52 protein-coding genes, 1 tRNA gene and 1 pseudogene (1 of these 54 only partly in view) are annotated in these 57,671 nt (G+C 33.7%); 16 read left to right on the forward strand and 38 right to left on the reverse strand.

What is annotated here, in order from left to right:
• The 5 genes from OM967_RS00300 to OM967_RS00320 all read right to left on the reverse strand — a co-directional run.
• Positions 1-829, reverse strand: partial view of a ribonuclease D gene (locus tag OM967_RS00300; protein WP_264337325.1) — the 5' portion only. The gene continues 356 nt to the left of window position 1, outside the view; only the first 829 of its 1,185 coding nucleotides appear in the window; it begins with the start codon at positions 827-829; its stop codon lies beyond the left edge, outside the window.
• Positions 830-913: 84 nt separating this feature from the next.
• Positions 914-2,239: a dihydroorotase gene (locus OM967_RS00305; protein ID WP_211908323.1), complete on the reverse strand. Its 1,326-nt coding sequence runs from the start codon at positions 2,237-2,239 to the stop codon at positions 914-916.
• A 127-nt stretch (positions 2,240-2,366) separates the two neighbouring features.
• Positions 2,367-4,877, reverse strand: a complete 2,511-nt coding sequence (locus OM967_RS00310) for a lipase family protein (RefSeq protein WP_264337326.1) — start codon at positions 4,875-4,877, stop codon at positions 2,367-2,369.
• Between the two features lie 12 nt (positions 4,878-4,889).
• Complete coding sequence (locus tag OM967_RS00315; protein WP_211908320.1) at positions 4,890-5,492, reverse strand: RDD family protein; 603 nt, start codon at positions 5,490-5,492, stop codon at positions 4,890-4,892.
• 23 nt (positions 5,493-5,515) lie between these two features.
• A tRNA-Leu gene (locus tag OM967_RS00320) sits at positions 5,516-5,598 on the reverse strand.
• A gap of 102 nt (positions 5,599-5,700) precedes the next feature.
• Here OM967_RS00320 and OM967_RS00325 point away from each other — a divergent pair.
• Positions 5,701-7,143 carry a replicative DNA helicase gene (locus OM967_RS00325; RefSeq protein ID WP_211908318.1) on the forward strand — a complete coding sequence of 481 codons (1,443 nt, stop codon included), beginning with the start codon at positions 5,701-5,703 and terminating at the stop codon, positions 7,141-7,143.
• Between the two features lie 335 nt (positions 7,144-7,478).
• Entirely contained in the window at positions 7,479-8,978 is a 1,500-nt protein-coding gene (locus OM967_RS00330; RefSeq protein WP_405197046.1) for a proton-conducting transporter transmembrane domain-containing protein, read from the forward strand.
• A 14-nt stretch (positions 8,979-8,992) separates the two neighbouring features.
• On the opposite strand, the gene OM967_RS00335 is transcribed toward OM967_RS00330, so the two are convergent.
• The 5 genes from OM967_RS00335 to OM967_RS00355 all read right to left on the reverse strand — a co-directional run bounded on the left by OM967_RS00335 (position 8,993) and on the right by OM967_RS00355 (position 12,602).
• The gene (locus OM967_RS00335) at positions 8,993-9,652 is read right to left on the reverse strand and encodes a VirB8/TrbF family protein (protein WP_264337327.1); all 660 of its coding nucleotides are present in this window, start codon (positions 9,650-9,652) and stop codon (positions 8,993-8,995) included.
• A 44-nt stretch (positions 9,653-9,696) separates the two neighbouring features.
• A complete protein-coding gene (locus OM967_RS00340) occupies positions 9,697-10,491 on the reverse strand; it encodes a hypothetical protein (RefSeq protein WP_010407430.1) in 795 nt (264 codons plus the stop codon).
• A 36-nt stretch (positions 10,492-10,527) separates the two neighbouring features.
• The gene (locus OM967_RS00345) at positions 10,528-11,379 is read right to left on the reverse strand and encodes a DNA polymerase III subunit delta' (protein WP_211908312.1); all 852 of its coding nucleotides are present in this window, start codon (positions 11,377-11,379) and stop codon (positions 10,528-10,530) included.
• A gap of 17 nt (positions 11,380-11,396) precedes the next feature.
• Positions 11,397-11,984: an L-threonylcarbamoyladenylate synthase gene (locus OM967_RS00350; protein ID WP_006013379.1), complete on the reverse strand. Its 588-nt coding sequence runs from the start codon at positions 11,982-11,984 to the stop codon at positions 11,397-11,399.
• Positions 11,985-12,131: 147 nt separating this feature from the next.
• Positions 12,132-12,602, reverse strand: a complete 471-nt coding sequence (locus tag OM967_RS00355; RefSeq protein ID WP_250120365.1) for a hypothetical protein — start codon at positions 12,600-12,602, stop codon at positions 12,132-12,134.
• Positions 12,603-12,677: 75 nt separating this feature from the next.
• On the opposite strand from OM967_RS00355, the gene miaA reads away from it, so the two are divergent.
• Positions 12,678-13,562, forward strand: coding sequence for a tRNA (adenosine(37)-N6)-dimethylallyltransferase MiaA (gene miaA, locus OM967_RS00360; RefSeq protein ID WP_010407423.1), 885 nt, complete (start codon positions 12,678-12,680; stop codon positions 13,560-13,562).
• 367 nt (positions 13,563-13,929) lie between these two features.
• Here the strand turns inward: miaA and OM967_RS00365 are convergent, their stop codons facing one another.
• The 5 genes from OM967_RS00365 to OM967_RS00385 form a co-directional block, all read right to left on the reverse strand.
• Positions 13,930-15,492 carry a Mur ligase family protein gene (locus tag OM967_RS00365; RefSeq protein ID WP_264337328.1) on the reverse strand — a complete coding sequence of 521 codons (1,563 nt, stop codon included), beginning with the start codon at positions 15,490-15,492 and terminating at the stop codon, positions 13,930-13,932.
• Entirely contained in the window at positions 15,461-16,693 is a 1,233-nt protein-coding gene (gene metC, locus OM967_RS00370; RefSeq protein WP_211908306.1) for a cystathionine beta-lyase, read from the reverse strand. Before metC ends, OM967_RS00365 begins: the two co-directional genes overlap by 32 nt.
• A 7-nt stretch (positions 16,694-16,700) precedes the next feature.
• Positions 16,701-16,985 (reverse strand): BolA family protein, encoded by a 285-nt coding sequence (locus tag OM967_RS00375; protein ID WP_064085813.1) that lies wholly within the window; start codon positions 16,983-16,985, stop codon positions 16,701-16,703.
• A gap of 72 nt (positions 16,986-17,057) precedes the next feature.
• Positions 17,058-18,971, reverse strand: coding sequence for a molecular chaperone DnaK (dnaK, locus tag OM967_RS00380; protein WP_264337329.1), 1,914 nt, complete (start codon positions 18,969-18,971; stop codon positions 17,058-17,060).
• Positions 18,972-19,044: 73 nt separating this feature from the next.
• A complete protein-coding gene (locus tag OM967_RS00385) occupies positions 19,045-20,802 on the reverse strand; it encodes an Rne/Rng family ribonuclease (RefSeq protein WP_264337330.1) in 1,758 nt (585 codons plus the stop codon).
• 148 nt (positions 20,803-20,950) lie between these two features.
• Here OM967_RS00385 and rpmG point away from each other — a divergent pair, with 148 nt between their 5' ends.
• Positions 20,951-21,151: a 50S ribosomal protein L33 gene (gene rpmG, locus OM967_RS00390; RefSeq protein WP_012481745.1), complete on the forward strand. Its 201-nt coding sequence runs from the start codon at positions 20,951-20,953 to the stop codon at positions 21,149-21,151.
• 957 nt (positions 21,152-22,108) lie between these two features.
• Complete coding sequence (locus OM967_RS00395; protein ID WP_211908300.1) at positions 22,109-22,405, forward strand: hypothetical protein; 297 nt, start codon at positions 22,109-22,111, stop codon at positions 22,403-22,405.
• Between the two features lie 367 nt (positions 22,406-22,772).
• Here OM967_RS00395 and OM967_RS00400 read toward each other — a convergent pair whose 3' ends face one another.
• Positions 22,773-23,648, reverse strand: coding sequence for a zinc ABC transporter substrate-binding protein (locus tag OM967_RS00400; protein ID WP_211908298.1), 876 nt, complete (start codon positions 23,646-23,648; stop codon positions 22,773-22,775).
• Between OM967_RS00400 and OM967_RS00405 the strand changes: the two genes are divergently transcribed.
• Together OM967_RS00405 and ubiB are read left to right on the forward strand one after the other, a co-directional pair.
• Positions 23,640-24,371 carry a metal ABC transporter ATP-binding protein gene (locus tag OM967_RS00405; RefSeq protein ID WP_264337331.1) on the forward strand — a complete coding sequence of 244 codons (732 nt, stop codon included), beginning with the start codon at positions 23,640-23,642 and terminating at the stop codon, positions 24,369-24,371. The genes OM967_RS00400 and OM967_RS00405 overlap by 9 nt on opposite strands.
• Positions 24,368-25,789, forward strand: a complete 1,422-nt coding sequence (gene ubiB / locus OM967_RS00410) for a 2-polyprenylphenol 6-hydroxylase (RefSeq protein ID WP_019236358.1) — start codon at positions 24,368-24,370, stop codon at positions 25,787-25,789. The genes OM967_RS00405 and ubiB overlap by 4 nt, the downstream gene beginning before the upstream one ends.
• A gap of 142 nt (positions 25,790-25,931) precedes the next feature.
• Here the strand turns inward: ubiB and OM967_RS00415 are convergent, their stop codons facing one another.
• The 10 genes and pseudogenes from OM967_RS00415 to gap form a co-directional block, all read right to left on the reverse strand.
• The gene (locus tag OM967_RS00415) at positions 25,932-27,434 is read right to left on the reverse strand and encodes an ankyrin repeat domain-containing protein (RefSeq protein WP_264337332.1); all 1,503 of its coding nucleotides are present in this window, start codon (positions 27,432-27,434) and stop codon (positions 25,932-25,934) included.
• A 90-nt stretch (positions 27,435-27,524) separates the two neighbouring features.
• The gene (gene trxB, locus OM967_RS00420) at positions 27,525-28,472 is read right to left on the reverse strand and encodes a thioredoxin-disulfide reductase (RefSeq protein ID WP_211908290.1); all 948 of its coding nucleotides are present in this window, start codon (positions 28,470-28,472) and stop codon (positions 27,525-27,527) included.
• On the reverse strand, positions 28,459-29,058 hold the full coding sequence (locus OM967_RS00425) for a peroxiredoxin (protein WP_010401485.1): 600 nt from the start codon (positions 29,056-29,058) through the stop codon (positions 28,459-28,461). Before OM967_RS00425 ends, trxB begins: the two co-directional genes overlap by 14 nt.
• 157 nt (positions 29,059-29,215) lie before the next feature.
• Positions 29,216-29,596, reverse strand: a complete 381-nt coding sequence (locus OM967_RS00430; RefSeq protein ID WP_246433210.1) for a hypothetical protein — start codon at positions 29,594-29,596, stop codon at positions 29,216-29,218.
• 81 nt (positions 29,597-29,677) lie between these two features.
• Positions 29,678-30,223 (reverse strand): hypothetical protein, encoded by a 546-nt coding sequence (locus OM967_RS00435; protein ID WP_264337333.1) that lies wholly within the window; start codon positions 30,221-30,223, stop codon positions 29,678-29,680.
• A gap of 323 nt (positions 30,224-30,546) precedes the next feature.
• Positions 30,547-30,876 carry a hypothetical protein gene (locus OM967_RS00440; RefSeq protein ID WP_250126924.1) on the reverse strand — a complete coding sequence of 110 codons (330 nt, stop codon included), beginning with the start codon at positions 30,874-30,876 and terminating at the stop codon, positions 30,547-30,549.
• Positions 30,877-30,969: 93 nt separating this feature from the next.
• Positions 30,970-31,122 (reverse strand): annotated as a pseudogene (locus OM967_RS08080) (IS630-like element ISWpi11 family transposase); the annotation flags it as partial.
• 63 nt (positions 31,123-31,185) lie between these two features.
• Positions 31,186-31,998 carry a nucleotide-binding protein gene (locus tag OM967_RS00450; RefSeq protein ID WP_250120371.1) on the reverse strand — a complete coding sequence of 271 codons (813 nt, stop codon included), beginning with the start codon at positions 31,996-31,998 and terminating at the stop codon, positions 31,186-31,188.
• A 134-nt stretch (positions 31,999-32,132) separates the two neighbouring features.
• Positions 32,133-32,891: a twin-arginine translocase subunit TatC gene (tatC, locus tag OM967_RS00455; protein WP_211908050.1), complete on the reverse strand. Its 759-nt coding sequence runs from the start codon at positions 32,889-32,891 to the stop codon at positions 32,133-32,135.
• A gap of 3 nt (positions 32,892-32,894) precedes the next feature.
• Positions 32,895-33,866, reverse strand: coding sequence for a type I glyceraldehyde-3-phosphate dehydrogenase (gene gap / locus OM967_RS00460; RefSeq protein ID WP_211908049.1), 972 nt, complete (start codon positions 33,864-33,866; stop codon positions 32,895-32,897).
• Positions 33,867-34,025: 159 nt separating this feature from the next.
• Here gap and OM967_RS00465 point away from each other — a divergent pair, with 159 nt between their 5' ends.
• The 6 genes from OM967_RS00465 to OM967_RS00490 all read left to right on the forward strand — a co-directional run bounded on the left by OM967_RS00465 (position 34,026) and on the right by OM967_RS00490 (position 39,153).
• Entirely contained in the window at positions 34,026-34,283 is a 258-nt protein-coding gene (locus OM967_RS00465) for a hypothetical protein (RefSeq protein ID WP_264337334.1), read from the forward strand.
• A 343-nt stretch (positions 34,284-34,626) separates the two neighbouring features.
• A complete protein-coding gene (locus OM967_RS00470) occupies positions 34,627-35,475 on the forward strand; it encodes a hypothetical protein (RefSeq protein ID WP_264337335.1) in 849 nt (282 codons plus the stop codon).
• 263 nt (positions 35,476-35,738) lie between these two features.
• Complete coding sequence (locus OM967_RS00475) at positions 35,739-35,867, forward strand: hypothetical protein (RefSeq protein WP_256438227.1); 129 nt, start codon at positions 35,739-35,741, stop codon at positions 35,865-35,867.
• On the forward strand, positions 35,854-36,060 hold the full coding sequence (locus OM967_RS00480; RefSeq protein ID WP_211908044.1) for a hypothetical protein: 207 nt from the start codon (positions 35,854-35,856) through the stop codon (positions 36,058-36,060). The genes OM967_RS00475 and OM967_RS00480 overlap by 14 nt, the downstream gene beginning before the upstream one ends.
• Positions 36,061-36,235: 175 nt before the next feature.
• A complete protein-coding gene (locus OM967_RS00485) occupies positions 36,236-36,769 on the forward strand; it encodes an HK97 family phage prohead protease (RefSeq protein WP_264337336.1) in 534 nt (177 codons plus the stop codon).
• 101 nt (positions 36,770-36,870) lie between these two features.
• Complete coding sequence (locus OM967_RS00490; protein WP_264337337.1) at positions 36,871-39,153, forward strand: coiled-coil domain-containing protein; 2,283 nt, start codon at positions 36,871-36,873, stop codon at positions 39,151-39,153.
• Here the strand turns inward: OM967_RS00490 and OM967_RS00495 are convergent.
• A complete protein-coding gene (locus tag OM967_RS00495) occupies positions 39,146-40,372 on the reverse strand; it encodes a CCA tRNA nucleotidyltransferase (RefSeq protein ID WP_250120383.1) in 1,227 nt (408 codons plus the stop codon). The genes OM967_RS00490 and OM967_RS00495 overlap by 8 nt on opposite strands.
• A 340-nt stretch (positions 40,373-40,712) precedes the next feature.
• Positions 40,713-42,542, reverse strand: coding sequence for a translational GTPase TypA (typA, locus tag OM967_RS00500; RefSeq protein ID WP_211908041.1), 1,830 nt, complete (start codon positions 42,540-42,542; stop codon positions 40,713-40,715).
• Between the two features lie 222 nt (positions 42,543-42,764).
• Between typA and gltX the strand changes: the two genes are divergently transcribed.
• Positions 42,765-44,114 (forward strand): glutamate--tRNA ligase, encoded by a 1,350-nt coding sequence (gene gltX, locus OM967_RS00505; protein ID WP_264337338.1) that lies wholly within the window; start codon positions 42,765-42,767, stop codon positions 44,112-44,114.
• A gap of 207 nt (positions 44,115-44,321) precedes the next feature.
• Here gltX and holA read toward each other — a convergent pair whose 3' ends face one another.
• From holA to OM967_RS00530, 5 genes are all read right to left on the reverse strand, one after another.
• Positions 44,322-45,341, reverse strand: a complete 1,020-nt coding sequence (holA, locus tag OM967_RS00510; RefSeq protein ID WP_264337411.1) for a DNA polymerase III subunit delta — start codon at positions 45,339-45,341, stop codon at positions 44,322-44,324.
• Positions 45,338-45,529 (reverse strand): hypothetical protein, encoded by a 192-nt coding sequence (locus tag OM967_RS00515; RefSeq protein WP_264337339.1) that lies wholly within the window; start codon positions 45,527-45,529, stop codon positions 45,338-45,340. Before OM967_RS00515 ends, holA begins: the two co-directional genes overlap by 4 nt.
• A 114-nt stretch (positions 45,530-45,643) precedes the next feature.
• Positions 45,644-46,453 carry a metal ABC transporter permease gene (locus tag OM967_RS00520; RefSeq protein WP_264337340.1) on the reverse strand — a complete coding sequence of 270 codons (810 nt, stop codon included), beginning with the start codon at positions 46,451-46,453 and terminating at the stop codon, positions 45,644-45,646.
• Positions 46,447-46,794 carry an Mth938-like domain-containing protein gene (locus tag OM967_RS00525; protein ID WP_211908037.1) on the reverse strand — a complete coding sequence of 116 codons (348 nt, stop codon included), beginning with the start codon at positions 46,792-46,794 and terminating at the stop codon, positions 46,447-46,449. Before OM967_RS00525 ends, OM967_RS00520 begins: the two co-directional genes overlap by 7 nt.
• Before the next feature lie 3 nt (positions 46,795-46,797).
• The gene (locus OM967_RS00530; RefSeq protein ID WP_211908036.1) at positions 46,798-47,664 is read right to left on the reverse strand and encodes a 4-(cytidine 5'-diphospho)-2-C-methyl-D-erythritol kinase; all 867 of its coding nucleotides are present in this window, start codon (positions 47,662-47,664) and stop codon (positions 46,798-46,800) included.
• Between the two features lie 74 nt (positions 47,665-47,738).
• Here OM967_RS00530 and OM967_RS00535 point away from each other — a divergent pair, with 74 nt between their 5' ends.
• Positions 47,739-51,008: a UvrD-helicase domain-containing protein gene (locus tag OM967_RS00535; protein WP_264337341.1), complete on the forward strand. Its 3,270-nt coding sequence runs from the start codon at positions 47,739-47,741 to the stop codon at positions 51,006-51,008.
• Between the two features lie 59 nt (positions 51,009-51,067).
• On the opposite strand, the gene OM967_RS00540 is transcribed toward OM967_RS00535, so the two are convergent.
• From OM967_RS00540 to dnaG, 5 genes are all read right to left on the reverse strand, one after another.
• Positions 51,068-51,469, reverse strand: a complete 402-nt coding sequence (locus tag OM967_RS00540) for a cytochrome c-type biogenesis protein (RefSeq protein ID WP_010401557.1) — start codon at positions 51,467-51,469, stop codon at positions 51,068-51,070.
• Entirely contained in the window at positions 51,453-52,466 is a 1,014-nt protein-coding gene (locus OM967_RS00545; protein WP_007302682.1) for a hypothetical protein, read from the reverse strand. Before OM967_RS00545 ends, OM967_RS00540 begins: the two co-directional genes overlap by 17 nt.
• Positions 52,467-52,473: 7 nt before the next feature.
• Entirely contained in the window at positions 52,474-52,821 is a 348-nt protein-coding gene (locus OM967_RS00550; RefSeq protein WP_211908032.1) for a ferredoxin family 2Fe-2S iron-sulfur cluster binding protein, read from the reverse strand.
• A gap of 362 nt (positions 52,822-53,183) precedes the next feature.
• Complete coding sequence (locus OM967_RS00555) at positions 53,184-54,482, reverse strand: Na+/H+ antiporter NhaC family protein (RefSeq protein WP_264337342.1); 1,299 nt, start codon at positions 54,480-54,482, stop codon at positions 53,184-53,186.
• 98 nt (positions 54,483-54,580) lie between these two features.
• Positions 54,581-56,314 carry a DNA primase gene (gene dnaG / locus OM967_RS00560; protein ID WP_211908030.1) on the reverse strand — a complete coding sequence of 578 codons (1,734 nt, stop codon included), beginning with the start codon at positions 56,312-56,314 and terminating at the stop codon, positions 54,581-54,583.
• A gap of 145 nt (positions 56,315-56,459) precedes the next feature.
• Here dnaG and ubiG point away from each other — a divergent pair, with 145 nt between their 5' ends.
• Entirely contained in the window at positions 56,460-57,626 is a 1,167-nt protein-coding gene (gene ubiG / locus OM967_RS00565) for a bifunctional 2-polyprenyl-6-hydroxyphenol methylase/3-demethylubiquinol 3-O-methyltransferase UbiG (RefSeq protein ID WP_211908029.1), read from the forward strand.
• Positions 57,627-57,671: the final 45 nt, after the last annotated feature.

The following is a 57,671-nucleotide window of genomic DNA, read 5'->3' on the forward strand; positions in this document are numbered from 1 at the left end:
AATCTTCCTCTTTTATATTTTTTGTGTTTCTCTTAAGGTCATCTAAAATGTCATCAATATGTTCCACGTTTTTTTCAATTAAACCAGTTATTACGGCATTATTGACTACCTTATTACGATTTATATTGTAACGCTGTGCTAAGATCTCTTGCCACTCACTAACTGCTTTAACAGTTAACATCAACTTTGGATTTGCTTCATAATTAAATTTAATCCTCTTCCATGCATCTTTTGGATTATGCAAATACTTATTAACATCAACTATTGATTCCATCTCTTCTTGAAACCAGCCTATCCTATTATTTTCTTCAAGTTTATTGCACAATATTTGGTGTAGGTCATATAGGTGTATCACGTCATTTACTGCATAATCTAATTGATCCTCAGATAATGGCCGTTTTAACCAATCTGAATTTTTAGCTTTAATTTTATCCAGCGCTACCCCCTGATATTGCTCTACTACTTTTGAATAACCAATAAAGTCGTGATAATAATGACAAAACATAGCAGCAACTTGGGTATCAAAAATGGGAGTAGGAACACATTTAAGCACGGTGAGTAAGGATTCTATGTCTTGCCGACAACTATGAAAAACTTTGGTTATTTCTCGATTCAGCATTATTTTCTTAATAAGCGATAAGTCAATTCCCGGTACTAACACATCTACAATAAAACTCTTCTCTCCGTAAGAAATTTGAATTAGTGATAATCTAGGATAGTAGGTTAAATTGTTTCTAATGAACTCTGTGTCCACTGCTATAAATTTTGGATCTTTTGCCATCAATTCTTCACATGCATTCTCCAGCTCCGATGTCGTACTAATTAGCATATATTTTTCATTCAGTGGCTATATTTTACCACTTATATTGAATATTTACAATTGATTGAAATTGAAAACGCAACTGTATGATAACTAATCCTTCTGTAAATATACAGTTTTGCCAGACACAACGGTACGTATTACGCGCCCTTTCACTTTGCGTCCATCGAAAGGGGAATTTTTTGATTTACTAGCAAAGTTGTCAACTTTAATTTTCCATTCATGATCCAAATCAACTAAAATTAAGTCCGCTGCAAGGTTTTTCTGTATGCGGCCACGTGGCACATGTATGATATCTGCAGGCTTATATGTCAATTTTGCAAGCACATCAAGTAGAACCATTTGTCCACTGTGATATAGTTCAAGTGAAATGGGCAGCATTGTTTCAAGGCCAACAATACCAAATGCAGCATTTTCAAGTGGCAAATCTTTAGAACTAAGATCATGCGGAGCATGATCGGTTGCAATACAATCAATCACACCTGTCTTTAAACCTTCAATCATAGCTAAACGATCTTCCTCTGTACGAAGTGGCGGATTCATTTTTGCGATTGCTCCATGTTGCTTTACTATATCTTCAGTTAAAGTAAAGTGATGAGGAGTTACTTCACATGTAACATTTAACCCCAAATCTTTTGCTCGTTTAATAGCATCAAGTGAATCTTTTGAAGAGACATGCAAAATATGGTAGTGTACATTTTCTATGTCCTTCATTAGTAGTATATCACGAGTTACCATAACCGATTCTGATGCACTCAAGATTCCTTTTACTCCCAATTCTTCAGAAATCTTACCCTCATTAATTGCGCCACCAGCAGATAGATTTAAATCTTCTGCATGTTGAGCAATAGGAACATCAAGCATACTTGAATAAAGCAGTGCCTGTCTCATAATCATTGGATTCATAACTGGCATACCATCATCGGTGAACCCAACCGCACCTGCTTCCTTTAAAAGCGCCATTTCAGTTAATTTTTCTTTCGAAGTGGTAATTTTGGCGTAAAATTCAACATTCACATGTGAAGTTTCAAGTGCTCTATATTTCAAATATTTAGCCAAGACAACACTATCAATCGCTGGAACAGTGTTTGGCTGGCAAACTACAGTTGTAACGCCTCCTACAGCTGCAGATTTGCTACCCGTATGTATAGTTTCTTTATGCTCTTGACCTGGTTCACGAAAATGCACGTGAATGTCAATAAGTCCTGGCATTAGAACAAGCCCTTTACAGTCTATTGTTTCATCAACTCCACTTGTTGAAAGTAATGATTCGCTAAAATCAACAATTTTATCCCCTTCAGTTAACAATGAACCTTTTATATCAAATTTAGTTTCCGGGTCAATAATACGAGCATTGATATACGCAATTTTATAGCCTTCCTTTTGGCCTTTCTGCAATAAATTCCAAGATTGTGTCATTATATTTAAGTATCAATTACAAAATAAATCTAAAGTTTTTTTAGTAAAACACAACCAAATTAAAGTGATGTTACAATAACTAGCAATGAAGAATATTTAAATTAATACTCAAGCAGCTACTCTACAACTAAACTAAAGAATGACTAAGATCATTCCCGATTTGACTAACTTCAACATTATTAAGTGCGGTATTTGCGTTATAAGAACAGTAACATCCTACTGCAAGAAAAGTTAATGCAGCTACAGCAAGCGAAACACACATTGCTAAATGAACCATTGTTAAACTTGTACCAACAGCAAATGCTCCAGATAATACAAAAGAAACAGAAGCATAATTACCTTGCCTTTTACTGTAAGTTCTTGCTTTCAAGAATTTTTCACTTAGCTCTTCATTCTTGCTTTCAAATTGCTTCTGTAGACTCTTCTCTAGTACTTCACTTTTGTTTTCAATTTCTTGCAGCTTTGTCTTTAAGTCGTTATTTTCATTTTCGCGTTGCATTATTTGATCAGCGAACGATTGTCTTGCATCATCCAGCTGCCCTTCCAACTGATCATTTTGTGTAGTCAATTGAGCTACCCGACCATTTAGCGTATCAGCAACCTGTGTTAATCGGGTTACTTCATCAGTTTTATCAGTTAGACCTTGCTTTGCATCATCCAGCTGCCCTTCCAATTGATTGTTTTGTATAGTCATTTGATCTACTTGATCTTTTAGCTTTCCAATCTCTTTTTTCTTCTTTTCAAGCTGAGCTCTTGCTTCATTAGATTCTTTGCTAAGTTGCATGACTTTACTAGTTTCTTCAGCTAGTTTTTGCTCTGATTCTACAAGTTGAACTTCTGTTTGCTCACATTTCCCTTCAAGCTCCCTTGCTTGACTAGACAAATTACTATTTTCCTGTTCAAGTTGAGCTTTTACTTCCCTTAGCCCTCTCTCACTCTCTCTGAATTGAGCTTTAGCATCCCTCAGCTCTTTTTCTGCAAATTCTACCTTTTCTTCTAGCTTAGTTTTTGCTTCCTCAAGTTTCTCCAGTCGATTAGCCAGATTACTATTCTTTCTTTCTAATTCAGCATTTGTTTCCTTAAGTTCCTTTATAGTATCATTAAGCTTGGTTACTGTTCTAGTTTGTTCATCCAGCTCTGCTTTCTTTTCTGCAAGCTGATCTTTTGTCCCTTTAAATTCTGCAGTAAGTTTATCTATTTGATCATTGAGTTGATTAGTCTTCTGTTGTTCTTGTGTTAATTTTCCTTTTTCATCATCTAGCTCTTTAGTTTTTCCAACCAAACTTTGTTGTATACTCTTTAACCTTCCCTCTAATTGAGTTTTGTCATTAGTAGGCTTAGCTACTTCTTGTTCTAGTAGTTTAATTTTCTCTTCTAATTTTGGAGCATATTGAATTGGTATCTCAGAAAGCTTAATGTCTTTATTTTCTTCCTCAACTTTTTTAAAGAACTCCTTATCATTCACATCGACATATGACAAAACTGCATGGTAAAATAGGCCAAAAATATAAGCAATATGACGATACTTAGATGGATTGTTATCTGATTTAAAATTTTCCTGCTCTACTTCCCGAACAAGGTTATAATAGATATTAATTCTATGATAGTGCAGTTCTAAGTACTCCAGAGTTTTACCTGTTTCTAATTTTAATGATTTACCTACATGTTTATAGTGCATACCAGCATTACCATGTGGCAAACATGGTACCGGATCTGATTGACAAGCTACTCTAATAGTCTTATTTCCAAGACACTGATTGTAAACTTCAGCGGCACCATTGTAGAAAACTCTTGGAGAGCCAAAAGTTGCAACATGAACATCTTCGGCATCTTCTGTTTTATTAAGACATAAAGCAGCGATATTAGCAAGAGCACCTCCCATGCTATGACCTGTAACATTAATTTTCAAATCTTTGATTGCTAATCCTTTATCATTAGCATGCCCTTTTAATATCTTATGCACACTGGGCCAAGAGCGTTTGAATAAAGAGTAAAAACCAGAGTGTACACGATGATCTTCAGGTAAAAATGACAATTTAGCTAAAGATGCACGAAGATCTTCCTTTACATCATTTAAATCACGAGTACCATGGTAAGCTATAGTTACTTCCTGACCTTTAATAAAAACATAACCAGCATCTCGATTATATGAATTGCTACTCATTAAAGCATAACCGACATCTTGTTGCTCTAATTTATAGTCAGTATCCGAGCAATATTTGTCTTCAATGAGTTCATTGTCGTAAAATTTTATAATTTGATAACCTTCTTCTTCAAATTGCCTTTTAGTTTTGTACTCATCTTGCTTTAATTTTCTGTCCACATTACCGTAGGAAATCTTGCTAAAAGTACACATTTCTTGTAATTTTTCTTTATTAAATCCTGCAATTTGCCCTTTTATCAGATCAGCAAGGTCAAAAGCATCCTTTAATCCAGCACCTTTAAAATCTTCTATCTTCTTCCATGCTTTAATTAGGTCAGAAGTTCCTAGCCCATTAAGGTCAAAACTTTGAGCTTCTAATTCGTTCTTAAATGGTTCTAGCGCTTCAATTGCGCATTCTTTTATTTCATTACCACCAATATGTACAATACTATCGCTAATAGAATCCATACTTTGACCATGAGTAATACTTGGCATATTTTTTACCTACTATTTCATTTTATCAGGCTTAAGACTCTTATTTGTGACAACCACCGTATTTGCAATCTTATCATGCCAAGTTTGGCAACGTTTGTCGAAGCTTGCCCATATGAAACCTAAGAATAGTGGTGCAGTTGACAATATAAAGGAAAAAAACCTCTTTATTGCTTGTTTTAGAGTCAATTTTTCAAAAGTTTGTGCATTTACAACTCTGAGTCCAAGTAATAACTTTCCAGGTGTAGCGCCAAATCTTATCCACATATATGCTACATAACTAAAAAGCATAATAAATTGAACTATCTGATTTAGAACTAGTAACTTGATTAGCTTACTCTGCATTGCTGTTTCCTCTGCAGATAGTGGTACCTGCATTTGATATTTTGCAGCAATTTGGCCTAATATTTTACTGCTCTCTGAGCTCATGAAGAGTTGATTTAAGGTCTGACCGCAAAACTGCAAAAATAAAACGATGATGATTAAATCAAGCAGCACTGACAAATAGCGTCTAAGTCCCGTTACATAGCATATTCCATTATCATCCTTTTTCACTTTTTGAATAGCATTTATAGAAGAAAGAATGGAAAATAAACGATTAAAAATTTTATGTAACATATATGCATTTTCCAATGTTTGAGTGCCCCTGGCCGGACTTGAACCAGCATGCTTTTGCAAGCAACAGATTTTGAGTCTGCCGTGTCTACCATTCCACCACAGGGGCCTACTTTAATGCTATAAGCAACACAAGATTAGTCAAATTTTTTATCTTTTAAGTAAGGACTGAATATTCTACAATAATCAATCATTACTCTGAAAACTTAAAATGAATGAATTAGCTAATCTTATTGATTCAAGAGAAGAAATATGTAAATTGCCACACAATTTAGAAGCAGAGCAAATGCTCATTGGTGCAATGATTCGTGATAATAGAATTTGTGATGCAGTTGAAGATATAATTGCAGCAGACAATTTCTATGATCCACTACATCAAAGCATTTTTACCCAGATATCTAAAACCAGAAAACACGGCATAGTTGCCAATGAACTAAGCCTTAAGATGTTTTTTGAAAATGATAAAGCATTTGCCGAATGTGGTGGAGTTGAGTACCTAGCAAAACTTGCAGCAAAGGCAAGCATTGCGCTTGATATCTATAGCTTGACCAGAATAATCCGTGATACTTATTTAAGGAGATGCTTAATCAAGCTCGGGCAGGAGATAGTTGACGATAGTTACAACTACAACATTGAAAATCCTGCACAGGTACAAATTGAGCAGGCAATGACAAAGTTGTTCAACTTAGTAGTAAAAAAGCAAGGTGATAAGACATATATAAAGCTTGCAAGTTCAATTAAAGATGTGGTTGAGAAGATCAGCAAGCTGAAGAATAACCCAGAGGCTCTAGGTATTACAACCGGACTTCAAGACCTAAACCAGCTCCTTGGTGGTTTGCAGAAATCTGATCTGTTAATTATAGCTGCAAGGCCCTCAATGGGAAAGACAGCATTGGCGCTGAACATCGCACTTAATGCTTGTAAGATTTTGCAAAAAAGAACAGATAAACAACACTACGTAGCGTTTTTCTCACTTGAAATGTCAGCAGAGCAATTGACTGCAAGATTGATTACTATAGATTCAGGCATTGGTTATTATAAGGCACTGACTGGGAGAATTAGTGATTTTGAATTACACGAATTCATTAATGCTAGTACAGATCTATCCGAATTACCTTTCATCATAGATGACACTCCTGCATTATCAATTAGTGCTCTTCGTACCAGAATACGTCTTCTCTATCAACTATATAATGTAGAGGTGGTCTTTATCGATTATCTGCAGTTAATTCGAGGAACAACAAAAAGGAGTAGTGAAAATAGAGTGCAAGAAATCTCAGAAGTGACGCAGGGTTTAAAAGCAATTGCAAAGGAACTAAATATTCCCATTGTTGCACTATCACAGCTCTCTCGTTCTGTTGAGCAAAGGGATGATAAAAAACCACAACTTTCTGATTTACGTGATTCAGGAAGCATAGAGCAGGATGCGGATATAGTAATGTTCCTCTATAGAGAAGAATATTATGAATTAAGAAAGCAACCAAATGAAGGAAGTAATAAACATCGAGAGTGGCAAGAGAAAATGGAGAAAATTAGAAATATTGCAGAGCTGATCATTGCAAAACAAAGAAACGGGCCAATTGGCAGTGTGAAGCTACATTTTGACTCCAATAGAGGTGCATTTAAAGATTATACAGAAAGATATAGTCTGTAGCGGTTTTGAGTAATTCTGGAAGTGTTTAACAAACCATACGTGCCAAATTAAGAAGCTATCGTGAAACATAGCAATATTTAAGATTGGCATTTTATTTGTTACATTTATTTTTTTAGGAAATTCTTATCTAGGATAAGATAATTTTTTAGAAAGATCTATAAATTACTAACTTTATTACTTAATATATAAAATAGTTTTTTCCTATTTCCTTTCTTCCTTACGCCACTTTTTCTTAACTTGATGCGTATGGTTTATTTAACACTTCCGATATACAACTAAAAAATAGCAAATTCTCTATAACTTGAATATAATTTTAGCTTTACCTAAACAGAAAGATGAATTACTTAATGGATTTTGTTTTAATATCTCTTTCCTTGCCACTTTTTATTACTGAGAATTATTTGTTAATTACTGCGTTGATTCCACTTTTAAGTGCATTAGCTATTTCTTTTACTAGTAAATGGCCCAGATTGAACAATAGCATTACTGTTGTTTCTTCTATGCTTCTATTTGCGTATACATCTCTATGCACTTTATATTTGGTGTATGGTGATCATTCTCAATTTATTCTCATGGACTTTGGTAATAATTTGCATATTAGTTTAAAGTTAGAGTCTAGTGGAGCAATATTCAGTTTATTAATATCATTTTTGTGGGTACTAACCAGTATGTATGCAATATGTTATATGCGAAATAACTATGCTGATAGTAACTACTCGAGTTTTCTATGCTTTTTTTCAATAGCGATTAGCTGTGCAATGTTTATTGCTTTTTCTGGAGATTTGCTCACTACATTTGTCTTTTACGAGCTTCTAACTATTAGTACATACCCTCTGATTACTTACAACTCAACAAATGAATCAGTAATTGCAGGACGCTATTACTTTGGTTTACTATTTTTCTCTTCTTTAGTGTTATTTTTTCCTGCAATAGGCCTCTTATATAATGAATTCCATACTTTAGACTTTGTAAGAGGTGGAATATTCAAGTTTGATACTTCGTTCATAACTTTTATTGCAGTGTGTTTTGCTATGCTGATTTATGGAATAGGAAAAGCTGCATTAATGCCAATGCATTTTTGGTTGCCAAAAGCAATGATTGCACCAACTCCTGTAAGCGCACTACTACATGCTGTTGCTGTTGTGAAATCAGGAGTGTTCATCATCATCAAAGTTATATTATACACTTTTGGCATCGATAATATGCAACGTTTTGCACAGCAAAGTTGGTTTGCTGGAGGATGGCTTCCGTACGCTGCTGGATTTACTATTATTACTGCATCGTTAATTGCTTTAAAGCAAAAGGAATTAAAGAAATTGCTTGCTTATTCTACCATCTCTCAGTTGTCATATATTATATTGTTTGCTTCAATTTTTAGTGAATTCAGCATGAGGGTTGCAATTTTTCAATTAGTTTGCCACGCATTTGCAAAAATCACTTTGTTTTTCACTGCTGGAGCAATAATAACGAAAACAGGTGAGAAATACATAGATAGAATTCACGGTATAGGACGTAGTATGCCAATTAGTATGATAGCATTTACTATAGGTGCATTGTCCATGATAGGGGTACCACCTGCTCCGACTTTTTGGAGCAAATTTTTCATTTTTCAAGCTGTTTTTAACTCTAGTAATGTAACACTTTCTGTATTTGTAGCTCTGGTGTTAATTGTCAGTACTATACTCAACGCTCTATACTTCTTACCGATAATTTACAATGCCTTTTTCTTAAAACCTTCTAGAAATTATTTTATTAAAAAGACACCAATGCTTCTAATTTTACCTCCAGTTGTTACTGCTGTATGCACTTTAGTTATTTTTTTAGCTACCAAGTAATTTTTTAAATGTAATCACCTGTATTTATAGCCGTTAACAATAAATTTAAATGGTATTATACCAGTTAGAGTTGCTTTCATGTTTGATAAAGTAAATCTAACCTCCACAGCATAGTCTTTCATTTTCTTATTTTGCTCAGCTGCAAAAACTACAGTGGCATTTCCAGCAAATGTAACTAAGCCCTTGATCGATCGGTCAATAGATAGTGTTGTTACGTTTGTGTTGGTAATTTTTCTTGTGGATGAAACAGCTTCATTGTTTACTTTTTCCTGAAAGTCTTGATAGATTTTATATATAGAATTGTTTTTTATAAAATTTTCTTGATACTTTGGCTCAACAGTCCGAGAGGACTCATATGTTTCAATATATTTACTTATTAAATACCTTGCTATGGAAATGTACTCATCTTCTTTTTTACTAAAACTAAGTTTATGTATTGCAGAGAACTCATCTTCTGTGTGGTTCATATACTTCACAAAATTTAAATCTTTTTTAACAGGAAGTAATAGGTATATGTTTAGTAGTGATAAAAATAAACATACTAAGAGAAGTAACGCTATTAACGCCATCCAAGATCTTTCTACAACGCAGAACAGGTATCTGTGGCAATACCATTCAACTGCTTTCCTGAAGTAACTTTTGTTTTTTACTGATTCAAGTAATTTATCTTCCATAATACAAACCCAATTATATAATATACTGGATACTCTAAAAAACTTTAAAATATGTCTAAATTTTCCAAAATAGGATGAATTATTATATCACCTTGTTCTGCAATAAGGTGAAATTTATCAATTTTGCTCACATCTAAATTTATCATTTTTACACTGAAGCTTTCAGGATCATAAGTATTACTTTCTGCACTTTTGTGATAATTATAGTAGTGTAATTTATTTTGATCATCAAAATAACCAAATTCATCAGCAAGAGTTCCCACTTTTTTGCCTTTACCGTCTCTGACTAGCTCAAATAGATCAATTACATGGTTTTCAGATCCAGGCTCAATAGATCCTTCTACAGCAAAAAATTTAGGTGCATGACCAACATACTCCTTAAGTTTTAGATTATTAGTCTTTTTTATACTACCAAAATCCATGAGTTTATATTCATCTGAAAGACCAGAATATTGTGGATCATACTTTTTATATTCAAAAAACTCATTACCTAAAAAATTACAAAACGTTAATTTACAATCATCGTGATTGGATTTAACAACTTTAAAGTAATGAAAATCTCTAGGGATCTTTACTTCCTCTTTCGTAATATGATTACGTACAACAAGTTCATCATTAATCATATGATAGCCAATTCTTGGCAAAGTAGCTATATTGATTGCCTTGTTTAGCTTAAAATTTGCCTCATAGATGCCACTTGATAGCTCCTTCCCTTTTTCTAAAGTGACGTCTTGATCTAAAGATGTATTCTTGATTAAACTCAATTCTTTCTGCATGTTCAGTATAGTGTTTGTTAAAACTTCTATTGATTGCCATACAGTTAATTTATTATCATTCAAGTTATATACTTTCAGTATTAAATTAGCAGAATTTTATCATAAATTTATGTTAAAAGTATTACATTTTTGTGTCATGATGTTAACTACATTAGCTAAAACATGCTTTTTATCTAAGCGAAATTGCTTTGCAGCAACGAAAAGTTCATCTATTTCTTTCCATTGACTTAGTAGAATTTCAACATTATTTACTTCTTTCTTTATACTTTCTAAAATGGAGGTTTGAATTATATGTGATGCTAGTTCTAGCTCAATCTCACTATTAATTATTTTATTAACTATATCAGAATTATTTAGATTACGGAAAAATGTATAAAAATGCTTATGTGACTCATAAGCACCACTGTTTATTGCATTTATTATTACTCCCGGAGTTCCAGGAAACAAAGTAATGATCTCACTAAATATTTTATCGTCGAATTTACACTGAGATGAAACAACCTGCTTTGTTTCATCGTAAGTTAATGGAAGTAAATTCAGCTGAAAACACCTACACCGGATGGTGGTTTGTACATCATATGGCTTATGGCTAATTACAAATATTTTAGAATTTTGTGGCGGCTCCTCTAATATTTTTAATATTGCATTTTTAGCATTATTAGTCATTGACTCTAAGCTATCTATTATAGCTATTTTATATTCTGATTGAATGGGGCTTAAGTGCAAAAAGTTTTTCATTTCTCTCACCTTTTCCACTCCTATTGTATCACCTTCAACAATGTGTAAGTCTAATGCTACTTCATCGTAATTTTTTATAAGAAACCAATTAGAAAAGGATTTTGCGAATGTTGCTTTTCCTATACCTTTTTTACCACAGATCAGCCAAGATTGAACAGACAAGTTGTTCATTATCTTTTTTTTTGCTTGGTTGTGGCCTATCACCTTTTTCATTCTTTCTCCTATAGATCTTAGTTTGAAAATTCGTTATTTATTGTTTGTAATGAAATTTTACCTTTTCTTAAAACCTTAATCTTGTCTCCAGTTAAGTCAATAATAGTAGATTCTATACCAGAAACTAATTCATCATCTTCAATTACTGCAGATAAGTGTTGCTTAATAGACTGAGGTATATCTCTTGCTTTGCATATACTTTTTTCTCCTGAAATGTTAATACTAGTTGCAACTACTGGAGTTTTCAGTTCATTTAATATTGAAATCGCAATAGGATGATCAGGAATTCTTATGCCTATACTATCTTTAAAGAACTCATTTGGTAATATACTGTTATCTTGAAGTGGTAAAATATAGGTCATTGGTCCAGGAGAAAAATAGTTTATTAAATCGATATACTCTTCCTTTACCTTTGCTATATTTATCAAACTATCAATATTACTAACAAATACAGAGAGCGGCTTGTTTTGAGAACGCTTTTTTATTCGATATATTTTTTCTATAGATTCGTTACCTAGCGCATTACAAGAAAGAGCATATACTGTCTCTGTTGGAAAGCATGCTAACAAATTATTTTTTATTGCATTTATTACTTCAAATACCATATAGCTAAAACTTATGTCTACAATAGCTCTGGGTTTACCGTTATCTCCCTATATGGTAGCAATTAAGATACCGAAATGGCTAGCACGCATCTGTTGTATACTTACAGTAAATTTTATTAGCAACTGCTCGTTTTTACAACAGATTTACTACAATCCGAACTCCTCATTGATTTTATCGACTATCGTCTGTGGTGGATCATCTCCCCATCCTGAATATAAAATCTCTCCATAATCTGCAACATCTATAGAGCCAGTTCTACTTTTTGCCAGAAACATTTCTCTTTTATCTTTATCAATTAATACATAGTGCCAAGCTGATCTTCCTCGATCTTTACCACGAACTAGATATATGAGATCTGATCTACTTCTTCTTGTTGCATCAGCAAAGGATCTTTCGTTGATAGTTCTGCTTTTACTCTTTATGCCGCCACTTTCAGAAAAAGCTTCCTTGGCTTCAGCTTTTTTGTTTGCCAATTCAGAAATTTTTCCTTTTGCTCCTAGTGCATGTTCTTTGGTATTTTGAGATGAATACTTACTGGAAAAACCTCCTCTTGTCTCATTAGAGGTCCTATTTGTAAAACGCTTAGTAAACGAGTTATCGTTATCATTTTCTGCCATAAAAGTCTCCAAATTTTAGATTGTAGAATCCAAATTTTTACTACACCCTATCATAGGTTAGTTATATTAATATGAATGAAGGATAATATAGTAATTATTACAGGAATTACAGCCTCAGGTAAATCAGAATTATGCGATAACTTGATAAAAAAGTATAAAAACATTAGCATAATAAACTGTGACTCAAAGCAGGTATACAAAGAGATTCCCGTAATTACTGCTCAACCACCAAAGCAGAAAGAATTTTATAGGCTATACGGTTATGTTTCAGCAAGAGAAAATTATTCCGTAGGTTTATGGCTAGAGGATTTAAAGAGGGAAGTTAACAACGCGCTGAAAAATTCACGAATACCCATCATCACTGGAGGAAGTGGGCTTTACATTAGCAGCTTAATCAAGGGATTATCATCGATTCCACAAATAAGCCAGGAAGTGAGAGAAAACGTAAATGAACTTAGGAAAAATTTAAGTAAAGAGGAATTCTACAAATTAGTGCTAAGCAAAGATCCAAGGATTCAAGGTAAAATATTTATTAATGACTCACATCGCCTCTCAAGAGCACTTGAAGTTATCACTGAAACTGGCAAGACAATCTTTGTATGGCAAGAAAATAGACAGCCTCCTTTGTTCAATAATTTTAAGGTATATACAATTCTACCTAAACGTGAGGATATATACCGAAAAATAAATTCTCGTTTTATTGAAATGGTTGAAAATGGAGCAATTGATGAAGTAAAAAACCTACTTAGCATGAACCCATCTCCACATTTGCCAGCTATGAAAGCACATGGAGTACCAGAAATTATAAGATACTTAAAAGGGGAGATTACTTTAGACGAAGCAATACAGATTGCTCAAACAAACACAAGGCATTATGCAAAACGCCAGTACACTTGGTTTAAAAATCAATTTCCGAATTCTCAAGTGATTGACTGTGCAAATAAATTGACAGAATTTTAGATATTTTAATTATTATGTATTATATTGCTATGCCTATGCAAACTTTTCTTGATAGTATTAAACTTTTTTCTTAAAGAACTTTCATCATTGCCTAAATTGTGATTATTAAATTCTTTGTAAAAATATTCTTACTTATGAAGCGCTACTATACCTGTAAGAGCCTTTATCACTAAATGAACTATATCACGCAATATTTCATCCTCAATTTTTCTATATTCTCTCACTAATCTTGTAACCACAATCTCCACTTTCATATCCTTGTATAGCTCTTCTCATAATAGTAGGAACAAGATAAGATAGTGATTTAGTGTAACAAGAAGGTAAAAATGCCAGCAGCGTACAGTTATGACTTAAGGAAAAAAGCCATTCAGGCGTTGGATGAAGGAGAGAGCAAAACAGCAGTAGCAAATTTTTGGCCCTCTCTAATAACTTCAACATCACTAAATTCAAGGGATTGGCCTTCTATTATTTGGAATCTTTCATGTCCTTTTCCTGCAACTAGCAGAATCATATTTTCATCATGTGCTATATTTATACCTTTCTCTATAGCTTTTTTTCTATCTCCTATCTCCAGTGCATCAGGGCAATGTAACAAAATATCGTGACGAATTTTCCCCGGATCTTCATCACGCGGATTGTCATCTGTGACTATAACTTTACCTGCAAGCATTTGTGCTATTTTACCCATCTCTGCACGTTTTGTTTGATCACGATTCCCGCCACAACCGAACACTAGAACTATCTTTTTATTGAAGTGCCATTTTAAAGACAACAGAGCTTGTTTGAGTGCACTTGGAGTATGAGCGTAATCGACAAATGCAAAAGTGTTCACTTTTTCCATTCTTCCAGATGGATAAGCGAGTTTATCTATACACATTCTTTGATAGTCCATACCAGATGAAATAACTATACCGATTGCACACAACAAATTATATGCTTGAAATTGCCCAAAAATCGGAAAAAATGCGTTATAAATTTCATCACCGATTTGAATTGTCAGGTATTGACCATTGGCAGTGGGTATCTGCTTTAATAAAGTAATGTCAGAGTTTTTTTTTCCATAGGTTATAACTTTGTTGCCACGCTTTTCAGCTATGTTGAGCAACTCTCCATATTCGCCTATATCTGCATTTAAAATCGCTGTTTTTTCTTTTGGCAATACCTCATCAAACAACCTTTTCTTGGCCTCAAAATACTCATCAATACTTTTGTGATAGTCCAAATGATCTTGAGAGAAATTAGTAAAAGCTGCAGCATTGAGCCTGAGTCCATGGATTCTGTATTGATCGATTCCATGGCTTGAAGCTTCTAATGCTAAGTGTTCTACGTTCTTATTATTTATGTCACGCAATGTGGAATAAAGATCATCTGCACTTGGCGTTGTAAGGCTATTATCTTTTCTATTATTATTGACACATGTTCCCAGTGTTCCTATAGACGCTGCATTATCTTGCCAAATCTGGCGACAAAATTCCACCACTGAAGTTTTACCATTCGTACCAGTTACAGCAGCAACATATTTAGGTTGTTTGAATTGATAAAACCTGCTGACTATTTCACTGTATATTCCTTGAGGGTCCGAATGGTAAAGCACTGCAAAACTTGGAGTACTTGTCATTCCAGTGCTTGACACTGGAATCCAGTTTTCATTATACAATTGTCTAGTATGCTTGTTTACAATCAAATTTTCTGGATCCCAGTGCCTGAGCACTGGGATGACATCTTTCTTGGCCCCTTGTATTACAACGTCTACACAGTTGTGTACACATCCATTAGGAAGACATGTTACGTGTTCTTTACTCCTTTCTGACACACAAACAAAAAGGTAACCTTCTTTAACTGTCTTAGGATTACATGTGACGCCTTTGATTTCAATATCAAAGTCAGTATTTACAATGTTATGCAGTAGCTCTTTCAGTCTCACAATCATCTTTAACACTTGAACATGGCAGTCTTATTAATGCAGTATTCAAGTCAAAAATCAAATCTTCAGGATCTTCTAGTCCGCAAAATATTCGCACAAAACTTCCACCATAATCTGAATTCATGACAGATCTCGACATAGATTTATGACCTATTGGTAGTATCAAACTGTCACATCCTCCCCAAGAAGCACCGATGCCGAAAACTTTCATGTGATCAACCATACAGCCTAGTTCTTCACATGAATATTCTCTATCGAGTACTATACTAAATACGCTACTTGCCCCTTTGAAATAACTTTTCCATAAATCATGCTGAGAATAGGAAAAAAGTGCGGGGTATAAGACTTTTTTGATTTTTGGATGTTTTTCCAGCCACTTTGCCACTTGCATTGCTGTACTTTGATGCTTCCTCATGCGTGTTTGCAGTGTTCTAAGTCCCCTGTGTGCAAGGTAACAGTCATGCGATTGAATGGTGACTCCATAATTTTTATAGCTCTCATAAAGCAATTTAAAAATTTTACTTTCAGCAACCATAGCTCCCATCACTAGATCTGAGTGACCGGCTAGATACTTTGTCACCGCGTATAGTGCAACATCAATTCCATAATCAAGCGGCTTAAACAACAAAGGAGTGGCCCATGAATTGTCACAAACGGTTACGATTCCACGTGCTTTAGCAACTTTTACTATATGCTCTATATTTGAAATCTCAAACGTTATAGAACCAGGAGTCTCAATCATGATGAGTGAAGTATTACTCTGAACTAAATCAGTTATATCCTGTGTCGGATTATAAAAAGTTACTTCTACTCCTCTTTTTGGTAGTTCATTTTCGGCAAATCTCTTTAGCCTATAATAACTATTATCTTGTATCAGGACATGTGAACCTGCTTTAGTGAAAGTCAAAATAGCAAAAGTAAGTGCAAATAATCCAGAAGGGTAGATGAGTGCTTGTCCCCTACCCTCAATTTCAGCCAGTGCATTTGAAAAATAATGAACAGTAGGCGTACCAACATTACTGTAACTGTAATCCCTTGCAACACCATCATTGATTACATCGTATATACTTTCTCCATTTGCTGCATTTAAGTAGTCCTTGTAAGTAGGAAATAATATAGTAGAAGAATGATAAACTGGTGGGTTCATCGACCCTTTATAATCATTAAATTTTCTTCCTGCTTTAACTAATAAAGACTCTTCGTTCATATTTTTATTATTTATTTTTTAGATTGTATTCGCTTTGCGTATACAAGTGAAGAGAAATCGCATGTAATCGCTCTATTTCACTCTTTAATAATTCATAGATCAATTTATGCCTCTTTAAAGAGCTCATTCCAGAAAAGTCGTTAGATATTAATACTAATTTGATATGTGAAGGTAGTGTCGAAGAAGAAGCAAAATAATGATCTACATGCTTTGCTGATTCATCGATAATATTAATATCAATTACACCTATTGAATCGCGTAATTTTTCTTCTATTGTCTTAATAATATCCACAATAGTTCCTTTAAGCAACAATACGCTCCTCTTGTCATCCCACAGTATCTGGGCACTGGGATGACAATCGAATTACTTATTCTCTTCTTTATTATCCATGTCTTGATAATCAGAATCTACTACTTTTTCTTCCTCATTATTTGTTGTGGATGAGCTTTCTCCACCTTGTTGTTGTTGAGATTCCTTATACATAGCTTCTCCAAGTTTCATAGATAACTGAGAGAGGTTAGTAACTTTCTGTTGTATTGAATCAGCATCATCAATGTTGTCAGATTTACTCACTTCCTTTAACTCATTAACTGCATTTTCAATAGCAGATTTATCTTCTGGAGAAATTTTATCACCATATTCTGTTAGAGATTTTTCTGTAGAATGAACTAAACTATCCGCTTGATTCTTCACTTCAATAAATTTCTTACGCTTTTCATCTTCTTGTGCTTTTTCCTCAGCTTCTCTCACCATCCGATTTATTTCATCCTCCGATAAACCACCTGAAGACTGAATACGTATTTTTTGCTCTTTTCCAGTAGCTTTATCCTTTGCAGAAACATGCGCTATTCCATTTGCATCTATATCAAATGTCACCTCAATTTGAGGAACCCCGCGAGGAGCAGGTGGTATTCCTTCTAAACTAAACTGACCAAGCAGTTTATTATCAATCGCCAATTTTCTTTCACCTTGATGTACCTTAATTGTAACGGCTGTTTGGTTATCTTCTACAGTTGAAAACACCTGAGATTTTTTTGTGGGAATAGTAGTATTACGTTCAATAAGTGGAGTGAACACTCCCCCTAGAGTTTCAATACCAAGAGAAAGTGGAGTTACGTCAAGTAGTAACACATCTCTTACATCACCTTGAATAATTCCTGCTTGTATTGCAGCCCCAATTGCTACAACTTCATCAGGGTTAACTCCTCTATGTGGATCTTTGCCAAAGAATTCTTTAACTTTCTCTATGACTTTTGGCATACGAGTCATGCCACCAACAAGAACTACTTCACCAATTTGACTAGCAGACAAACCAGCATCTTCAAGAGCTTTTTTGCAAGGAATTATAGTCCTTTCAATTAAATCATTCACTAAACTTTCAAGCTTTGCTCTTGTTAGCTTCATATTTAAGTGTTTTGGGCCACTTGCATCAGCTGTAACAAACGGTAGATTTACTTCTGTTTCCATTGCACTTGACAATTCTACCTTTGCTTTTTCTGCAGCTTCTTTGATTCTTTGCATAGCCATTGGATCGTTTTTCAAATCAATGCCATTACTTTTCTTGAATTCACCCAGTAAATAATTTACTACTGCATTATCGAAGTCTTCCCCTCCAAGGTGAGTATCACCATTTGTAGCCTTTACTTCAAAAACTCCGTCACCTATTTCAAGAACTGAAACATCAAATGTACCACCACCAAGATCATACACTACTATTGTGTGTCCGTGCTTTTTATCAAGACCATAAGCAAGTGCTGCAGCAGTTGGTTCGTTAATTATTCTGAGGACATTTAATCCAGCAATTTTTCCTGCATCTTTTGTTGCTTGACGTTGAGAATCATTGAAGTACGCCGGCACTGTTATCACAGCATCCTTTACTTCTTCCCCAAGATAAGCCTCAGCTGCTTCTTTCAGGTTTTGTAGTATAAATGCACCAATTTGACTAGGAGAGTATTCTTTACTATCAGTTGTTTTAACCCATGCATCACCATTTTTTGCTGCAAATACCTTATACGGTACACCTAGATTCTTCATTTCAGGATCGCTATATTGGCGACCTATCAATCTCTTAGTTGCAAAAAAAGTATTATTTGCATTGGTAGTTGCTTGCCTTTTTGCTGGAGCACCAATCAACCTTTCTCTAGACGAAGTAAATGCAACTATAGACGGAGTAGTTCTTGCTCCTTCTTTATTCTCGATTACTTTTGCATCCTTGCCTTGCATTATTGCAACACAAGAATTTGTTGTTCCAAGATCTATACCTATTGCTCTTCCCATAATGAATACTCCCTTTTAAATATTATCTGATGTAAAATATATAAGTATAAAACTCGTTAATTACAAGTCCCGTTTAGTTGTTAGAGCCCAAAAGGCGCGAAAGCCATTCAGTTAACCAAAAGTTGCCCGGTAGTTTATCTGAACTACCAGCTTCTTTATCCCTGCTATTCACAATTTGACATCCAGAATTCTGCAATGGCTTATAATCATTAAAATTAATATGGTCTCCTTGCTTTAAAATAAATGTATCTGCATCTAAACTATTATCAATACTAACATTTAATGTAATATTGAACTCTTTTTCGATTGTAGAAACAATATCACGCTTATTATTAAAAATGTGCGCTATAACTGCACTGCGTGCTATTAAATCAAAGGACTTATTTTGATTTTTATTAGCAATATGTTGCAAATCCCTTAGTATCGATGCAACAACCACTTCGTTTGATTTCACTCTTCCAATACCTTTACAGCGTAAGCACTCTGTAGTATTAATTTCCTGTATATTTGGTTTAATTCTTTGTCTTGAAAAGACCATTAAACCAAAGTCATTGATAAAGCTAAATTGAACTTTAGCTCTATCATCTTTAAACGCCTGCTTGATAGCAAATTCAACATTTTTGCAATACTCAAGTTTCAACATGTCAATAAAATCAACAACTATTAACCCTGATAAGCCCCTGAGATTCGCTTGCCTTGATATTTCAGATAATGCCTCCATATTAGTTCTATAAGCTGTTTTTTCTATGTTATCTTCTCCTGTCATTTTCCCTGAATTTACGTCTATTGAAACAAATGCCTCAGTTAAGGTTATCACCAAAGACCCACCAGATGGTAATTCTACTCTATTGCTATATAATTCAGAAATTTGATCTTCGACTCGATAGTAAGTAAAGATTGGAACAGAACCTCTATATAATCTAGGACGTAATTTTCCTTGTAACACATTTTTAGTGTATTTTCTTACCGCTTCACAAACTTCTCTATCAGATACTATAATTTCTGTATCATTACTACAAAAGTCACGTACAGATCTCATAACTACATCTGCTTCGTTGTAAATTAATGATGGAACATTTAAAGAAGAGAAGTTTTGCTGGATATCTTGCCATAATAAGGTCAAATTATCGTAATCTTGCTCAATTTCTTTCTTACTTTTTCCTGCACCAACAGTTCTTACTATTAAACCTGAGCCTTTTGGTAAATTTATTGAATTTAATATATCCTTTAACTGTTTTCTAACGTTGGTATCTTCAATTCTGCGAGATACTCCACCCCTACTTATGGAATTGGGCATGAAAACACAGTATCTACCAACCAAAGTTACGTATGTTGTAAATGAAGCTCCTTTATTTCCTCGTTCTTCTTTAGTTAATTGAACCAATAACTTTTGATTTACTGAAATCACATCTTGTAACTTATATTTTCTATGTAAAGGTACCTCCCTCACAAAACCACTGCTGGATTTATTACTAGCTGTAGAATCTAGGCCTTCTTCTGTGCAATTATCATTTGAACAGTCCACATCGCTCGAATAGCCTGCGTCAGGGAAAATTTCCTTCTCTTTTTCTGGAATATTAAAGTAATTTAGAGATATCTCAGAAAAAGACAAAAAACCTTGCTTATTTTTTCCATACTCAATGAACACGGCCTGCAAAGCAGGCTCTATACGCTTTACATAAGCAACGTATATATTACCTCTTAATTGTCTTTTTTCCTTGAATTCTTGTTCAAACTCTACAACCCTACCATTAACTAGTAGGGCAACCCTTACCTCGTTAGAACAGGTAGTACTTTCTATCAATAATAACCTTTTGCCATCACTTGCCACTTATTTACCGTCTGCTTTTCATTCTGAAATGTTCTTATACTACTTAATATATTATTGATTGTCAAGAATTTTGCGACCTGCATTATTGGGTTGACTTTCAGTGTTTTGCGTTCTAAACTTGCATAGAATTTATTATATCACTACAATTATGGCGAAAAAAAATGCTTCTTTGCTTGTCAAGCTAGTTAGCACCGCAACCAAAACAACAAAAACTGGAGAAGAGAAACTAACAGGCTATTTTTGTGTAAAAAAACGTAATCCTAAGAACCTTCCCAAGAAGCTCGAGTTTAGAAAGTATGACCCAGTGGTCAGAAGACACGTATTATTTAAAGAAGAAAAATTAAAGTAAGTATATTATCATGCAAAGCTTACAGCTAAAAGGAGTGTAGCTTATTACTCACTAGTTATACTGTTTTGCATTAGAGAAAGTCTATTTGAGGTTTTGAAAGATTACGGTAACTTGTATAAGTTATGGGGATTGAGCCACCTGAATAAGGGCTGAAAATGGTAGCGTTTTTGTCCTGATCTGGCCTTTTTATTGCTTAAATGGAAAAAAGTCATTAGAAAGCTTGGCAAGTGTAGAAGTTTTAGTATAAATTTACTGTTTTTAATGTACACTAAAGGTACTAGATAGGCTACTTCTTTTTATTTTAAAAAATTACCCACAGTATTATGTATAAATGCACATAATTATAGTTCTTATAGTATGTTCTTACTAAAGAAGTCGAAAGTGCCCCTATAAAAATTAAAGGTCAGTTATCAACAACTTAGTTCTTCAATTTATTAAATAAGACTTGATCTGACACTTTAAATGATCCAGATAGTCTATATACCATCACACTCTGTGACCATACACTTAGAGGTTGTTCACAAACTTTTGAATTCTTTTGTTAAACTTTTACAGAAAAAAATTGCTTGCGCATATTTTAAATCTGACTATAATCATATTCAAAGATATTTTAAGAGCTCAAAATCTATCTTTATCTGCAGACTTTTTTCATTAAACAATCAAACTCATTAAAAAATGTGGCGTATCTTCTTCAGCGTACGTGGGTGCACACACATACTTAATCTCTGTCGTATGTGCGCCGCACTTTTTTTCTAATCTTTTTTACACAGGAGGATTTTATGTCCAGTATGCCAGATACTTGATCTTTACTTTAGCTAAAAACCAATAGGCGCCTATGGTTTTTATAAAGAAAGTTTAGAAAATAACCAAAAACCACTTGCCATAAAAAGTAACTATATGAGTATAATATTCACATTTATATGTTAATATAGATATAATAAGATTAAGGAGTATATTATGGTAAAATTTACACAAGATTCTGCTTCATTGACAGTGCATGGTGTTGATTTACTTAATTTGTGCCACAGACAGTGTGAAAATAAATACGAGGGTAATGATTTCTTGACAAAAATTAATAGATCTTGGTGTAAGGCTGACTGTAATAGAAAATTAAAAGCTCCTGAACACCATTCACCAGAAAAAGTAACACTTAGTGAACAGTTAACAGATATTGCAAGTAATCTCCGTTTTGAGAGCATAAAATTATCGCTTATATCAGATGAAATAGACAATTACAATTCAATGTCTTTTTAATTAGAGTAAAAGAAGATATTGGTTATCTTCTTTTTTTTATACGATTATTTCTATAATTAACTACTTGAAATTAAGTTCGTTCAGGCAAGATAATTATGAGTAAAAATAGCAGATGCAAGTAGCTGGCACACAGCTGTACGAGCATTCATTTTTGAGGGCATAGCAAATGGTGTCATTCAAGTAGCTGACATTGGCTTGCCCTAGTCTCATCAAGAACGTTGTGCTTTAACATAATATTTTTATGCTTACCAACTTAACTGAATCCCAGACTGGGATGATATACTTCTGGTAGATAATGTCGGTATAGTTGTGATTGGAATAGAAAGCACTAAGTTTGCAATGCTATCTGAATAGATAAAAGAACTCATTACTCAGTGAAACAAGACTTGAAATTTTGTGCAATGCTGCTGATTATATCTAGATATGCATCCTTTCCAGGCTCTACATCTGATCCAATAGGATCAAGAATCACCATTTTTACGTCACTAGAAAAGACATTAGGCTTTATGCTATCCTCTCGTGAATGAGAAACAATACATTTAACGTTTTCCTCTTTCATTACCTTTTTTAATTTCATTAAACTCTTCATACCTATGTAAGAATCCTCTTCTATAGAAAGAACGGCGCTTGGGTAACTTAAATCAAAATATTTTTCGAAATATTGATAAGCATCGTGAGTAACTATGTATTTTTGATTTTTTAACTCATCCAATTCTTTCGTAATTTTTTCTACTTCTTGGTCTATCTTTCTTATAGCCTCCTCTGCGTTAGTATTGTATCGATAGGCATTTTCTTTATCTATATTAGATAATGTTGCACTGATAGAAAGTATCATACTTTTTGCATTTTCAGGACTCAGCCAAATATGCAAATCTTTTTCATCTTGAATGTGACTAGAAAATGAATGTGGTCGAGCAGGAAGTAGATCGATTGCACTTGATAGCGGTATTAACTTCTTATTTTCTTTAGCGAAAGTTTTAATGAATGTTTCCAAAGAATCATCGATATAAAATATAATATTACTAGATTCTAATTTACTTGCGTCTGAAGGCCTGAGCATGTAGTTATGTTCAGACACTACTTCGTACATTAGTAGTTCTGGCTTTGAAATTCCATCTGTAACAGAAGCTACAAGTGAGTGTATAGGTTTGATTGTAGCTACAATTTTTAAATTGGATGAAAAGGCACTATTGTAGTATAATGTAAATAAAAGTAATAGAAAAAAAAACAGTAAATGTCTCATATAAATGTTGAGAAGAAGTCAATTTTTGCCAAAAAATTAAGTGGTGTCAATAACTGCATTCTAAAAATAGAAAACCTTACTCTTTCATACGGTAATAAAAAAGTTCTTGATAATATCAACATATCAGTACAAAGAGGAGATGTAGTTACAATACTTGGTCCAAATGGCGGAGGTAAAACCTCTTTAGTGAAAGCAGTTGCTGGTATAAATAAAGGTTTTATTGGAAGTATTGTATTCGCTGACAATATAAAAATTAGCTATATGCCACAAAATTTTAGTATTGGTAATTTGATGCCAATAACAGTTGAGTCTTTCCTTTTCAATAGCTCCTCGAAGAAATTGAAGAAAAATCAACCCATTGTTACAGAAGCAATAGAATTGGTTGGTATCGGTAACATCCTAAAAAATCAAGTATTAGAAATCTCTGCAGGACAAACACAATTACTGCTGCTTGCACGCTGTTTAATTTCAGAATCTGATTTGATCATTTTAGATGAGCCAGTCAGTGCAATGGATATTAACGCACGAGCTAAATTTTATGATATTATAAATAAAATCGCAAAAGAACGATCAGTATCGATTCTCATGACTTCTCATGACCTTAACTCTGCTCTACCATCCTCAGATTACATAATTTGCATAAATAATACTATCTATTATCAAGGTAAACCTGATGAAATTATGGAGATAAATGAAATATTTGGCAGTTACGCAGCGAAATGATTCAAAATATTCTACGTCTTCTGCAAATAACTACAGTGCTAACACGCTACAATGTGTTACCTTATTTACTTCCACCATCAAAAAAATCAATAAATAAAATACAAGGTCATAAACTAAAGCGTGCTCTTGAAAGATTAGGTCCGGTGTTCATTAAATTTGGGCAATCCATTTCATCACGCACTGATATTTTAAATGAGGACATAACAAATAACTTGCTATTGATATGTGATAGATTGCCATCATTTTCGTATAAAATAGCAGTTAAAACTATAGAAAGTGAGTTTAATTGTAAATTAAGCGACATTTTTTCAAGTTTTTCTGAAAAGCCAATTGCAGCAGCATCAATTTCTCAGGTGCATAGAGCAGTTACAATTGAGGGTAAGGAAGTTGCTGTAAAGGTTTTGAGGCCAAATATTGAGAAAACATTCTCAAGGGATATAAAAATGCTTTCTTGGCTTGCAGAAATTGCAGAAAAATTTAGCGAACAATCAAAAAGGCTGAAGCCAGTTGAATTAGTCAAAACTTTTGCTGAAATTTGCCGATTAGAGTTAGATCTACGTTTTGAGGCTGCCCACTCTTCGGAACTGAAGGAAAATACTAAACATGACAGAGGTTTCTACGTACCTGAAATAGATTGGAGTAGAACTTCAAAAAAGGTTTTAACATTAGAATGGATGGAAGCTATACCAATATACGAAGTTGAAAAGCTGAATAACCGAAAGCAAATAGCTATCAATCTTATAGAATCTTTTTGTAATCAGGTATATAGGGATTGTTTTTTTCATGCTGATATGCATCCTGGAAATTTAATGATCGATAGTAATAACAATATTATTGCCCTGGATTGTGGAATCATGGGTAGAATAGATCGTGAGACATGCTATTACGTTATAGAGATACTCAAAGGCTTTTTAAATAGGGATTATGATCACGTTGCAAAAATGCACTTTAGAGCCGGTTATGTTCCATCACAGCATAGAAATTTTGTTACAGCTTGCAGAGCAATAGGTGAGCCCATTGTTGGACAGCCTATACAGAAGATTTCATTTGCTCGATTACTTACTCAGCTATTAAAAATAACTGGTGATTTTGATATGAAAGTTCAAACACAATTGTTATTGCTGCAGAAAACTATGATTTTATTAGAAGGAACATGTAGGAAAGTCTATCCAGAAATCAATATGTGGAAAGTAGTTGAAACATGGATAAACAGTCAACATGAAAGTAAAATAGGGTATAGGGAAAAAATTAAAAGCTCTTATCCCATCAAAACAATCCAAGGAATATTTAGCCTTATAGAAAAATTAAACCTAATAGCTGACAAAAAATTACAGGTGAAAAATAAATCAAATGGAAAAGCCTACTTTTTACTTTGGTCTGTAATTATAATTCTCATCGTTAAACTTTTAATTTCTTGAACTAAAAGATAATAAAAGCAAGTTTACAACAACTATTTAAGTCTTGAAACCACTCAGGTTCACATTCACTCGAATTATCAAGGTATTTTCAGGATGTATAAAACTTTCAGTAGAGTTTAGAGAAGAAGTAAAAACCTTAACTCTATCTTAAACTGATAACATTACCAAATTCAGTGCTTGTCACATCACTCAGTACTGTACTTGCTTTATATGAACAGTAGCACCCAATTGCAATGAAAACAGATGCAGCTACAGCAAGTGAAATACATATTTCTAAATTCGATATTGTTAAACATGTACCAACAGCAAACGCTCCAGATAACACAAAAGAAGCAGAGGCATAGTTACTTTGCCTTCTATTATAAATGTTTGCTTCTGAAAGTTTTCTGTTTTTGTTCTTTAAGTCTTGATTTTGAGCTTGAAGTTCTAATCTCTCTTGCCTAAAATCCCTTTCTAACTGTGAAATTTTGTTAGTGTCTCTTGTTCTTTCACTTACGGCCTTATTCAGCTCTTGCTCTTTTTTTCTAAGTTGAGTTTTTGTTTTTTCAAACTCATCTCTAAGGTTTTCAAGTTGACTTTTTTCTCTAGTAAGTCGAGCCTTTGTTCTTTCAAGTTCATTTCTAAGGTTTTCGAGCTGCTGCAACTCTCGAGCAATAAACTCATCGTTTATTGCTGGTTGAACATTATGTGTATTTGCTACAGGTTGCTCTGCACTTGTAGGGAATTTTTCATTTAGATATTCTCTGACAGGATTAAAACTTTTAAGCACCTCAATAACAATTTGATCATTCATAAAGCAATTATTTTCTACTAATTCTTTTACATCATCCAAATCTTTTCTATTAATAGCATCAGTTAATCGCTCCTTCATAACTTGCTCAATGATTTGCTTCAATCGTGAATTTTGCTCTATAGCTGGTATTGGCTTTATTTGACTAAAATCTAGCTCCTTATGTTTTAAAAGTTTAGTCAATACTTCTTCATTTTCTTGTGTTATTCCTTGTAAACATGATTTGATAATCAGGCTAAGTGGTGTTTCTATTTCTCCATTTGAATTTCTTTTCCAACAATTAGGGTTGAGTTCTTGATTCAATAGTCTTTTTGCTTGGTCAATATTTCTGTTAGAAAGAGCATTTAATAATTCTTTTCCTGTTTTTGCTTTTTGTATTTCTATTATCAAATACTTAGCACAACTTGTTCTAACAAATTGCTCAGGATTTTGAAAACTTTTATTTTGTAGATAAATACTTATTCTCGGATGACTTAGTAAGAGTTGTAACACTTTCTTTTGAAGAAAACACATTGCTAGATGCAAAGCTGTATTGCCATCACGTTTTTCATGAATATTAACATCTATGCTTTGGTGAAGTAGAAGTAACCTAATCATACTCTGATATTCTTTCTCTGCTCCAGAGCCTGAAGATAAATTACTAATTATAGATATCAAAGGTGTCATGCCTTCTTCATTAAACGTATTAACATTCGCACCTTCTTCCAGAGCTCGCTCAAAATCTCCTAGATTTTCATCATAAATAGCTTCAAATAATTTTGTTGTTGATTGTCCTGAAGTTGTTTGATTTTGAGCTCGTAATCCTACATCACTAACAACCCTTCTTCCAAAATCTACATTACTTCTCGAAAGCATACTAAATTCTCCCCAACCTATAATTTATTGACATAATTATAAAAAAACAAAGAAAATTGCAAGTAATTTAGTTAAAAATTTTAGAATTAATTATGATTCCAAAAACTTTTCCGCATCAAGTGCAGCCATGCACCCTGTTCCTGCAGCAACTACTGCCTGGCGATATACCTTATCTTGAACATCACCAGCAGCAAACACCCCTGCCCTACTGGTTAGAGTTGTTCCAGGTTTCGTAATTATATAACCTTGCTGATCCATTTCAACAAAGCCCTTAAAAATACCTGTATTTGGTGCATGCCCAATTGCAATGAACACTCCATCTACTTTCAATTCCTGGGTTTTATTGATGTCTGTTGATTTAATTGTAATGCCAGTAACTTTTTTAGGATTTTCTTCTCCAAGAATCTGCTCTACGGTATGATTCCATATTACCTTTATCTTATCATTTTTAAAGAGCCTGTCTTGCATTACTTTCTCTGCTCTTAACTTATCACGCCTGTGTATCAGTATAACTTTCTTAGCAAATCGAGTTAAAAATATTGCTTCTTCAACAGCAGTATTTCCACCACCAACCACAGCTACAACTTTATTTCTAAAAAATGCACCATCACAAGTTGCGCATGCCGAAACTCCGTAACCTTGAAATTTCTTTTCACTCTCCAGGCCAAGCCACTTCGCTTGCGCACCAGCTGCGATTATAATTGCATTCGAATAGTAGTCACTAGCATTACCACAAGATCTAAATCTATACTTATTAGAATCCTCAAGTTGTTCAACGCTTTTTATTTCGTCATCTATTATCCTTGCCCCCACCTTCTCTGCATGCAACCTCTTTTGTTCCATGAGTTCTGGACCTTGTATAGAAATAAAACCTGGATAGTTTTCAACATCCGTAGTAATTGTAAGCTGACCACCAGGTTGCATTCCTGTTACTACAATTGGCTCTAAATTTGCACGTGCTGCATATATAGCAGCAGCATAACCCGCTGCTCCAGATCCAATAATAAGAACTTTTGTACTCAATTTATAATTCTGCACTGTGTGAGTTTAGATAATCAGCCACTCCTTCATCGCTTGCCTGCATTGCTGGCTTACCTTTTTTCCACCCTGCTGGACATACTTCACCATGCTCTTCATTATGTTTTATTGCATCAATAATTCTAATAAACTCATCGATATTACGCCCTAAAGGAAAATCATTTATCGATTGATGACGTACAACAAACTTATCATCAATAACAAAAGTTGCTCTTAGTGCAATTGAGTCATCATATAAGACCCCATAGTCTCTTGATATAGACTTTTTGATATCAGACACTAAATTGTAGCTAACCTCTCCAATACCACCATCATTAACTGGAGTGTTTCGCCATTTATAGTGTGAAAATTTTGAATCTATACTTATTCCTATCACTTCAACATTACGTTTTGAAAAATCTTCTATTTTGTTGCTAAATGATATCAACTCAGTTGGACAGACAAAAGTAAAATCAAGTGGATAGAAAAAAAGGACAGCATACTTATCCTTTATATGTTTACTTAAACAGAAATCATCAACTATTTTTCCACTAGCAAGAACAGCCGAAGCAGTAAAATCGATAGCGGATTTTGTTACAAGATTCATAACTAACCTATTCATTCTTAATATTTATAATTTTATACCTTGATACATTTACATGCAAGTTTTCTTTAGCCCCAATCCTATAAAAACTTCCTCTTATGGCTGTAAAAATGTTATGATAAGAGCTAATTTTTATGAGTAGGGAAATACCCAAATATTACTATCTTTCACCTTTTCTCCCTTCAAATTTTTTAACCATTTCTTTTACACTTACATTCGTGGAAGGTAAATTTTTGCTGGCAAGATGGTTGATCGAAGATTTTTTATTCCCTACTGGAAATGAACGAGATTGTTTTCTCTTCACACTGATATCCGTTTGTGTTACTGAAGCAGTTTTGTTTTCAGCAGGCAACACGTTCTTTACTTGATTTCGCTCAAATCTTTCTTTTAATGCCTTTACTTTACTACTCTCGCGAGTCACTTCTTTTTTCATAGCAACTACTAGTACTTTTGGTCCATCAGCTTTTTTTGCTGATTCTTTACCATCTTGATTTTCAGATTTTAGTGGTAGTGTAGGGCTACTCTCAGCTGATTTTTCCACTACTATTTTTTGCTCTGTGCTTACTTTTTCGCCTAAATCTTTAGGCTTTGGTGGTACTGCAGGTTTATCTTTTTTCGGTTCTTATCTAATTTTTTGATTGATAGTAAACATTTTCTCTGGTACTTGTGGTACTCTTGGTGGTTTTGGTGGTGCAAGAGATTGAAGTTGTTGTTTCTTCCTATGTTCTCTTTTTGCTTCTATATGTTCTTTAGAGATTATTGCATAAATCGGCTCTTCTTTAATTGATTGTAGATTACGCAAATCTTTTGTTAAAGATTTACTTTTTTCCTCTTGATAATTTGATATTTCTTCATACTCAGGATCTTCGTTTAATGAACCTCCATAACCTGAATCTTCTCGCTCATATAAGAGATTTTTCTTTTGCTGTCTATTTTCTAAATTTATTCCATATGACCTATATTTATCTTGACTTCTTTCTATTCGCTCTAAATCTGAAATTTTTTGAATAACATCTGTATATTCGATTGCTGTTCTAGCAGTTGAAGGAGGCAATTTATCTTTTATAAAATTACTTATATTCCTAATCGAAACATCTCTTCCTAATATTCTATTGAATATCCTAAGAATTAATGGCTTTTTATTTGCCTTCTTTATACAATTATTCAAGTCATCACGTATAACAAGCTTAGCTACATCTTCTGCCTTATCTGTAAAACCCTCTAAAGCATGAGATAAATCTGTTACTGTTTTATCATATTGTTTCTCTGAATTTCCTAGCTTTATAGCTTTGATCAGAGAATCAAGATTTTTTTATAATCCTCACTTTTAAATGGATCATGCATACTAATTGTAATATTTTATTGAAATATAGATCTAAAATATTAAGATCTAGTGAGTATTACTTTTTTAGTTCATATATAGCTATAGTTACACGGCGATAATGCGTAGCAGAATAACGATTTTGTCATTCTAGTGTCTGCTGTTATCCCTTATCTAGGTGTGTAAAAGTGAAATCTAGTTTCGCTATATAACACAGTCTCATACAAGTAGCTTCTCGATTGAGAGTTGTCTTCTGCATTGAGCTCAACATTATTTACTACTTTTTCAGTAATAATTTCGGCAAACTCAGGAGAAAGTTCTTTTGCAGAAAATGCAGCATGTACATCATTTTTAACAAAGAAACACGTAGCAAGTGCAAATACTGCTGTTGGTACACAGCACCAAGGAGAAGCTATACTAAAAAAAGTTGTAGAAGCTACTAAAGTAAATATTGCTTGAAGCATAATATACTGTTTATCAATGCCAACATATTCAGCCATCAATTTTCTAATTTTGTTATTGCTGCCGTATGGCAAAAAAATATCTTAATAAAAGCTGTTACACTATTACTAGCAAGATATCAATCACGCTCTATTGGATCTATATTTTGATTTAAAATCGCCTATTTTCTTGCACCTTTTTGCCATTCATAGAATGTTAACTTTAAACCTCTTGGCTACAAATGCTCTACTTTCCCCTACATCCAATGCTTTTTTCCTTAAATCATAACTATATGCTGCTGGCATTCACATCTCCTCGCTACTTTACCTATTCCATCATGTTCCGACTATTAGGATTTGATTGGTTTCTTATTTCTCTAAAGTTTTAATGTATTCCGTTAAAACCCTGAATCCAATGTTAGAAACTGTATCTTTTGTTATAAAGGCTATTTCCCTCAATTTTTGATGTAAACTAGGTGGCAACCTTAACACTGACTGTGCTGGCTCTGATTTTCTAACAGTAGATAAGGCTTCCTCATAAACAGATTCAATTTCCCTAATTGCTTTTAAATCTAATGGTTTATATTCAACAATTGCCATACCTTCGCCAGAGGCGTCTTGAACTGCAGCTCGCCAACTTAAAAAACTATCGAACCTTGTTAAGTTGTCAAATTCACTTAAAAAATCATCACATTCTTCAATGTGTTTTTTAGCTGCACCTGGATTGGTGTGTACTCCATTAAATAGCACTCTTGCTTTAAAGGTTTTATTACAACTTTGAGTACCGTTAACTAAGTTGCTCAGAGTGTCAAACGTCCACATATCAATCCCAGATGGATTAATGGGAAATATAGCTAGATTAGCTAATGATAAGGCAGCCCTTAAAGTTTCATCTGCTCTTCTTGCGTCAACAATAATATCTTGATATTTGGACTGTAAAGCTTGTAGCTCATTTCTGATTACTACACCAATGTTAATTTGGCCTAACACCTTGTGAATACTGTTAATTTTCGGTAAACTTTTGTCCTTGTCTCGCAGGGATGCCCACAAGGTAGCTAGCATTAATGGGTCAAGATCATAGAGAAGGACATTTCTACCTTCCCTAGCACGCATCACCGCTATATTTGTGGCTATGGTCGTTTTACCAGTACCACCTTTTTGACCACCAACAACTATTATCATAACACACCTCGTAATATTTTAATTCACTTGGCGTCTACTAAAAAATCAATAAGGGCAGTTTACATAATCCCACTTCAATGTTCAAGAAAAAGTGCTCCGGTGCTCATTCTTTGTTTATAAATAATATTCTTGATTCAATCCTTTGCTTTCTTCTCAATATATCTACATATCAGGATAGAGAGCTCATATAATACCAACATTGGAATTGCAAGCCCTACTTGGCTTAGTACATCAGGTGGAGTTAAGATTGCAGCAATAATGAAAATTACCACTATCGCAATTCTCCGTTTATTTGACAAACTTTGTGCAGTGATTAGCCCTACTCTTACCATTAAGGTGAGTATAACTGGAATTTGAAATGCAGTGCCAAATGCAAACATAAATTGAAGAACAAGGTCTAAATATTCACTAACTGATGGCATAAACTCTATTGGTATACCGAAAGATTTACCGCTATGTTCAAAAGCAATAAAAAATTTCCAGGCTAAGGGAAATATGTAGTAGTAAACTACAGCGGCTCCCGTTACAAACAAAACCGGTGTTGCAATTAAGTATGGCAATAACACTGCCCTTTCTCTTTTATATAAGCCAGGTGCTAGAAATATGTAGAATTGCCATGCAAACACAGGAAAAGAAAACAACAGTGCACTCATTATTGCAACCCTGAGATATACAAAAAACGCTTCTGTTAAGTCTGTATAGATTAGAGAAAAATCATTGCTATCTTTTGTAACTTCTATTAAAGGTGCAAGTAAAAAGCGGTATATATTTTCTTTAAAGTAGTAACAAAACCCGAAGGTAACACAAAAAAATAGAAAGCAAAAAATAACCCTTTTTCTAAGTTCCGCAAAGTGCTCATAAAATGAAGCATATTTTTGTGAGTTTTCGTTCATACTTTACAATAACGCTATGTCTAACATTCTCAGTGAAAAAGCCCATTCATTATCGTACCACGCTGCAACTCTACAGATATCACCTGTGACATATGTACCAGCTAAATCCACAATTGCACTATAAGGGTTATGGACAAAGTCTATTGAAACTAAAGGCTCGTTACATACGGAAAGCACATGATTTGCTGAATTCTTAAATATTTCGTTTATTTCCTTAGTTGTTGCTCTCTTATCAGCTAAAAATTTAAAATCAACCATAGAAACGTTGCTAACCGGAACTCTAATAGCAGTACCATCTAGCTTACCCTTTAACTGAGGAATGACAGAACCAATTGTTTTTGCTGCTCCAGTTGTAGTTGGCACCATAGAAAGGCCACAAGCTCTTGCCCTACGTAAGTCTCTATGGTTGCCATCAAGAATATTTTGATCATTCGTATAGGCATGTATAGTGGTCATAAAACCGCTTTTTATGCCTAAATTGGAGTGTAAAACGTGTACAATCGGAGCCAGACAGTTTGTAGTACAAGAACCTGCTGAGATCACTTTATGCTCCTTTTTTAGCATATCGTTATTTACGCCGTAAACTACAGTTACATCAGCATCTGAAACTGGAGCAGAGACAATTACTCTCTCTGCATTATGCTTTGCTGCTTCCGCACGCTTGTTGAATGCACCAGTGCATTCAAGCACTACATCAACATTCCAAGGAATATTTTCAGGGCTACGTTCTCTATATAAAGAAAATTTCCTGCCATTTATAGATAGCCAATTTTCAGACTCGTTAAAATCAATATCGCCGTTAAATTTGCCATGAACAGAGTCATATTTAATCAAATGTGCATGCTGCTCAGCACTGAGCGACCCATTTACCGCCACAACTTCTATTTGCTCGCTATAGTTTTCTACTTCAAAAATAGCACGCAATACACTTCTGCCTATTCTACCAAGACCATTAATTCCTACACGAATTGTCATTTTTCCATCTTAAAAGTTTAATTATAGAGGATATTGCCTGATATTTCATTCTATTCTTTTGGTTGTTAATCCTAATGTTATAATATATTGATGCTTATCTTGACTAAAGAAACTGTATCACTTAATTAATAATATCTAAATTTTAACTTGAAGTAGGTTATGCATGGATTACCAATGACAAATTCAGATAATCAGTATCAGCAAAGAAAAATAGAAGCATTGCAAAAAGAAAATAAAGGACTGTCAGAAAAAGTGAAAACACTACAGAAAATGTCAGTGCTGCACAATGAAATGCTAGTAATGCTACAGTGGAAATCAATAACAGAGAAACTGCGCACAGAAATATTAAAAAAACTGCTAGAAACACCTCAAGAAGCAGCAGCATTTCAATTAGAAGAAAAAGATGAAGATCAGTAAGTAATAGAAGACATACTGGATATGCAAGAAGAATTTGAATCTTTACAAAATTTGGAAAGTACTACTATTGAACAAACAAATATTCAAGGACAGAGCATATAGCTCTTTCCTACTCTTCAGAGTTAGCTAAATAGCTGACTCTGAAAAGTAGATAACATTCTTTTACCTTTTTTATTTAGTAAATTCCTTAATATTTCTAATTATAAAGAACCCGTCAGTTATTTTTGTATTTTACGGCTAAGGATATTACTCTTTGGTATCTTATACTTTAATATCTTAATAATTAACTTGATTAAGTAACTATAGTACCATATTATTTAACTCAATATTAATGATAATTATTATGGATTTAAAAAACTTACAACAAGAGTTGCTTGGAATAATTTTTCTCATACTTGCACCAATTAATGCAGAAGAAGAAAAAGATATGAAAGAGCGAGCATTAAAGATTATCGATGAATTAAAAGATCATATTAATGATGATATAGAAATGAGTGATCTGAGAATGACAATTTTAGACTACATTATCCTTTGTGATAGTCAAGATAACGTAAGGTTAAATAACAGATCATTGTTAGACTTAGAAGATGCCGTCAAAAGTATTGGAGGGAAAACTTCACAAGAGTTAGGGCGAGTAAATCAGATTCCACAGCAACCAAATAGTATTGGGTTAGCGTTAGCAGAAGCTACAATACAATATGAGGCGCATGTGAGAGAAATGGAAGAGAGAAATCTAAGGATTATCACCTCAATTGGAGTATTAGGTATAACAGCCTTAGGAGTTAATCTTGGAAAATCAAAAGTGAGTGAAATTATTGGTACAACACTTGGAGGACTATTATCCATTCCAATAATGGTCATATTACCAGTATCAATAGCAGTAGCGTTAAAAAACAGGAATTCAGGGCTTAGAGAAGTAGTACAATATTCTCTTGATGCAACAAGTAAACCGTCAAGGATTCGGTTAGTAGCAGCCTTAGGAGCAGGCGCGATAATGTTAACTAACAATATAACTAGCAGCAGCACTGAAACAAATATGGAATTATTAGGCCCTGGTTTTATAGCTGCAATTGGAGCTGGAATTGGTGCTACATTGTCAACGGCTTTAGCGAGAAGGATGTTTGCTCCTATCTCTACAAATTTGGAAAATGCTACCACTGAACAACAAAATATTCAAGGACAGAGCATATAAACTTGTAATAGTTTTAAACTATTACATATAACTTTCTCTACTTCCTTCTTTATCGTTACCCCGGGTGTTGTAAAACTGGGGTAACACCTTCCGCTACGCAAATCACCTACAAAACACAATCTTTTTATTCCCCTAAACAATTAGTTGTGAATTTAAGCATCATATTAATATAGTAAATATTTACTTAATATACTAGTATTTACCTTGACTAAACAATTATAGTGCTGTATGATTTGTACTTAAGCTTTAATAGTGAGGTGTTGATGGACGCACAAGAATTAGAAAACTTACAGAAAAGTTCATCAACAAAATCCCAAGATGCTGGGGAGAAAACATCAGAAGAGTTGGAAAGAAATTTAAACCCGAGTGAAGCCAATAATGATATATTCTAAAATCTATCAAGAATACGAGGGAGAAACATGGACAGAGTCATTAATGAATGGTTTTATAGCCGCTGTTTCTTTGGGATTTGGCTTCCTTCTAGGAAAAATAATTACTCCTACAAACGAAGCTGTTTCTACAAATCTAGAAAACGCTGCTGTTGAACAACCCAATGTGCAACAAACCCTACCCTTATGTATATAAAATGACAAATTTTATAACTAAAAAAGTACTTCCCCATTTTCAAAGCACTGCATACAATAGAATTATATTGTAGTGCCTTATACTCATCCTGAGATATAGGAAAACAATCTATACAACATTTTAAGCTGGCTCAGAGCGCTGGCAAACCCAATACCATAATTTACAAGGAGGACTTATGAATAAGAAATTTCTCTATTCACCATTGTCAATAAAAAGCATAGAAGAAAACGGAGTATTTTCTGGCTATGCGAGCGTTTTTAATATAGTTGATAAGCAAAATGATCTGATATTACCAGGAGCATTGAAGAACAACTTAAATAAAAGTCAGATAAAACTTCTTTGGCAGCACAACCCAAGTGAGCCTATAGGTAATATTACAGATATTTGCGAAAATGATATTGGCCTATATATAACTGCACATTTGCTTTTTGGTATTCAAAAAGCAGAGGAAGCATATTTAATGCTAAAAACTGGAACTATTAACGGGCTTTCGATTGGCTATATACCAATAGAGTATGATGTTGATCATGAAAGCGGAGCTCGAGTGTTAAAACAAGTGGAGCTATGGGAAGTTAGTTTAGTCACTTTTCCTGCAAATTTGTCAGCTCAGGTAATCAATGTGAAGAATCATTACAATGAACAAGAAATGTTAGCAAGAGCAATAGAAAAAGCAAATTCTGTGCTTACGCACATGTGTATTTCTACTTAAAATCTATAAAAATTTTCATACAATTTAACATTTATATTATTATTTATTTAATAATTATATTAATATATATAACTTCAATACTTTGAAAATTAGGTAATTTTATGCTGAATGCTAACAATAAGGTTAATTACGAACCTAGTATTAAACAAAAGGAAAAAAAATACAGCTTATCCACTGTGCTTGCTTGGCTATATCTAAAAACAATTGGACGAATGTTGCCAGAAAAGTGGAATCAATGGGCAAAGAGTATCCTACATTACAATATTGCAGATAATGTGGTTCAGACTGATGATCTTTTAAATTCTAACAGAGAAAAGGAATTGAAGGATGAAAATGAGAGATTAAAAGAAAAGTTGAAAGAAGGTAGTAAGAAGGAGGAAAATCAGTCAAATTTAAATCAGGAATTAACTAAAAAAGAGAAAGAAATTACTAAACTTAAAGAACAAGTAAAATCATTAGGAGAGGAAAAAGAAATATTTGCTAAATTTTTTGCAGCACAAGCACAGCAGATTGAAGACTTAGAATTAGAAAATGAAGAGTTAAAGTCTAAACTTGCAGGACTTAAAAAGAACTATAGTGAATTGGTAGAAATTGCACAAAAAAGAGGAGAAGAATTTTTAGCACAGTTCAAGGAAAAGTCTGAGGAGATATTACATTTGAATAAAGAATTAATTAACCTCAGCACAAAATTTGCGAATGAAAAAGAAAGGCTTTTATTAGACGTAGAAGAAAAAGACTCAAAAATTAATAACTTAATGCAGTTAAATGAAATATTAGATCAATCTAAGAAAGCAATGGAGATTGAAAAGAACGAACAACAGCAAACTATATTTAAAAAAGACCAAAAAATAAAAGAACAAGAGGATTTAATAAAGTCATTTCATGAAAATAAAGATATAAATAAAACTGTGAGGAAAGAGAATGAAAACCTACGAGTGCAAAAAACAGAACTTGAGAATGAAGTTAGTAAGTTAAAAAACGAATCTGATACTCAAATAAAGCAATTAGAAAATCAACTTAAGCAACAACAAGCAGAATTAAAACAAGCTGAGGAAAAAAATGCTGAATTTAGAAAAAAATTGGAAAGTACTCAGCAACAATTAGAGCAAGAAAAGACTAATCTAAATACCATTGAAAAAAAGAAACAAGATTTAGAAAGTGAAATTAATGAATTGAAAGAACAAGCTAGGGGAAAAGATGCTGAAGTAGAGAATCTTAAACAACAATTAGAGAAAGAAAAGACTAATCTAAATACCATTGAAAAAGAGAAAAAAGAATTAGAAAGTGAAATTAACGAATTGAAAGAAAAAGTACAGAAATTAAAAGAAAGTAACGTTGAAATAAAGAAACAAAAGGCAGATTTGGAGGGAAAATTAAAATCTTCACAAGGGGAAAATAAAAAGCTACAAAAACAAGTTGAACATCCAAGTGCAAAAAAAACAGAAAATATTACAACATTTTCTACTAGAAATAATAAAGAAATACCTAATCAAAGTTTGACATCAAAAGATAAACAAACTGAAGTTTCAAGACCTGAAAGTGGACAACAAAAGTTAAAAAATGAGCAAAAAGATGCTGGTAAAAAGTCAGAAGGTATGAATAAAAAAACTAAAGCACAAGTAAAAACTAAAGAGTTAGATGCAATTAGTATAGTATCTACTGCAAAATCAACCACTTCAAAATTTTTGAAGCATTCCAAGAATCTTTTTGTGAATAAGAATAAGAGTCTCAAAGATTTTTTATCTGATCAAAATGCAAAGTTGAAAGAAGGTTTTCCTGAACTTGAAGGAAAACACTTTTGCCATAAAGTGCTTGAGGAAACTATAAAATCTCTATCACATCAAAATGGTTATAAATTTAAAAGTGATCAGTTACTTGAGTTGTTGGAAAGTAATTTGACAAGATCCGCAAGGGATATCATAGAAGCTGAAGTTAAAGGAGTTGTCAAAAAATATTGTAATATTGGAAATATAGATAAGGAGTTACGTGATGGTGTGTTAAAAGACAAGCTGTTACTTTCTATTAAAAAATGCATGAAAAATTTAAGTTGGGATGAGGAAGCTGCTAATGCAATTACAGATTCTGTCTTGAACAACTTTCATAGCAAAGATAATAGCAATCTCCAAGAAATTGTTTCGGAGGAGTTAATAAAAGGTAGAATGAAATGTTTTTCAGATAAGATTCAAGAATTACAACTAGCATCAAGTATAAGAGATAAATTTTTATCCCCAGATCAGGGAATGTGTAATCAGACTCAAGGAGGAGTAAACGAGTATCAATTAACAGAAAAAGCTAAAAAAGAATACAAATTAACACCTAATTCTTCCATGAGTCACACTAATAGCACTCCGGTAAGTGTGAAGCAAGAAGCAACGTCTAGATAAAACTTTTAGCATAAAGTATCAGCTCCTCCTTTGTTAAAGTGTAGGAGCTGTCTTCCCAATGTTGTCGTAGCAATTCCAAGTTTCTACCTAAATTTTTTCCTGGTTGATGACCTATAATTATTAAATCATTCCCAGATAAAGGAAATTTTGGAATGTTAAACATCTTAGCAAATGAAATATACTCATCAACATTTATTCCAGACTCAATACCACAAATCTTCATTAAGTCACAATATAATTCCTTACCAAATAAAGATATGTATTTCTTTTGCTCTTTTTCTGAAAGCTCTGTTTTGATATTGTTTGATAATAAAAATAATATTTTTTTCTTTTGCTTATTTGAAAGACGTAAAAACTTGCTCACTTCTTCCCCAAGACTAACTCTATCTTCAGCAGTCCTAATAAGCAACGCTAATTTTGTTAGTGCATCGATTGTGGGATCTAGGAAAGGCGTATGGACATACGCTGAGGATTTTGTCAGAGGTTTAGTGTTGATAAGAAGTGGTGAAGATAAAATTTCACATTTTACTTCTTTTGGAATGATTTTTTGTAAAACATCAGATTTTTGCATGCTCTTAAATGTCGGAGCAGGATTATCACATTCCAGCAATTTAAATATTTCTTCTCTTATTCTCTCTCCAGAGAGGTTTTGAATCATGTGCGAATGCTTTTTGCACACATCCAATATTTCATCACTTAAATCTCCTATGCATATTTTAGCGTGAAAACGAAACGCTCTTAAAATACGTAGATAGTCTTCCTTAATCCTATCTTCAGCGTTACCTATAAAGTTTAACTTTCGTGCTTTTAAGTCCTGAATGCCACCAAAGTAGTCGTATATATGGCCATGCTTGTCTGCATAAAGAGCATTAAACGTAAAGTCGCGCCTTGAAGCATCAGCTTGCCAATCATTAGTAAACTCTACCTTCGCATGTCTACCGTCACACTTTACATCATGCCTTAGCGTTGTAATCTCAAAGGACCTCTTGTGTAAAATTGCAGTGATAGTTCCATGTTTCAGGCCAGTTGGAATACTCTTTATATTGCAAAGCTTGAGCGCTTTAATTGTTTGATTAGGCAGAAGATTAGTAGCAAGATCAATATCGTGAATTTCACGCTGCAAAATTGAATCTCTAACACACCCACCAACAAGCCTTGCCTCACCACCAAATTTCTCTATTGCCTCAATAATTACACTAGTTTCGTGATCAATTTGCATTTAGGTTACACATACTGAAAATCATGTTACAAAAAATGCGAAACTTTTGCAAAAAGCCTCATATAAAAATATATAGGCAGGAGAGTGGTAAAATAAGAGGGTAAAGTGATAGAGTAAATAGTAAGTCTACAACAAATCCAGTGCCTAGAAACTTATAAGTATAAAAGTAATGTTAAAATACAATGTTTTCGATGATTATAAAAAATCTGGATGAGCTACTTGCATGACACCTTTGTAGCCTTCTCTTGTCATCCCAGTACCTGCTCAAGTAACTGACACTGGTTCCCTTTATGATGGTGTTATCCGAGTAGCTCATCCAGATTTTTATCAGAAACGTTGATTACTCTTTATTCTTCGCCCTTCCTGCACGTTTACGTTCATTTGGATCGAGGAACTTCTTACGCAAACGTATAGATTTTGGAGTTACTTCTACCAATTCATCATCGTCTATATATGCTATCATATCCTCCAATGTCATTATTTTTGGTGGAGTAAGCTTTATAGCTTCATCGCTACCTGAAGCTCTTACGTTTGTTAATTGCTTACCTTTAAGTACATTTATTTCTAAATCATTGTCACGACTATGCTGACCGACGATCATGCCACAATATACTTTATCCTGTGGCTTAATAAACATAATTCCCCTATCTTGCAGATTGAAAATTGCATACGCTACTGCTTCACCTTTGTCTGTTGAAATTAAAACCCCATTACGCCTTCCGGAAATTGAACCTTTATGTGGAGCATAACTGTGAAATAAACGGTTGATTATACCAGTGCCGCGAGAATCAGTTAAAAATTCTCCTTGATAGCCAATTAATCCCCTTGATGGCACTAAAAATGTCAACCTAGTTCTGCCACTACCAGAAGGTCTCATGTCAGTTACTTCACCTTTTCGAAAGCTAAGTTTTTCCATGATGATTCCACTATACTCATCATCTACATCAATTACTACTTCCTCTATAGGTTCAAGTTTTTTGCCATCTTCTTCTTTAAACAGCACTCGAGGCCGTGAAACTGAAAGTTCAAAACCTTCCCTTCTCATATTTTCAATCAGTACCCCAAGCTGCAACTCACCACGTCCACCTACTTCAAATGCTTCACCACTTGGAGCCAAAGTTACAGTAATTGCAACGTTTGTTTCTGCTTCTGCATATAAACGATCTTTTATAACAGTTGAGGTAAGTTTTGTTCCCTCTTGACCAGCAAAAGGTGAGTCATTAACGCTTATAGTAATCGCCATTGTTGGCGGGTCAACTGGAGTTGAGCTGATCGCAGTTGTAACTTCTGGTGCTGCTATAGTGTCTGAAACTGAAGCTTTCTCAAGTCCTGCAATGGCAATGATATCACCAGCTACAGCTTGCTCTACTGGAACGCGTTTTAAGCCAGAAAATGAGAGTAACTTAGTTAATCTCCCTCGCTCAACCACTTGACCATCAAGATCAATTACCTTAAGATCTGAGTTAACTTGCGCGATTCCTTGGTAGATCTTTCCTGTCAATATTCTGCCAAGAAATTTATCAGATTCAAGTAAAGTAACTAGCATAGCAAAAGGTGCATTTTGATCATAAACGGAAGGTTTTATGTAATCTATCACCGTTGAAAATAATGGGCTTAAATCTTTTCTCTCATCAGATAGCTCCTTAGCACACCAACCATTTCTACCTGAAGCATAGAGTACTGGAAAATCTAGTTGCTCGTTGGTTGCATCAAGGTTAAAAAATAACTCATATATTTCATTTAGTACTTCATCAATTCTGCTGTCTGGTCGATCAACCTTATTGATTATCACAATCGGTTTTAAATTTGCCTTTAGTGCTTTTGACAACACAAACTTAGTCTGTGGCATTGGACCTTCTGCAGCATCAACCAGTAGTAATACACCATCTGCCATGCAGAGCACCCTTTCCACTTCTCCACCAAAATCCGCATGTCCTGGTGTATCAATGATATTGATTTTCTCATCACCCCACATTATTGACGTACATTTTGCAAGTATTGTAATCCCACGTTCACGTTCTTGATCACCACTATCCATCACTCGTTCTTGAACTTCTTGATTCTCACGAAACGTGCCACTTTGTTTTAACATGTTATCAAGTAAAGTAGTTTTTCCGTGGTCAACGTGTGCAATTATTGCAATATTGCGGATTGATTTAAATTCACTCATTTCTTATCATTTCAAATTTAATTTAATAACAAGTATACGTATAATATATTTAGAGTAAATAACTAAAGCCGTGCTTTCAGAGTATTTTAGGCAGATCATGGAACTCTAACAAAAAGGTTTCATGTTCGCTGTACTTTGTAGCAACTAACACCAAGACAAAGAAGAATCTTGCTTTAGCAGTACATTTATATAAAATTAAAATAAACTAAAGTAATCATTTAAATGCTAACAAGATTCGCTCCAAGCCCAACTGGCTACCTACATGTAGGAAACATACGCACTGCACTCATTTGTTGGATGTACACACGTAATCAAAATGGAAAATTTTTACTACGTTTTGATGATACTGATCTTGAGCGTTCAGATATCAAATATGTAGATAATATCATAGAAGACCTAAAATGGATTGGCATAAATTGGAATTCAAGTTTTAAGCAATCAGAGCGTTTTGAGCGCTATAACGAGGTGTTCTTACAGTTAATGAAAGAAGGTCATATTTATGCATGTTATGAAACAAGAGAAGAATTAGACACTAAACGAAAATTGCAATTAAAACAAGGTCTTCCCCCTATTTACAATAAAGGTGCGTTGCTTTTAACTGAGCAAGAGAAAATTCGTTATGAGCAAGAAGGGCGAAAACCACATTTCAGATTTAAATTGGATAGAAATAAAACTGTAAAATGGAATGATGAAGTTAAAGGCGAAATAAATATTGCAACAATTCATATCAGCGATCCTGTAGTAAAAAGAGAAGATGGAATTTATACGTACATGCTACCTTCTGTTATTGATGACATTGACTTTAATGTAACCCATGTTGTACGTGGGGAAGATCATGTAACTAATACCGCAGTTCAGATTCAAATGATTCAAGCATTAAAAGCGAAAATTCCTATCTTTGCCCACCTTCCCCTACTACACTTTGATGATAGCAAAATATCGAAACGGAAAGGCGGGCTGGATGTCAAGTCCATAAGAGAAGATGAGATTGAACCAATGGCGCTAATTAGCTATTTAGCAAAACTTGGAACATCTGATCCAATAGAAGCTCATGTTGATATGCAGCCTTTAATTGACTCATTTGATATCAAAAAATTTAGCTCAGCATCTTTACAATTCAGCTTGAGTGAAATGTATAAGCTAAATAGCAAAGTGCTGCAACAAATGCCATTTGAAATGGTGCAAGATCGTTTAAGTCAAATTGGTTCAGAGTTTTGGTATTTTATAAGAAACAACATAAACAGGTTTTCTGAGGTGGCCAAATGGTGGCAAGTATGTAAATCCAATATAGAGCCTATGGTTATTAATAAAGAATTTATAAAAATAGCGCTAAGTACATTACCTCAAGGTGATTGTAATGAAAACACATTATCAGAGTGGGTTAAAAATATTCGACAGACAGTTGATATAAAGGCAAAAGATCTATTTATGCAGTTGCGCCTCGCTTTAACAGGAACAGAAACAGGTCCAAAACTCGCTAAATTATTAATTTTTATCGGTAGAGAGAGCATCGTTGCAAGGTTAGAAGAAAATCATACAAAAGGTTTAAATGCACCGAATGTATTTGAATGACACCAATAAGTATTGTTCAGGAAATGTGCAAATATTAGATTTCTTGTCATTCCAGTTTCTGCTCCTGTCATTCCAGTGCTTGACACTGGAATCCATAATCTCGCCAAAACGTTGTATTTTAAAATAACTTCTATACATATCCCATATTTCTGGATCCCAGTGTCAGCTACTTTCATGACAACATTTAGTTGTTTTTTCTCGTCTACCTTATTTTACTACTCTGCTGAACGAATAACACCAATAGTTAATCTCATGCTGAAAGATCATTTTATGGTCCAAGTCAGTTCTTTTACAGGTCACTTCCAAGCTCATCAAATTTTCTAAGATCTTCTTAAGTTCTGAAAGTTGCAAACTTTTCAAATGAGATTTAAAACTCTGCAATTGTTTGAAGAACAATGGAGGACTCAGCTGGTCAATTGCAGCTTGTTCATTCATTCCATTTTGTATTAACAGCAAAACGCTTTCTAGCCGTAGAAAATAATTTGATATAATACGGATTAATGCTATCGGTGAAAAATTCTCTTGTAATATCAATACATCGGAAATTTTGATGAATTGTCCCATGTCTTTACTCACTATTGCAGAGCACAGATTATCAAGTGTAACATAATCATTGCCGGAGGTTGAAAAGCATAGATCTATATCAGCAAGTTTAAGATCTTTTCTTTTTCCTAGATATAAAACTAATTTTTCAAGCTCTGAATATATAGGCAGTTTGCTATGATTAAAATAAGACTGCAAGTGGTAGATTATCTCACTTGTGCACTCTATATCATTTTGTTTCAAGTAACTTGATATAATATCACAAAGATTACTACCGCTGTCCTTATAGCAGGTAATGACACCGAAAATTTTTGAGCTTTCCATATAACTTTTAGTTGTAGAACTATATGGAAGATCATTTGCTATCATTACTATATAATGATCGCCTATATTATTATCCAATATGTTTCTTAACTCTTTAGATATACTTCCACTGACATTTATCAGCTTAACTAACCTTTTTTTAGTAAACATCGAAATGTTTGCCAACTCGGAAAATAACAAGCCAGGCGACTTATTCACTACTGCAAAATCCATCACCTGAACTGAATACTCATTCAAGTTGGCAATTATTTCCTGTACAAAAATATCGACCTTACTATTGTCACTCCCACGAATTAATACACCACTTAAAGTATCTGGTTTCTCAAGGAATTTTTTAACTTTAGATGGCGTGATTCTCATGCCATCCATATTATATTATCACTACTTGGTGGTACATCATTTGATTGCACATCAGTTTCCAACAATTCTGAGCTTTCTTGATTTGCTGTATTCTGCATATCATCAGACACTTCTTTCTTTCCCGTAACATAATTATAAAAATTTTTTATAGGCTGTCCTATATATCTAGAAAAAAATCCTTCGGCCATATCTTTCACTCCACAAATTAACAATTAGCACATAAAAACAACGTAGCAAAAACTACTTTACGCTCAGATAGTTACACTCATTTGTTAATGAATTATGAACTTCCGAGACCAAAATTAAGTCGATCTACTTAACACCAATCTTATAAAATAAGCAATGATTAAATACACAGCTGCGATAAGTATAATTGCAGGTCCAGTTAATAAGTCAAAACTTGCAGATAATATCAAACCTGATACTCCAGAAATCACAGAAAAAACTGTTGCAACAATAATCATTTGCATTGGAGTTTTTGAAATGAGTCTTGCTGATGCAGCAGGTATTAACAAAAATGCAGCAATGAGTAATATTCCTATTAATTGAGCAGAAATTGCAATAAAGATAGCGAGTATAATCAAAAATTCTAGCCTAACAAAATTAACATTTACTTTCTCAACTGTTGCCAAATCTTGATTAATCGAAATCATCAGCCAATAGCGCCATCTAAATATTAATATCAAAGTAACTATTACGGAGGTTAGAAAAATTGATATTATATTACTTTGGTCAATCATTAATATGTCACCAAAAAGTGAGCTAATAATACTATTATTACCTGATGGAAGAAAAGACATAAGTATTAAACTCGATGATAAAACTACATTGGTAACTATGTTCAATATCGTATCAGCAGAGTATAATTTATTAAAATTAAGAGAAAGTAGTATAGCAAACATAATTGCAATGAGCATTATACTTACTGATGGGCTGATATTAAAGATCAAAGCAAGTGCAATACCAAGCAATGAAGAATGGGACAAACTATCACCCAAATACGATAACCTTTGCCATACCATAAATGACCCTAGAGCTCCTGTGACTAGGCTAATCATAATTACCGCAATTAGACTGTTTATAAAAAAACTCTGTGTAAATATCTCTAACATGCTATCAGATAACTGACAACAAATCTATCTTCAGATATTAAAACGTTATGGGTTCTGCATGCAGAACCCGTCGTCATAAATTCAAAATTTAAATTCTTTTGCTCCATAAGATAAGACTTCATTGAACAATCGCGTATCTTACCAGTACCTATTATCAAAATCTCTATTTCCTCTGTCAAAAAAGATTTAAAATACTCCTTGTTATTTATATCACTTTCTTTCAATTCAATCACCTTTTCAGGAAAAATTATAATTGAGCTATGATATTCTTGATTATTTACCCAAAATCTTTCTTCCCTGTAACCATCTATAAGATTTTTCTTCTTGGAAATTAAGGGCATAAATCAAACTATTAATTCCGTGTCGCACACCCACCATTCTGGATATTCCTTTTTGATATTTGCCGCTGCAGCTTTTGCACTTTCTTCACTATCAAACATTCCAAAACACGCTACACCACTACCTGACATACGAGAAAGTATAGAGCCTTCTTGTGACTCTAGTGTTGATATTACATTCTGAATTTCAGGTACAAGACTTATTGCTGCTTCTTGCAGGTCATTTTTTGTCTCTTTAAGAAGCTCTAACAAATTCTCCTCAGTGTTATCACTCCACTTAATTGGCTGAGAGAAATCCTCTTTATACTTGGAAAATACTTCTGATGTATTCAAAAACTTTTTTTTCGGTTTCACAAGTACCAGACTTGTGGGTAAAGAGCATTGTTTAATGGGGCATAATTCCTCACCAACACCTCTGACAAAAACTGGCTTACTATCTATACTTGCAGGCACATCAGCACCAACGCTTAAAGCTATATCATTTAAAATTTGCCTATCAATGTTCCAAAGCTCTCCTAGCATGCGTATCACAGCTCCAGCATCTGAGGAACCACTACCAAATCCCGCAGCAATTGGTACATTTTTTACAACCTTCACAGTGACTTTAGTGCGTACAGGAGCATGCCTAAGCAGTAGAATCACTGCTTTCGTTATAGTATTATATCGATAATTTATTCTAAACTCAGAATTTACAAATTCAACTGTAGAGTTATCATATCTAAAGTTTTTTTCTCCTACTTTTATCTCTAAAAAATTAGAAAGTTTAGCAAAGACAACCAAACTTTCAATTAAATGATACCCTCTTTCTTCTCTATTTATAATATGTAAAAAAAGATTGATCTTTGCAGGAGCCTTTACACAAAAACTTTCCATCTGTATATCTTCACTAACACTATCTTATTTACTATACTTGAAATGCCACTTCAGTCAAACCTTATACACTCCTAATGAGATCAAATGCCATAAATCCTAACTTCTCTGTATGGGTAAGTGCATCAGCTGGTACAGGTAAAACAAAGATCTTAATAGACAGAGTATTAAGACTTCTATTAGAGAATAAGAGAAATATTCTCTGCTTAACATTTACCAATGCTGCAGCAAATGAAATGGAGGATCGCATTTACAGTACACTTAGTAAGTGGGCAATATGTCCAGAGGGTATATTGGTCGCAGATTTAGAACAATTAGCCCAGTGTGTGACCAGAGAAAATAAAGATTATTTAACAAGAGCAAGAAGGCTTTTTTCTGAACTGGAAAATCTTGGTCTTAATATTCAAACTATACACGCCTTTTGTTACAAATTAATCTCCAGCTTTCCTACAGAAGCTGGTATCGCTCCAAATTGTACGTTGAGCGAATGTAAAGAATTGCATTCCATCGTATTTGAAAAAACGCTTCATAATGAAACTGTGCAGGACGATATAAATATCATTGCAGCTGAAATTGATGAAAACAAGCTGAGTGATTTGCTCTATACCTTATGTATAAAGAGATCAGCTCTAGAAAATAATTTAGGGTATATCAAAGATAAACTAAGTGCCCCAGATAAGATTCACGATTTACAGAGTGAAACGATTGAGCAGATAAAAAGATTAGCTAAAATATTAAGTGAGGGCAGCAAAAGAGATCAGAGTTACAGTGCGATACTTTATGATTGGTGTAATAGCACAAAATCGTCCGTACCAAATGTTGTCATCCCAGTGCTTGACACTGGGATCCGTATTTCTTTTTTTCTGGATCCCAGTGTCAAGCACTGGGATGACAACAAGATAGAGAACTTAGCTAAAGTATTTCTCAAATCAGAATCGTACGAAAAAAAGAGCATATCATCCATTATAACAAAGGGTGCTTTGGAAAAATTTGAAGACGTAGAGCAAATGATAGAAAGCATTCAAAATGCATTGTTTACCCATGTAAAGGATATAAATTCTTATCAAATATTCGCAAGAACCAGTAGTTTACTTAGTATATTTAAAGTATATGTTGATCTATATAATAGTGAAAAATCAAAGAATGCACTGCTTGATTATGATGATATCATCAATTTAGCAACAAATCTCCTTAGCAATCCAGGCTATAAAGATTGGATATTGTTTAATCTAGATCAAAAAATAGACCACATTCTTGTTGACGAGGCACAAGACAATAGTATCAGTCAATGGAAAATTATAACAAATCTCTGCAATGAATTTTTTACCGGTGGTGACGAAAAGAGAACTTTATTCGTTGTTGGCGATGTAAAACAATCAATTTACAGATTTCAAGGAGCAAATCCCCATCTATTTAATTACATGCAGCAATATTTTCACACGAAAACCGGTGGCAGAGATTGGGTATCATGTCAACTTGAAAAGTCATTTCGCTCAACTCCAGAAGTTTTGATGCTTGTAGACAGAATATTTAACAATTTTCGTGAAGAAATATCTTTCAATGATAACAAGATAAAACATATTCCATATAGAGAAAACGATCAAGGATACATTGAAATTTGGCCGTTACTGCCAGGATATGAAGAGGAAGAGCAGCAAGCCTTACAAATTCATTTAACACAGAGGAAAGATTATGTAGTAAAGGATCGATTACTTGCTCAGGCAATAGCCCAAAGAATTCACAATTGGTTAAACGAAGGGCGGATTTTAGTCGCCAAAGATCGCCATATAGAACCAAGGGACATTATGATTTTGGTACGGCAACGAAATGCGCTAGTTGACTACATAATAAGTGAACTAAAAAAAGTAAATGTACCAGTTATAGGCCGAGATTATTTTAGAATTATGGATTACATAGCTGTGCAAGACTTAATAGCTTTAGCTGAATTTTTGCTCCTCCAGGCAAATGATCTTGCTCTTGCAAATGTTTTAAAATCACCGCTATTTAACTTCACTGAGGATGATTTATTCAATATTGCATACGATCGTAAAGAACAGTCGTTGTGGGAAAAACTTCAAGATTATCAGGAGATTATCTCTAATGAATTAAACTATCTAATTAATTTATCTCAGACAGAATCCCCCCTTACACTATTCACGCATATATTGCGCACAGGCAAGAAGAAATTTGCTGCAAGGCTAGGTCTTGAGTGCTTCGAGATTCTAGACGAATTTATGAACCTCATATTGCAATTTGAGCACCCATCTCTTCAAGCATTTGTTCAGTGGATCAAAGAAAATAATCCTGAGATTAAAAACGATATGCAATCAGAACTCAATGCTGTACGAATAATGACAATTCATAAATCAAAAGGTCTACAAGCTCCAATAGTGTTTTTAGTTGACACAAATACAGTACCAAGAAACAGCGAAAATATTTTGTTTGATGCAACGGAAGCACCTTTTTGGTGTGGCAAAAATAGTAATGCTTATTGTAATCAAGTAAAAAGAGAGAAAAAACTAGAGGATTATAACGAATATTTGCGTTTGCTGTACGTGGCACTTACGCGTGCTGAAGATGAGTTATACATTTTAGGCAAAGAGCCAGTGCAAAAGGGCTCTTGGTATGATCTAGTTATTCAATATGGAGCATTATATGAGAGGAAAAAACTATACTTACAGCCGATATTTAAAGAAAAAGTTGAAGTGCTATGCATGAATGCAAACTACCCTTCTATTTATAAAAAACGTGATTATTTTGATGTTCCAGTGATTTCACCTCCATCAAACCTATCAATTTCATTGCAGCACGTGACTCTGGAACCTGGAGAAAAAAAGCCATTGTCAAGCACTGGGATGACAGATGAGAATGCTGGAATGACAAAAAGGAGCATTGGGATGACAGACAGCTATGCAAGAGGCTTAATAATTCACAGTATATTGCAATATATGCCCCAGATAGAGAAAGACAGGAGAAAAAATTGGGTCAGGAAATATCTTGATAGCATAAACACTAGTGAAGATAAGGATGAAATTTACAGCAAAATATTAACCTTTAATGAAAAATATGATTACCTGTTCGACTTGGAGGGCAAATCAGAAATTCTACTTAGTGGAACAATTGACGGAAAACCAGTATTAGTGCGGCTAGACAGACTGTGCATAACAGAAGACAAAGCAATCATAATTGACTATAAATCACACCATAATGTTTCTATTTCCTCATCAAATGAAATAAAAAAGCAAATGTTGATCTATAAAACCTTAGTGCAAGAAGTCTACCCAGATAAGCAGGTAGAGTGCGTGGTTATTTGGATGGAAGATTTAACCTTACAATCTTTGATCTAAACTCAAATGTTCGTATAGTAGCTACTTGCATTTGTTGTAAACTCACTTTTACTCTATAGTTATCTTTTTACTACCTTATCTATTTTCTGAACTGATTTTCGTATTAGAAAACATCCAATAAGAAGAATTATAAAAGGAATAAACCATAAAATGTAGGTACTAGATTTTACAGGTGGTACAATGATAATTGAATCTCCATAAGAATTTTTTAACTCTGAAACTATTTGCTCGTTAGTATATCCATCACTGATCTTCTTGCGAATTGTCTTACGCATACCATATGCAACTTGAGACTCAGATTCGGATAATAATTCACCAGAGCATACTGGACACTTTATTACTGCAAATAAGCTACTTGCTCGCTCTTCCATGCTTTCGTCTCTTAGTTTATCATCCAAAGTAAAAGCATTTATGCTTAAATGGAATATCAATGTAAAAAGTAAGCTAATTACTATTCTCATTCTTGGTGAATTGAGTGATAAAATCAGTAGTGGATAATTTTCCAATAAAGCCTGAACCTACATTATTGTCGTACTTTATTGAAAATTGAATGTCGTTATTAGTGATTTTTTCTGATAAGGAAGATATTGATTTTTCCAATTTATCTGCAGTCTTTGAATCATTAGTCACAAACGAAATTAATTCTTTATAATTTGATATGGCTACATTGATTTTATCTTCAAATGAAGATGTAACTAAATTGTAATTACTTACCCCACCATTTGCAGCAATAGAAAAGTTATTACTCTCAATCAAAAATTTTTCTATGTTGAAATTAATCTTAGAAGCTGAAATATGGTTTACAAATTCATAATCTAATTTAGCGTCGACACTAAGGTAATTTTCAGGACTTGCAGTATGTTTATAACGGTAAGTATAAAAATCAAATTCTAGTTTAGTATTTTCATTCAGTTCTTTATCAAAGTGAAATTGAATGTAATTACTTTTATCATTCACTTCAGTTATAACACTTTGCTGATTTTCTAAAACATCACATTTTAATCCATAATCTTCGTAACGAAATGTATCTATATAGTCTATTACAGTGCTATTTCTGTTGAATTTTAATGAAGATAGTAAATCATTTAGTTTAACAACAAAGTGGCTACTCACGTGTGTGTGACACTTTATATTCTTTTTCTCATCACTACGGACAGCAATGTTTACTTTATTGCTTGGTATATAGATATATACTGACTTATCAAATAATCTGTTTTTTATCATTAAAGCTTCAGATGAAACAGTTAATTGCTCATTAGAAAATTTTGGATTCGTTACACGAAAAACTAGGTTAAAAGGAAACCCCTTAAAATCATGTGAAATATCAACTTTTTCGTCATTAATGTAATCAGTTAAAAGACTTTTTACCTTAAATGCAGAAAAATACCAAAAACCACTATACGCTAGAGGAATAAACAAAGGTAAGGAGATGAGAATATAGATAAAAATTTTACGCATTATCCTCTTATTTATCTAATGATATATTTCTTGTACCTCTGGGCACGGTTATGCACAAACCGTCAATATCTTTTGTGATTTTTATTTGGCATCCAAGCCTCGATGTCTCTGTTAAACCGAAAGCTAGATCCAGCATGTCATTCTCCTCATCAGATATAGGATTATGTGTTTCTACAACATCATAAAATTTTGGATCAACAATCACATGGCATGTAGAGCAAGCAAGAGAACCTTCACATGCACCTTCAAGCAGATCTGGATCACTTCTATGGGCTAAATTAAGAAGAGTTTCTCCCTCTGTAGCTTCATAACTTTTCTTACTTCCATCAGGTAAAATAAAAGTAATGGATGGCATACTATTAAAATCTCTACTAATTTCTCTATATTCTACAAATAATAACTAATATTTGCAAACTCTTTGTAATTCCATTGCCTATCTCTTGTAATCTGTATTCCTATTAGGACCTATATTTACTATCATATCTCATATAGTATTTCCTATTGCATTTATAATAAATAACAAGTTCGTAAAGATCATTTGGTAGAGCAAAAAAACTCAAAACCCTTTATGAATTTATATGTTCCCAGTATTCCTGAATTATTAATACCAAATCCCTATAATGATACTCTCAAACCATATGTCTGTTAGTACTATGCAAGAAAGCCATCCATGGTTAGCATAACTTACACAAAGCTACAGAAAGAGTTGTGGTATATTTATGATAGTTGAGAAGCTAAAACCGCATGACGTCTGCCGTTAATAACTATTTCACTTATTGCAACTGCTGCAAAAACAAAACAATAATATACTTTTGTCAGTACAGCAATAGGTGAAAGAGAGGCAATGCTGCTTGCTAGCAATATTTGAGAACCATAAGGTAAGATACTTTTTGTGATCGCAGTAAATATTTCTAATAAATACGCACTACGGTGTGGTGCAATGTTATATCTTTGTGCAAGTCTTTTCGCAATATTACTAGTTAATAAAATAGCAATAACATTGCTGGAAACTAAAATAGTAAACATACATGATATTCCTGCAATCATAAGTTCAGCTTGACTTCTTGTGAGATTCACCTCATCGGTGAATTTATCTATCTTTTTCTGACTGTATTCGTACATTAAGTGGCTTAATCCACTACTGAAAAGAATAAATATCATTACCTCATTCATCTTATTAAAACCCCTACATATATCATGAGAATAATCAATAATAGAATAATCAAAAAAAGCTATTCCTAATATTCCAGCAACAACCATATTAACAGCTAATGTTACCAGTGTGTTTATTTCAAATAAACCCATAATTATTAAAGATATATAAGGGATAATTTTGACTATGGATAAATAATTCAGACTTGAGATAGAAACAACTTCTGTACTATTTGAAATTATTACTAGATAAATAAGTATTATAAGACCTGTAACAGATCCTGTCTTGAAAGTGAGTTTTATTTTATCCTTTACTGAAGCTCCTTGTGAAGAAGTAGCAGCAATAGTGGTGTCAGATATCATTGAAAGGTTGCTGCCAAACATAGACCCACCTATCACAGCTCCAACGCCCACCGCACAATCAAAAGCTCCATTTTGTGCTAGATTCACAGCTATTGGTGTTATAAGTGCAATAACTCCGATTGATGTGCCTATTGCACTTGCAATAAACGCAGAAATTAAAAACATTCCAGGAAGTAATAATTGTGCTGGAAGAAAGCAAATAGTTAAGCTAGCAATAACATTTATACTACCAAGCGATTGAGTAACAGTAGAAAATGCCCCAGCAAGGAGAAAAATCAAACACACGGTAAGAGTAGTTTTATTCCCCATACCTTTTATAAGAGTATCAACGCTATGCTGAATTTTGTTTTTATTGAATAGAATAGCAAAAAATAATGCTGGTAATAAGCAAACTAACGGTGAAATTTGATGAAGAGGATTGTCAAGTCCTATAAAGGAAAAATAAGTACCACTACCAAGATATAAGGTTAAAAAAATAATGAGAGGGAGAAATGCAAACACTTGTCGTAATTAAATAAATTGAAAATATACTAGAATAAGCTATTTTAAGCAACTACTAATACAGTGTTTTTCTAATAATTTTGAACATCTTAAGCCATCTACTTTTGAATAAATTCCATTTGCATTTCTTGTATACTATCCTCTATTTGCTTTATTTGTTCTATTAGCCTTTCCTCTAAGTCAAAATTACCGCCCAGCCTTGCTTTAATTTTTTCTTCTTGTAATACATTTAATTCTTTCCGTAATACTATGTTATTCCAGACAGTTTCTGCCGATCTCTTCTCACTTAATTGACTATTTAGTACGCTAGTTTTTTCAAATATAAACTTTATAACACTAGACTCCTGTAGCAGAATTTCTTTATTAAAGTTGCTCTCATTAGTTACCATATTAATTACGCACTGTTGTAATTTTTTCATCTCATTAGTAAATTCGAAATGAGAAAATTGCTCAAAAAATATAGGACGGTTCAAGATTTCAGGAAATTCTACGGCTATACGCAAAATTATGGCCTGATTTTGCTCTGCTTCAATTAGCTCTGGAGATTTATTGTAAAGATACTCACCTTTTGTTGCTTTGCTATTAAAAATCAGCTTTTTAAAGTTTCTTCTTAATTCACTGACCTTATTGTAAAAATAATCTCTATAATACCTTCTAATACTGCTGTTACCGATAGCATTGACATATTTCATGAATTTGTGCTCAAGAATTGAATATTTTTCCGGAGCAAATTTTTCATAATTTTGCAAATTGCTACCAATTATGTGATGCCATAAATATTCAGAGTGCAGTTCTGTTGAGCGGTTAAAAGCGGATAGTACATCTTCCGTCTTATATTCTAGTTCATTGCATATATCGTATGGGTCCTTGTTGCTTGGCAAAGTCACGAACTTCAATGTGTATCCAGGCTCCAGTATCGGTAGAACAAGTTCTGCAATTCGAATAGCAGCATGACATCCAGGACTATCGCCATCCATACAGATAGAAATTTCTTTAGCAAATCTCCATAGATTTTTTATCTGCTCTGCAGAAATTGCGGTACCAAGCGGAGCAACTGTATTGCTAATTCCCGCTTGATGTAGTGCTATTACATCCATATATCCTTCAACAACAAATAGATGCTGTTTTTTGCGTATTTCACTCAAAGCAAAGTTTAATCCATATAAATTTTCTCTTTTCTTAAAGAGCTGACTCTCTGGGCTATTTAAATATTTTGGTTGTTGATCAGAACTCAACGCACGTCCACCAAAGCCAATAACTTTTCCTGCAATGTTCTTTATAGGAAACATGAGTCGATCATAGAAATAATCACGAGAATTTCTATTTATCAACCCAACATTAGCCAAAATTTTGTCTTCAATACCTGAAGAGTTCAAATATTCTCTCAAACCAGAGCTTGGTGCATAACCTATTCTAAATTTATCTATGATTTTGAGTGAAATCTTGCGTTGCTTTAAATAACCTACAACTCCCTGATTTTTTTGTGTAAACCAATTTGCAGCTAAATTCAGTGCTGAAAACAGTTTGTCATTTTCTTTAGCAAAGCTGAGGTTTGTGGGTAACTCAACACCTGCAACAGATGCCAATTTTTCCAACGCTTCCTTAAAACTTAAGCCCTCAGTTTGTGAAATAAATTCAAACGCATCACCATGAGCTGAGCAACCGAAACAGTAATATAAGCCCTTAACATTGCTGACCGAAAAAGATGGAGTTTTTTCGTTATGAAATGGGCAGAGTCCAACAAAACTATCTCCTCTTTTTATTAACCTAACTTTTTTTCCTACTATGTCGGACAACAATAATTTTGACTTTATAATATCTATATGATCCATTTTACCGAATTAGTAGTGGTAGGATAAAAATTATATAGAATTTATGCATATCTGACTCGAAATTTATTCAGAAAGATCAGGAGAGCTTGACAAAAAGCTCAAAATAAATTACCCATATAAATACCCTTAAGTTGCAATTTCTTATATGTCAGATGTGATATCAGTTGCTTCAGACCACGCAGGTTATGAACTAAAATCAGAAATAAAGGCTTACTTGGAAACTTTAGATTATACAGTGATAGACCGTGGATGCACTGCTGAACAAAAGAGTGTAGACTACCCTGACTATGCTGCTGAAGTTGTAGAAGATATAACAAACAAAAAAGCAAATTATGGAATATTAATTTGCGGTACAGGTTTGGGCATGAGTACTGTGGCAAATCGTTTTGAAGGAATCTATGCTGCTTTATGTAATAGTGTTGAGATCGCAAAATTAGCTCGCGAGCATGGCAACGCGAATATACTTTGTCTTGGTGCAGGGTTTACTGCGAGTGGATTAGCAAAAGACATAGTCAAACAATTCCTCGAAACAGAATTTTCAAAAGAAAGTAGACATAAAGAACGCCTTGATAAACTTAGCAATATTAGCAAGAAAAAAAACACAAAAACTTATAACGAAGATGAAATATCAAAATTCGCTAAAATAGCAGGTGAATGGTGGAATGAGAATGGCAAATTCAAGCCATTGCACATGATGAATCCTGTGAGAGTATCATACATCGTTGAGAAAATAAAAGAATTAAAAAAATGCGATTTAAAAGAACTATCATTGCTCGATGTTGGTTGTGGTGGTGGCATTTTGTCAGAGTCAATGGCGCGTATTGGTATTAGCGTTGCGGGAATAGATGTATGTGAGGAAAACATAAAAGTGGCACAGTCGCATGCGAAGAAAGTAGGGTTAAATATAGAATACACACACACTAGCATTGAAGAGCTAAGCAATGACAAGAAGTATGACGTGGTTTTGTTGATGGAAGTGGTTGAACATGTCGATAATTTAGAGTTTTTCATGAAAAAAGCAATAGAGCTGTTGAAGCCAGAAGGGCTAATTTTTATATCGACGATAAATAGAACTATTAAATCCTTCTGTCTTGCAATAGTCGGCGCAGAGTACATATTAAACTGGCTGCCAAAAGGCACACATAATTGGAATAAATTTCTCAAGCCATCAGAAATTGCAAATCATCTAAGGGAAAACAATGTAACACTACAAGATATGACTGGTATGGAATATAATGTAATAAAGCGTGAATGGAACTTGACCAAAGGTGTGGATGTTAATTATATACTTTGTGGAAACGTTGTAATTTGAAATCTCATTCAAGTACTAGAAGGTAATGCAAATATTTTAGGCAGT

The sequence above is a fragment of the Wolbachia endosymbiont (group B) of Dolichovespula media genome, from assembly GCF_947179505.1.
GTDB lineage: Bacteria > Pseudomonadota > Alphaproteobacteria > Rickettsiales > Anaplasmataceae > Wolbachia.

Excerpts from the sequence above, each read along its gene's own strand:
- OM967_RS00305 (WP_211908323.1), bottom strand. The coding sequence starts at position 2,239 with ATGACACAATCTTGGAATTTATTGCAGAAAGGCCAAAAGGAAGGCTAT.
- OM967_RS00310 (WP_264337326.1), bottom strand. The coding sequence starts at position 4,877 with ATGCCAAGTATTACTCATGGTCAAAGTATGGATTCTATTAGCGATAGT.
- OM967_RS00315 (WP_211908320.1), bottom strand. The coding sequence starts at position 5,492 with ATGTTACATAAAATTTTTAATCGTTTATTTTCCATTCTTTCTTCTATA.
- OM967_RS00325 (WP_211908318.1), top strand. The coding sequence starts at position 5,701 with ATGAATGAATTAGCTAATCTTATTGATTCAAGAGAAGAAATATGTAAA.
- OM967_RS00330 (WP_405197046.1), top strand. The coding sequence starts at position 7,479 with ATGAATTACTTAATGGATTTTGTTTTAATATCTCTTTCCTTGCCACTT.
- OM967_RS00335 (WP_264337327.1), bottom strand. The coding sequence starts at position 9,652 with ATGGAAGATAAATTACTTGAATCAGTAAAAAACAAAAGTTACTTCAGG.
- OM967_RS00345 (WP_211908312.1), bottom strand. The coding sequence starts at position 11,379 with ATGAAAAAGGTGATAGGCCACAACCAAGCAAAAAAAAAGATAATGAAC.
- OM967_RS00350 (WP_006013379.1), bottom strand. The coding sequence starts at position 11,984 with ATGGTATTTGAAGTAATAAATGCAATAAAAAATAATTTGTTAGCATGC.
- OM967_RS00355 (WP_250120365.1), bottom strand. The coding sequence starts at position 12,602 with ATGGCAGAAAATGATAACGATAACTCGTTTACTAAGCGTTTTACAAAT.
- miaA (WP_010407423.1), top strand. The coding sequence starts at position 12,678 with ATGAAGGATAATATAGTAATTATTACAGGAATTACAGCCTCAGGTAAA.
- OM967_RS00365 (WP_264337328.1), bottom strand. The coding sequence starts at position 15,492 with ATGATTGTGAGACTGAAAGAGCTACTGCATAACATTGTAAATACTGAC.
- metC (WP_211908306.1), bottom strand. The coding sequence starts at position 16,693 with ATGAACGAAGAGTCTTTATTAGTTAAAGCAGGAAGAAAATTTAATGAT.
- dnaK (WP_264337329.1), bottom strand. The coding sequence starts at position 18,971 with ATGGGAAGAGCAATAGGTATAGATCTTGGAACAACAAATTCTTGTGTT.
- rpmG (WP_012481745.1), top strand. The coding sequence starts at position 20,951 with ATGGCGAAAAAAAATGCTTCTTTGCTTGTCAAGCTAGTTAGCACCGCA.
- OM967_RS00395 (WP_211908300.1), top strand. The coding sequence starts at position 22,109 with ATGGTAAAATTTACACAAGATTCTGCTTCATTGACAGTGCATGGTGTT.
- OM967_RS00405 (WP_264337331.1), top strand. The coding sequence starts at position 23,640 with ATGTCTCATATAAATGTTGAGAAGAAGTCAATTTTTGCCAAAAAATTA.
- OM967_RS00400 (WP_211908298.1), bottom strand. The coding sequence starts at position 23,648 with ATGAGACATTTACTGTTTTTTTTTCTATTACTTTTATTTACATTATAC.
- ubiB (WP_019236358.1), top strand. The coding sequence starts at position 24,368 with ATGATTCAAAATATTCTACGTCTTCTGCAAATAACTACAGTGCTAACA.
- OM967_RS00415 (WP_264337332.1), bottom strand. The coding sequence starts at position 27,434 with ATGCTTTCGAGAAGTAATGTAGATTTTGGAAGAAGGGTTGTTAGTGAT.
- OM967_RS00425 (WP_010401485.1), bottom strand. The coding sequence starts at position 29,058 with ATGAATCTTGTAACAAAATCCGCTATCGATTTTACTGCTTCGGCTGTT.
- OM967_RS00440 (WP_250126924.1), bottom strand. The coding sequence starts at position 30,876 with ATGGCTGAATATGTTGGCATTGATAAACAGTATATTATGCTTCAAGCA.
- OM967_RS00450 (WP_250120371.1), bottom strand. The coding sequence starts at position 31,998 with ATGATAATAGTTGTTGGTGGTCAAAAAGGTGGTACTGGTAAAACGACC.
- tatC (WP_211908050.1), bottom strand. The coding sequence starts at position 32,891 with ATGAACGAAAACTCACAAAAATATGCTTCATTTTATGAGCACTTTGCG.
- gap (WP_211908049.1), bottom strand. The coding sequence starts at position 33,866 with ATGACAATTCGTGTAGGAATTAATGGTCTTGGTAGAATAGGCAGAAGT.
- OM967_RS00465 (WP_264337334.1), top strand. The coding sequence starts at position 34,026 with ATGCATGGATTACCAATGACAAATTCAGATAATCAGTATCAGCAAAGA.
- OM967_RS00470 (WP_264337335.1), top strand. The coding sequence starts at position 34,627 with ATGGATTTAAAAAACTTACAACAAGAGTTGCTTGGAATAATTTTTCTC.
- OM967_RS00475 (WP_256438227.1), top strand. The coding sequence starts at position 35,739 with ATGGACGCACAAGAATTAGAAAACTTACAGAAAAGTTCATCAACAAAA.
- OM967_RS00480 (WP_211908044.1), top strand. The coding sequence starts at position 35,854 with ATGATATATTCTAAAATCTATCAAGAATACGAGGGAGAAACATGGACA.
- OM967_RS00485 (WP_264337336.1), top strand. The coding sequence starts at position 36,236 with ATGAATAAGAAATTTCTCTATTCACCATTGTCAATAAAAAGCATAGAA.
- OM967_RS00490 (WP_264337337.1), top strand. The coding sequence starts at position 36,871 with ATGCTGAATGCTAACAATAAGGTTAATTACGAACCTAGTATTAAACAA.
- OM967_RS00495 (WP_250120383.1), bottom strand. The coding sequence starts at position 40,372 with ATGCAAATTGATCACGAAACTAGTGTAATTATTGAGGCAATAGAGAAA.
- typA (WP_211908041.1), bottom strand. The coding sequence starts at position 42,542 with ATGAGTGAATTTAAATCAATCCGCAATATTGCAATAATTGCACACGTT.
- gltX (WP_264337338.1), top strand. The coding sequence starts at position 42,765 with ATGCTAACAAGATTCGCTCCAAGCCCAACTGGCTACCTACATGTAGGA.
- holA (WP_264337411.1), bottom strand. The coding sequence starts at position 45,341 with ATGAGAATCACGCCATCTAAAGTTAAAAAATTCCTTGAGAAACCAGAT.
- OM967_RS00515 (WP_264337339.1), bottom strand. The coding sequence starts at position 45,529 with ATGGCCGAAGGATTTTTTTCTAGATATATAGGACAGCCTATAAAAAAT.
- OM967_RS00520 (WP_264337340.1), bottom strand. The coding sequence starts at position 46,453 with ATGTTAGAGATATTTACACAGAGTTTTTTTATAAACAGTCTAATTGCG.
- OM967_RS00525 (WP_211908037.1), bottom strand. The coding sequence starts at position 46,794 with ATGCCCTTAATTTCCAAGAAGAAAAATCTTATAGATGGTTACAGGGAA.
- OM967_RS00530 (WP_211908036.1), bottom strand. The coding sequence starts at position 47,664 with ATGGAAAGTTTTTGTGTAAAGGCTCCTGCAAAGATCAATCTTTTTTTA.
- OM967_RS00535 (WP_264337341.1), top strand. The coding sequence starts at position 47,739 with ATGAGATCAAATGCCATAAATCCTAACTTCTCTGTATGGGTAAGTGCA.
- OM967_RS00540 (WP_010401557.1), bottom strand. The coding sequence starts at position 51,469 with ATGAGAATAGTAATTAGCTTACTTTTTACATTGATATTCCATTTAAGC.
- OM967_RS00545 (WP_007302682.1), bottom strand. The coding sequence starts at position 52,466 with ATGCGTAAAATTTTTATCTATATTCTCATCTCCTTACCTTTGTTTATT.
- OM967_RS00550 (WP_211908032.1), bottom strand. The coding sequence starts at position 52,821 with ATGCCATCCATTACTTTTATTTTACCTGATGGAAGTAAGAAAAGTTAT.
- dnaG (WP_211908030.1), bottom strand. The coding sequence starts at position 56,314 with ATGGATCATATAGATATTATAAAGTCAAAATTATTGTTGTCCGACATA.
- ubiG (WP_211908029.1), top strand. The coding sequence starts at position 56,460 with ATGTCAGATGTGATATCAGTTGCTTCAGACCACGCAGGTTATGAACTA.